At 58.9% G+C, this 57,671-nt stretch carries 50 protein-coding genes and 2 pseudogenes (2 of these 52 cut by a window edge); 26 read left to right on the top strand and 26 right to left on the bottom strand.

The features are described from left to right. The 7 genes from ACZ9DP_RS00770 to ACZ9DP_RS00740 all read right to left on the bottom strand — a co-directional run. Positions 1–1,429, bottom strand: the start of a protein-coding gene (locus ACZ9DP_RS00770; protein WP_476199709.1) for a helicase-related protein. It extends 3,671 nt beyond the left edge of the window; 1,429 of the gene's 5,100 nt are visible here — the first part of the coding sequence; its start codon is at positions 1,427–1,429; its stop codon lies beyond the left edge, outside the window. A 139-nt stretch (positions 1,430–1,568) separates the two neighbouring features. Continuing rightward, entirely contained in the window at positions 1,569–2,174 is a 606-nt protein-coding gene (locus ACZ9DP_RS00765) for a DUF1419 domain-containing protein (protein WP_168318613.1), read from the bottom strand. A gap of 64 nt (positions 2,175–2,238) precedes the next feature. Next, on the bottom strand, positions 2,239–3,270 hold the full coding sequence (locus tag ACZ9DP_RS00760) for a DUF3991 and toprim domain-containing protein (protein ID WP_205931418.1): 1,032 nt from the start codon (positions 3,268–3,270) through the stop codon (positions 2,239–2,241). Positions 3,271–3,469: 199 nt separating this feature from the next. After that, positions 3,470–3,646 (bottom strand): hypothetical protein, encoded by a 177-nt coding sequence (locus ACZ9DP_RS00755; RefSeq protein ID WP_015341926.1) that lies wholly within the window; start codon positions 3,644–3,646, stop codon positions 3,470–3,472. Positions 3,647–4,300: 654 nt separating this feature from the next. Next, complete coding sequence (gene dhaL, locus ACZ9DP_RS00750) at positions 4,301–4,942, bottom strand: dihydroxyacetone kinase subunit DhaL (RefSeq protein ID WP_097527171.1); 642 nt, start codon at positions 4,940–4,942, stop codon at positions 4,301–4,303. Between the two features lie 10 nt (positions 4,943–4,952). Further along, positions 4,953–5,945 carry a dihydroxyacetone kinase subunit DhaK gene (locus ACZ9DP_RS00745; RefSeq protein ID WP_097527170.1) on the bottom strand — a complete coding sequence of 331 codons (993 nt, stop codon included), beginning with the start codon at positions 5,943–5,945 and terminating at the stop codon, positions 4,953–4,955. 21 nt (positions 5,946–5,966) lie between these two features. Then, complete coding sequence (locus ACZ9DP_RS00740) at positions 5,967–6,818, bottom strand: sugar phosphate isomerase/epimerase family protein (RefSeq protein ID WP_097527169.1); 852 nt, start codon at positions 6,816–6,818, stop codon at positions 5,967–5,969. A gap of 229 nt (positions 6,819–7,047) precedes the next feature. Between ACZ9DP_RS00740 and ACZ9DP_RS00735 the strand changes: the two genes are divergently transcribed. Beyond that, positions 7,048–7,977, top strand: a complete 930-nt coding sequence (locus ACZ9DP_RS00735) for a LysR substrate-binding domain-containing protein (RefSeq protein WP_004130046.1) — start codon at positions 7,048–7,050, stop codon at positions 7,975–7,977. A 71-nt stretch (positions 7,978–8,048) separates the two neighbouring features. On the opposite strand, the gene ACZ9DP_RS00730 is transcribed toward ACZ9DP_RS00735, so the two are convergent. After that, complete coding sequence (locus ACZ9DP_RS00730; RefSeq protein ID WP_004130049.1) at positions 8,049–8,897, bottom strand: alpha/beta fold hydrolase; 849 nt, start codon at positions 8,895–8,897, stop codon at positions 8,049–8,051. Beyond that, the gene (locus ACZ9DP_RS00725; RefSeq protein WP_476199728.1) at positions 8,894–9,862 is read right to left on the bottom strand and encodes an NAD(P)-dependent oxidoreductase; all 969 of its coding nucleotides are present in this window, start codon (positions 9,860–9,862) and stop codon (positions 8,894–8,896) included. Before ACZ9DP_RS00725 ends, ACZ9DP_RS00730 begins: the two co-directional genes overlap by 4 nt. A gap of 394 nt (positions 9,863–10,256) precedes the next feature. Here ACZ9DP_RS00725 and ACZ9DP_RS00720 point away from each other — a divergent pair, with 394 nt between their 5' ends. The 3 genes from ACZ9DP_RS00720 (at position 10,257) to ACZ9DP_RS00710 (ending at position 14,757) form a co-directional block, all read left to right on the top strand. Beyond that, positions 10,257–11,273: a TRAP transporter substrate-binding protein gene (locus ACZ9DP_RS00720; protein WP_097527168.1), complete on the top strand. Its 1,017-nt coding sequence runs from the start codon at positions 10,257–10,259 to the stop codon at positions 11,271–11,273. A 9-nt stretch (positions 11,274–11,282) separates the two neighbouring features. Then, complete coding sequence (locus ACZ9DP_RS00715; RefSeq protein ID WP_476199706.1) at positions 11,283–13,148, top strand: TRAP transporter large permease; 1,866 nt, start codon at positions 11,283–11,285, stop codon at positions 13,146–13,148. Between the two features lie 610 nt (positions 13,149–13,758). Continuing rightward, positions 13,759–14,757 (top strand): MBL fold metallo-hydrolase, encoded by a 999-nt coding sequence (locus tag ACZ9DP_RS00710; protein WP_132077734.1) that lies wholly within the window; start codon positions 13,759–13,761, stop codon positions 14,755–14,757. Between the two features lie 177 nt (positions 14,758–14,934). Here ACZ9DP_RS00710 and ACZ9DP_RS00705 read toward each other — a convergent pair whose 3' ends face one another. Further along, positions 14,935–15,192, bottom strand: coding sequence for a hypothetical protein (locus tag ACZ9DP_RS00705; RefSeq protein ID WP_041678048.1), 258 nt, complete (start codon positions 15,190–15,192; stop codon positions 14,935–14,937). Positions 15,193–15,446: 254 nt separating this feature from the next. On the opposite strand from ACZ9DP_RS00705, the gene ACZ9DP_RS00700 reads away from it, so the two are divergent. Continuing rightward, complete coding sequence (locus ACZ9DP_RS00700; protein ID WP_168318609.1) at positions 15,447–15,800, top strand: type II toxin-antitoxin system VapC family toxin; 354 nt, start codon at positions 15,447–15,449, stop codon at positions 15,798–15,800. Here ACZ9DP_RS00700 and ACZ9DP_RS00695 read toward each other — a convergent pair. Beyond that, positions 15,797–18,241 (bottom strand): beta-glucosidase, encoded by a 2,445-nt coding sequence (locus ACZ9DP_RS00695; protein ID WP_476199704.1) that lies wholly within the window; start codon positions 18,239–18,241, stop codon positions 15,797–15,799. The genes ACZ9DP_RS00700 and ACZ9DP_RS00695 overlap by 4 nt on opposite strands. A gap of 461 nt (positions 18,242–18,702) precedes the next feature. On the opposite strand from ACZ9DP_RS00695, the gene ACZ9DP_RS00690 reads away from it, so the two are divergent. The 6 genes from ACZ9DP_RS00690 (at position 18,703) to ACZ9DP_RS00665 (ending at position 26,314) form a co-directional block, all read left to right on the top strand. Then, positions 18,703–21,219: a methyl-accepting chemotaxis protein gene (locus ACZ9DP_RS00690; protein ID WP_476199703.1), complete on the top strand. Its 2,517-nt coding sequence runs from the start codon at positions 18,703–18,705 to the stop codon at positions 21,217–21,219. Positions 21,220–21,303: 84 nt separating this feature from the next. After that, positions 21,304–22,197 carry an MBL fold metallo-hydrolase gene (locus tag ACZ9DP_RS00685; protein ID WP_097607831.1) on the top strand — a complete coding sequence of 298 codons (894 nt, stop codon included), beginning with the start codon at positions 21,304–21,306 and terminating at the stop codon, positions 22,195–22,197. Between the two features lie 12 nt (positions 22,198–22,209). Next, positions 22,210–23,334, top strand: coding sequence for a zinc-dependent alcohol dehydrogenase family protein (locus tag ACZ9DP_RS00680; protein WP_476199701.1), 1,125 nt, complete (start codon positions 22,210–22,212; stop codon positions 23,332–23,334). A gap of 21 nt (positions 23,335–23,355) precedes the next feature. Continuing rightward, positions 23,356–24,132 (top strand): N-acyl homoserine lactonase family protein, encoded by a 777-nt coding sequence (locus ACZ9DP_RS00675; RefSeq protein ID WP_097607829.1) that lies wholly within the window; start codon positions 23,356–23,358, stop codon positions 24,130–24,132. A 151-nt stretch (positions 24,133–24,283) separates the two neighbouring features. Next, positions 24,284–24,973: a GntR family transcriptional regulator gene (locus ACZ9DP_RS00670; RefSeq protein WP_168318606.1), complete on the top strand. Its 690-nt coding sequence runs from the start codon at positions 24,284–24,286 to the stop codon at positions 24,971–24,973. A gap of 108 nt (positions 24,974–25,081) precedes the next feature. Beyond that, on the top strand, positions 25,082–26,314 hold the full coding sequence (locus ACZ9DP_RS00665) for an alpha/beta fold hydrolase (protein ID WP_476199699.1): 1,233 nt from the start codon (positions 25,082–25,084) through the stop codon (positions 26,312–26,314). Positions 26,315–26,679: 365 nt separating this feature from the next. Here ACZ9DP_RS00665 and ACZ9DP_RS00660 read toward each other — a convergent pair whose 3' ends face one another. After that, on the bottom strand, positions 26,680–27,447 hold the full coding sequence (locus tag ACZ9DP_RS00660; protein WP_004130089.1) for an SDR family oxidoreductase: 768 nt from the start codon (positions 27,445–27,447) through the stop codon (positions 26,680–26,682). Between the two features lie 130 nt (positions 27,448–27,577). Between ACZ9DP_RS00660 and ACZ9DP_RS00655 the strand changes: the two genes are divergently transcribed. The 14 genes and pseudogenes from ACZ9DP_RS00655 to ACZ9DP_RS00590 all read left to right on the top strand — a co-directional run. Next, positions 27,578–28,087, top strand: coding sequence for a flavin reductase family protein (locus ACZ9DP_RS00655; RefSeq protein WP_013984728.1), 510 nt, complete (start codon positions 27,578–27,580; stop codon positions 28,085–28,087). 89 nt (positions 28,088–28,176) lie between these two features. Then, positions 28,177–28,578: a carboxymuconolactone decarboxylase family protein gene (locus ACZ9DP_RS00650; RefSeq protein WP_018328914.1), complete on the top strand. Its 402-nt coding sequence runs from the start codon at positions 28,177–28,179 to the stop codon at positions 28,576–28,578. A gap of 55 nt (positions 28,579–28,633) precedes the next feature. Continuing rightward, positions 28,634–29,758: an LLM class flavin-dependent oxidoreductase gene (locus tag ACZ9DP_RS00645; protein ID WP_097607827.1), complete on the top strand. Its 1,125-nt coding sequence runs from the start codon at positions 28,634–28,636 to the stop codon at positions 29,756–29,758. 128 nt (positions 29,759–29,886) lie between these two features. Next, on the top strand, positions 29,887–31,056 hold the full coding sequence (locus ACZ9DP_RS00640; protein WP_013984725.1) for an ABC transporter substrate-binding protein: 1,170 nt from the start codon (positions 29,887–29,889) through the stop codon (positions 31,054–31,056). 43 nt (positions 31,057–31,099) lie between these two features. After that, positions 31,100–32,350, top strand: coding sequence for an LL-diaminopimelate aminotransferase (locus ACZ9DP_RS00635; protein WP_245275958.1), 1,251 nt, complete (start codon positions 31,100–31,102; stop codon positions 32,348–32,350). A gap of 2 nt (positions 32,351–32,352) precedes the next feature. Continuing rightward, complete coding sequence (locus tag ACZ9DP_RS00630; RefSeq protein ID WP_168318604.1) at positions 32,353–32,751, top strand: GFA family protein; 399 nt, start codon at positions 32,353–32,355, stop codon at positions 32,749–32,751. A 506-nt stretch (positions 32,752–33,257) separates the two neighbouring features. Then, positions 33,258–34,817, top strand: a complete 1,560-nt coding sequence (locus ACZ9DP_RS00625; RefSeq protein ID WP_097607825.1) for a sugar ABC transporter ATP-binding protein — start codon at positions 33,258–33,260, stop codon at positions 34,815–34,817. After that, positions 34,817–35,785 (top strand): ABC transporter permease, encoded by a 969-nt coding sequence (locus ACZ9DP_RS00620; protein ID WP_476199696.1) that lies wholly within the window; start codon positions 34,817–34,819, stop codon positions 35,783–35,785. Before ACZ9DP_RS00625 ends, ACZ9DP_RS00620 begins: the two co-directional genes overlap by 1 nt. 12 nt (positions 35,786–35,797) lie before the next feature. Beyond that, a complete protein-coding gene (locus ACZ9DP_RS00615; RefSeq protein ID WP_004130109.1) occupies positions 35,798–36,811 on the top strand; it encodes an ABC transporter permease in 1,014 nt (337 codons plus the stop codon). Positions 36,812–36,827: 16 nt separating this feature from the next. Further along, positions 36,828–37,337 (top strand): NADPH-dependent FMN reductase, encoded by a 510-nt coding sequence (locus ACZ9DP_RS00610; RefSeq protein ID WP_168318602.1) that lies wholly within the window; start codon positions 36,828–36,830, stop codon positions 37,335–37,337. A gap of 15 nt (positions 37,338–37,352) precedes the next feature. Further along, on the top strand, positions 37,353–38,156 hold the full coding sequence (gene ribB, locus ACZ9DP_RS00605; RefSeq protein WP_476199693.1) for a 3,4-dihydroxy-2-butanone-4-phosphate synthase: 804 nt from the start codon (positions 37,353–37,355) through the stop codon (positions 38,154–38,156). Positions 38,157–38,162: 6 nt separating this feature from the next. Beyond that, positions 38,163–38,362 (top strand): annotated as a pseudogene (locus ACZ9DP_RS00600) (IS6 family transposase); the annotation flags it as partial. 147 nt (positions 38,363–38,509) lie between these two features. Continuing rightward, positions 38,510–39,490 carry an AraC family transcriptional regulator gene (locus ACZ9DP_RS00595; protein WP_245425017.1) on the top strand — a complete coding sequence of 327 codons (981 nt, stop codon included), beginning with the start codon at positions 38,510–38,512 and terminating at the stop codon, positions 39,488–39,490. Further along, positions 39,490–39,612: pseudogene (locus tag ACZ9DP_RS00590) on the top strand (IS6 family transposase); the annotation flags it as partial. The gene ACZ9DP_RS00595 and the pseudogene ACZ9DP_RS00590, both read left to right, overlap by 1 nt. 776 nt (positions 39,613–40,388) lie before the next feature. Here ACZ9DP_RS00590 and ACZ9DP_RS00585 read toward each other — a convergent pair. The 7 genes from ACZ9DP_RS00585 to ACZ9DP_RS00555 form a co-directional block, all read right to left on the bottom strand. Further along, complete coding sequence (locus ACZ9DP_RS00585) at positions 40,389–41,651, bottom strand: NAD(P)/FAD-dependent oxidoreductase (RefSeq protein ID WP_476199691.1); 1,263 nt, start codon at positions 41,649–41,651, stop codon at positions 40,389–40,391. Between the two features lie 75 nt (positions 41,652–41,726). After that, positions 41,727–42,038, bottom strand: coding sequence for a putative quinol monooxygenase (locus ACZ9DP_RS00580; RefSeq protein ID WP_015341900.1), 312 nt, complete (start codon positions 42,036–42,038; stop codon positions 41,727–41,729). Positions 42,039–42,049: 11 nt separating this feature from the next. Continuing rightward, positions 42,050–43,150, bottom strand: a complete 1,101-nt coding sequence (locus tag ACZ9DP_RS00575) for an NAD(P)-dependent alcohol dehydrogenase (RefSeq protein WP_015341899.1) — start codon at positions 43,148–43,150, stop codon at positions 42,050–42,052. A 62-nt stretch (positions 43,151–43,212) separates the two neighbouring features. Next, a complete protein-coding gene (locus ACZ9DP_RS00570) occupies positions 43,213–44,211 on the bottom strand; it encodes an ABC transporter permease (RefSeq protein ID WP_476199726.1) in 999 nt (332 codons plus the stop codon). A 5-nt stretch (positions 44,212–44,216) separates the two neighbouring features. After that, positions 44,217–45,158, bottom strand: coding sequence for an ABC transporter permease (locus tag ACZ9DP_RS00565; RefSeq protein ID WP_476199689.1), 942 nt, complete (start codon positions 45,156–45,158; stop codon positions 44,217–44,219). A 9-nt stretch (positions 45,159–45,167) separates the two neighbouring features. Continuing rightward, positions 45,168–46,694, bottom strand: a complete 1,527-nt coding sequence (locus ACZ9DP_RS00560) for a sugar ABC transporter ATP-binding protein (protein ID WP_476199688.1) — start codon at positions 46,692–46,694, stop codon at positions 45,168–45,170. A 56-nt stretch (positions 46,695–46,750) separates the two neighbouring features. Further along, the gene (locus tag ACZ9DP_RS00555; RefSeq protein WP_168318666.1) at positions 46,751–47,839 is read right to left on the bottom strand and encodes an ABC transporter substrate-binding protein; all 1,089 of its coding nucleotides are present in this window, start codon (positions 47,837–47,839) and stop codon (positions 46,751–46,753) included. A 667-nt stretch (positions 47,840–48,506) separates the two neighbouring features. Between ACZ9DP_RS00555 and ACZ9DP_RS00550 the strand changes: the two genes are divergently transcribed. Further along, entirely contained in the window at positions 48,507–49,613 is a 1,107-nt protein-coding gene (locus ACZ9DP_RS00550; RefSeq protein ID WP_168318665.1) for an NAD(P)-dependent alcohol dehydrogenase, read from the top strand. A gap of 765 nt (positions 49,614–50,378) precedes the next feature. Here ACZ9DP_RS00550 and ACZ9DP_RS00545 read toward each other — a convergent pair. The 7 genes from ACZ9DP_RS00545 to ACZ9DP_RS00515 all read right to left on the bottom strand — a co-directional run. Next, positions 50,379–51,866, bottom strand: coding sequence for an NAD-dependent succinate-semialdehyde dehydrogenase (locus ACZ9DP_RS00545; RefSeq protein ID WP_015341893.1), 1,488 nt, complete (start codon positions 51,864–51,866; stop codon positions 50,379–50,381). A gap of 23 nt (positions 51,867–51,889) precedes the next feature. Further along, positions 51,890–52,909, bottom strand: a complete 1,020-nt coding sequence (locus ACZ9DP_RS00540) for an ABC transporter permease (protein WP_004129685.1) — start codon at positions 52,907–52,909, stop codon at positions 51,890–51,892. A 12-nt stretch (positions 52,910–52,921) separates the two neighbouring features. After that, positions 52,922–53,896 carry an ABC transporter permease gene (locus ACZ9DP_RS00535; RefSeq protein WP_015341892.1) on the bottom strand — a complete coding sequence of 325 codons (975 nt, stop codon included), beginning with the start codon at positions 53,894–53,896 and terminating at the stop codon, positions 52,922–52,924. Continuing rightward, positions 53,893–55,446, bottom strand: coding sequence for a sugar ABC transporter ATP-binding protein (locus ACZ9DP_RS00530; RefSeq protein WP_476199687.1), 1,554 nt, complete (start codon positions 55,444–55,446; stop codon positions 53,893–53,895). The genes ACZ9DP_RS00535 and ACZ9DP_RS00530 overlap by 4 nt, the downstream gene beginning before the upstream one ends. A gap of 90 nt (positions 55,447–55,536) precedes the next feature. After that, positions 55,537–56,703: an ABC transporter substrate-binding protein gene (locus ACZ9DP_RS00525; protein WP_015341890.1), complete on the bottom strand. Its 1,167-nt coding sequence runs from the start codon at positions 56,701–56,703 to the stop codon at positions 55,537–55,539. Between the two features lie 25 nt (positions 56,704–56,728). After that, entirely contained in the window at positions 56,729–57,625 is an 897-nt protein-coding gene (locus tag ACZ9DP_RS00520; protein WP_004129697.1) for an alpha/beta fold hydrolase, read from the bottom strand. Beyond that, positions 57,622–57,671, bottom strand: the final stretch of a protein-coding gene (locus ACZ9DP_RS00515; RefSeq protein WP_004129699.1) for a hypothetical protein. Its footprint extends 334 nt past the window's final position; only the last 50 of its 384 coding nucleotides appear in the window; its start codon lies off the right edge, out of view; the stop codon is at positions 57,622–57,624. Before ACZ9DP_RS00515 ends, ACZ9DP_RS00520 begins: the two co-directional genes overlap by 4 nt.

Here is a 57,671-nt window from a genome sequence, read left to right as displayed (position 1 = left end):
CGACCTGCATGAGGCCGTGCCTGACATCGACAAAATAGCTGCCTTCGCGCACTTTGGCGTTGTCGGGGCGGAGATTGACGATCTCGGCAAGTTCGTCCTCCAGATCGATGTCGATGGCCGTCGGCTCGCCGTCATAAATGCCTTCCGGAAGAAGCGCGACGGCTGCCGTCAGCGCCGCGTCGAGCTCCTCACCGGCGCGTGGCCGGCACGTATAGGTCTCCCCGAACGGGCCGGAAGTCAGAGCATGATCGCCGAGCACGAACTCTGGATGCTGCGCGAACCAATGGTTCACGCGGATCACCCCCTCGTCCTCGACAGCCGGCCGGACGTCCTCCAGGTCGAGCCACGAAACGTCGCCTTCCGGCTCGCCTGCTTTGCGCTTGCGGAAGAAAAGAATGTCGACCACGACGTCGGTACCGGCGTCGCGCCGAAAACTGCCTTCGGGCAATCGGATCGCGGCGATCAGGTCTGCGGACTTGGCAATGTGTTCGCGGGCAGTACGATCGGCCTTGTCCATGGTGCCGGCGCTGGTGACGAAAGCGGCCAGGGCGCCCGGTTTCAGGAGATCGATCGATCGGGCGATGAAGTAATCGTGCAGCCGAAGGCCTAGCGAACGATATTGCCGGTCGGAACGAACCGTGCGATCGGAGAAGGGCGGATTGCCGATGGCAAGATCGTAGATCGCATTGAGGTCCGTGCGCGCGAAATCCCCGTTGATGATGCGCGCCTTCGGCTGCAGTAGTCGCGCGATGCGGACCGTGACGGGATCGAGCTCGATGCCGGTGACGTAGCTTAGTTCGCGATACTGTTTTGGCATCAGCGCCGGAAACAGGCCTGTTCCGATACCGGGCTCCAACACCCGGCCGCCGCGCCAGCCGAGACGTTGAATGCCCATCCAGATTGCTCGAATGACCAATTCGGGGGTGAAATGGGCATATTGGGTGCAACGGGCGAGCGAAGCGTATTCGCCCTCGCTGACCGCTGTTTCCAGCGAGTTGCCGAGATCGTCCCAGCCTGTGCGGAAGTCGGTTTCCCCCGGCCGCCGGAACATGCCATTCGCAAGCTCGCTGGCGCCGAAACCAGTGAAGCGGATCAGCCTTGCCTGCGCGGCGGGGGTCGCCGGCAGGTTCATCTTCTCGATTTCGTTGGCGGTGAGGATCGCCGCAACGTTGATGCGTGCCCGCTCCTTCCAGGTCGCGGCGAGCTCGCGGTCGCCATCGTCGAGATAGAAGTTGGCGCGCTGCCCTTGCTTTCGCGGGACCGGCCGGTTGGTCACCGGCAGAGCCCGCGCCGGCGCAGGAGAGGGCGGGGTCGGGTCGGGCTCGTCGTCGTTGGCGGCAAAACCGCCGAACGCTGTGACGCCAAGACCAAGTCCCGATGACAGAGCGCTGCTGCCGAACATATCGAGGGTGAAGGGATCGGTGCTCATCGAAAGCTCCTTGTGAGCGAGCGTCATCGATCCGCCGCAAGCGACAGTCGAAGAACGCGAATGGGTGGCCGCCTGCATGGGCTGCGCGGCGATCGTGGCCGAGCGCGATCGCTTCGCGCCCAGATGCAAACGGAAGCTCTCAAGCCGCAATCGGCGAGCGGAGGTGGCGCAGTTGTACTGGCAGCTTGGCGGCGATCTCGTCCTCGCTGAGGCCTTCCAGCAGCTTCAGAAACGTGCCGCCTTTACCGCCGTATAACATCACGGTGCGTTTGCCGCGCGAGGCCTCCGGCCAGCGCTCGCCCGCATAGCCGCGATAATCGTCCGCCGTAATGCTCCAGACATGCTCGAGGCGTTCCTCGCGCGTCATGGGCCGGACCGGGCGGCTCTCGCGCTCGATAATCGCAAGGCGCATGGTCTCGACGGACGACTGATCGGCAAGGTCGCAATAGCCGTGGAAATAGCGGATCGCCTCGTCGATCCGAAGCGCGAAGAACACTGACGTCACCGAGCCGGTCAGGAACTCGCGCATTGCGAACATCGAACCGCTGATCCAGAGCGGCGGCAGGATTTCGAACATGTAGTCGTGCTCGGCCTCGCCGATCTCGAACCATTCGCCGGCATAGAGCGGCATTGCGTCCTCTTCCCAGCGGTTGGGCCGTTGGAGATGACGGTCGAACATGCGGAACATCTGCGGTCGGCTTGCAACGCCCTGGAAGACTTTTCGGATTGCGGGAGAGGGGTTCATCTGCAGCTCCTTCGGAGGTTTTGGACCGAAGCGCGGCACTGTCCTATCGACCTTGCCTTCCTCTTCAGTCCTTCATGACCCCTTGGCTGCCGCCGGCATCGCGACCGTCAGGGTCAAGGGCCGGCTCCGCCGGGCGAAGCCTCCCTTGACGCGGACCGCGCGCATGCGGCACGCCTCCTCCTTCCGTCCTTTCCCTCTTTTCCCTTTCCCTGATCTTCAAGGACTCGTTCCAATCCTCCTCGGGCGGCCGAAGTCGCGTCCAGTCGCAGCCGACATCATCGGCAAGCGTCCGCAGCCGTTCGGCAAACATGTCGCCCTGCGGATTGGCGTCCGTCGCCGCAACCAACTGGACGCCAGGCTTCATAGCCAACTCCTGCAAGGCTGCCTCGGTGGTCGGCGACCATCCACCGCCAGTGCTGAGATAAAGCGTGCCCTCTCGCAAACCTTCGATCGCTGCGAGGCTCATGGCATCGATCGCGGCTTCCGTGACGGCCAGGCGCGAAGCGCTGTCCGAACCAAAGCGGAAAAGAACCTTGGTTCCCCCGGATGCAAAACCTCGGTATTGCGGTCCGCGCGCTTCCCAGCCGGTCAAAACCCCGACCTTATCCCGGTGCGCCGCCCACATGCTGCCTTGCGGACCTTCGCGCAGAAGGTCGCCCTTGACGGTCGCTCGCAGCACGTTCGCTGGAACGCAGCGCTCGCCATTGAGATATCGCCATGACGCGGAACCCGGCCAGGGACGGCGGCGGGGCTGCCAACGAGCGGTAAGAGAGAGGTCGCATCTCTCGCCATCCCTTGCGGGCTGCCACTCCGGCTCCGTGATCTGAAACCCGACCAGAGCCGCGACCCGTTCTGCACCTTCGGGAAAACCGACCCGATCGAGATGCTCGACGAGCCGGAACACATCGCCTTTCGCGTCGGACAGGGGATCGAACCACCCACGCCCTTCATAGGTGACGATAATGATCTCGCCGCCGCGGCGGAACTTGACTGCCCGTCGCGTGCTTTCCTTCGCGTCTATTGCAAAACCGGCATGCTCAAGCACTGCCGCACAACTGACCTGATCGCGCAGCGCTTCAATCTCTCTTCTCTTCATTTTTCATTCCGATCGCCCAGCGATCGGCCTCCATAATCCTTCCTTGCCCGTCGGTTCACCGACGCCTTTCGGCAGGCCCCGAAGAGCAAAGACCGCAAGGGCGCGGCTGGCAATTGTCGGATCATGCAAGCTGACATCGGACGCGGCGAAGCCCCCCTTGCGGCCTGCCGCTCGCAAGGGGCACCCACGCGGCGCCGGCTCAATGAGCCGGCCATGGCGTATACTCGTGCACGATCGCCAGATCGTCGTCGGCGTCGATCTCGTCAGAAGGAAGGACGCCGTATTCTCCGTCGACCTCGAAGAGGGTGACCGGGACCATCAGGTCACGGGAAAGCTGGAGGGCGTGGGACTGTGCGAGAGAGAGATCGTGCGACATTTGAGAGGCTCCTACGGGAGCGGGCCAATTCCCGCTCGATGGCTCCTCAAAAGGCACGGGGTCCGGGCGCGATCACCGCGAGGCGAAGCCGACGCGGCCGCAGCTTGCTAGCGGACCCTTTATGGGTTGATCGTGGAAGATCCGGAACCGGGCCAGGACGCCATCACAGACAAGCGGGATTGGCTTGCTTCCGTTTGGGCCACCGTTTGACGCACGATTTTCGAGCTCGTGCCAGGTCGTCGCTGCCCGCAGGCCGATTACTCGTGTCTTCGATTTAGCGGGTCAGGTGTTGGCTGAGCGAAGGACTCTGCGTCGCCGCGTGACCGAATGTCGCGTCAGCTTCAGTCGTGGCACCGCCTAAGTTGCGATGAGTCGTGCCTTTCGCGGTTTGCGGAATCCGACCCTGCAAGCGAGAGCGATGGTGCCCGGAGACCGAATGCATAGTTCGCCGCCGACCCAATCTGTCCGCTAAATTTGATTCCCGGATGGCCGCGAAAGCGGGTGTCCACCCTCGGGCGGCACACGGAGGACTGTTGCCGGATTTCTATCGCGGCGCGTTTCACATCAATAACCGAGCGGCACTCTGGATTGGCTTCCCCTTAAGCTCGGCATCACTTCGGTTCTCACTATGATCACGCTCAAGAAGCGATGACACTATTGAAGCCTATCACGGGTTCCCTCAGACAACTCCTTGAGGATCAGCGCGCAAGACGTCGCACCAGCATCCAGCACGCCGAGCGATCGTTCGCCCAGCCTGCTGGCTCGGCCGATCCGCGCGATCAAGTTCACCGTCGAATCGCGGCCACTTTCGGCTGCCGCAACGAGGAGTTCCAATGCCTCGTCGAAGGATTTTCCTTCTGATGTCGCATTGTCAAAAGCTTCAACAGCAGGCACCAACGTGTCAAGCAATGTCTTGTCGCCGACTTTGGCCGAACCAATTTGTTGAATACCCGTCAAGCCAGCATGCAGCATTCGGCTGAACGTCTTGTTGTCGATCTGGTCGACCTGATCGATCTGCTGGGCAAACTCGGTGAACATCACACCGTAAAGCGGACCCATAGATCCGCCGATCTCGGTCATCAGGACTGTTCCGAGGGTCTCAAGCGCTTTTGCGAGCGATAGCTCCTTGCCGCGTATCCGGTCGGCCACTAAACCGAAACCTTTCGCCATATTTATTCCGTGATCGCCGTCGCCAATCTTGCCGTCGATCTCGCTGAGGTAGGCGCGGTTATCGATGATCGCTCTTGCCATGGAGACTACGATTTCTCCGGCTGCCGCGTTATTCATTTTTTGCATTGTTCCCTCCTTAAAGTGTCGCCGCGCAGCGAACCTCGACCTCCAGTAGCGACTTTAGCTCTTCATCGAGCGCCATGACGGTCAAAGTCGCTCCAACCATCTCAAGAGACGTGAAGTAGTTACCAACATACGCTTTGTGGATCCTGAGGCCGCGGCCGGAGATTTCCTCCTCGACTGTGTCGAAGAGAATGTAAAGTTCGTTCAGCGGTGTCGCGCCAAGGCCAGATACCAGTACGGCCACTTCTGTCCCCGAGCCGAGATCATGATCATCCAGCACGATCTGGCACATATCCTTGGCGACCTCTGATGCGCTCTTGAGCGCTTCTACTCGCACGCCCGGCTCGCCGTGATGGCCGATACCGACTTCAATGGTGCCAGGCTCGATCTGGAAGTTCGGATGTCCGACCGCTGGAAGAGTGCACGGCCCCAATCCGACACCGACCGAGCGGCAATTGTCGATGGCCTTCTGCGCTGCGTCACGAACCTCGGATAGGCTGGCGCCCATCGACGCTTTCGCTCCGCCGACCTTCCACATGAAGATCTCTCCGGCAACGCCTCGGCGCTTCTCCCGCTCCTCGGCGGAGGCGGAGCACACGTCATCGTTCGCAACCACCGTGGCAACCTCGATGCCGTCCTTCGCGGCGAGTTTCATCGCCATTTTCACGTTCATGTTGTCTCCGGCATAATTTCCGTAGAGGACAACGACGCCGTTTCCACCATTCGCTTCGCGTATGGCATCATGAAAGCTCTTTGCCGTTGGCGACGAAAACAGCTCGCCGACCGCGACCGCGTCGAGCATGTTGCGGCCTATATAGCCAATGAAGGCAGGCTCGTGTCCGGAGCCACCTCCAGTTACGACACCCACTTTTCCTTGCGCGGGCCGGTCAATCGCCGTCACCACGCGTTGGTTTTCGGCGAGGCGCACGATGTCTCGGTGTGCCTTCACAAAGCCCTTGATGGTATCTTCCACGACCTCATCGCGGTTGTTTACAAAGCGTTGCACTGCGTCCTCCTCCAGACACGGTCATTGATTGTGGTTGAGCGCTCGCTGGACGACCTTGAGCGACCGAGCCAGCGAGTCCTCGATCGTTGACAGCGGCACGGGATCTTGGCGGCGAACGGGCTGCGCCTGCCGATTGCGATGCAGTCTCAAGGGAAGTTCAATACTGACCGGGAGGCTGTCGAGCTTTGCGATTGCAGCCAGGAGGCGCTCGCACCCGACCTTGCCGTCGCCGATATCGCAGAAAAACCAACCTTCGTCGGTTTCACGGACATCCTTGATATGGGCGTGCGCCGATTCCGGCAGCGCCAGGATTCCATCACCTGCGAGATCGTCCATGTCCGGTCGATGGGACGCCGTGTTTGCAGCGTCGTAATTTAGCTTTAGAAAGGGCGATCCGAATTCCTCAACAAGAGAAATACCGTCCCGCGCGGTGTTGATCAGGCTATCGCTGCCGTCTCCTGGGTTTTCCAGGCCAACGATGATATCAAAGGCTTCCGCTCTTCTCAGTATGGTTTCGACGTTGCGACGGAATGTTGCCTCTCTTTGTCGGGCGGCCGCGTTGGTCGCAATAACCTTGGCTCCAATCGCCGCGGCGAATGCCATGCGGCCCGTGAACACTTCGACCGAATCTTCCAAACCGAGGTCGATGTGCGACGACATTGCATGACACAAGAGCCCCGAAGACCTAAGCGCGCTGCGCCAACTGGTCATCTCGGAAGGTGTGAAGGCGGTCTCATCGAAGGGTTCTGTATATCCAACGATAAAGGCCGGCTCGAAATGCGTGAACCCGAGGGTTGCCGCGCTCTCCAGTGCGGCCTCTCTGCTATGCCCGTCGTACGGCGCGCCGGACACGGAGATCACCCGTTCAGCCATGCATTCCTCCCTTAGCAAAGAACGGCGCAAAGGCCGTTCCGAAGGGCAAAGTGTTAAAAACGCTTCATCCGGACAAGCGAATTCCATCGGTCAATGCATGAATGCATCTCAACAGCTGCATCATTTGCGTTAAATTTCCTCATGGAATATAGAGGAAGGGCGTCCTCCAGCGTACTGAATGTCTCAAGTAGGAAACGTGGCGAGGCACGCATAAACGGGAGGAGGGGTGATGAGCGCGTTGGAGTTTCCTTCGCTGCGATCGCTACAGGTGTTGGAAGCTGTCGCACGTCTTGGATCTTTTGGAAAAGCCGCCGAGGAACTGAGCATCAGCCCCTCGGCCGTGAGCCATCAAATGGCCGCGCTGGATTCGGAGCTCGGAATTGCTTTATTTCATCGCTCCGGGCGTTCAATCATGCTGACTGACGCGGGAAGGGCTTACGCTGAAGAGATCAGCGCCTCCTTTCGAAGGATCGAGAGCGCCACGCGCAATTTCACGAAGAAGGGCAAAAGTGACATTCTGAATATCCATTCGGTTGTCAGTCTCGCTTCGCAGTGGCTCATGCCTCGCCTCGCCCGGTTTAGCGCCCGCTATCCGGAGATCGATCTTCGACTGCACGCTTCTGGTGACCCGGCCGAGCTCAGGACCGGCAACGTCGATATAGACATCCGCTACGGAACGCAGCCCGTGGAGGTTGGCATCGCCGTCGAGCCCTTCCCGCCCGAGCCAATAGTGGTCCTGTGCGCCCCATCGTTGGTCGAGGGCGCAAACGGAATACGCTCACCGCAGGATCTCGCCAGATTTCCGCTCATCCACTCCGAAGTGAACCTCTATCGCTGGCAGGATTGGGCCGACGACCACGGTGTGAGGCTCAACATGGATCGGGGGCTGCGTTTCGATAGATCTTTCATGTCCATCAATGCGGCCGCGGATGGACTTGGCGTTTGCCTGGAAAGCCTCATACTCGTCCGGCAAGATCTGAAAAGCGGGAGGCTCGTTGCGCCGTTTGGCCTGGAAGGCCCCAGCATCAATTGCCATAGTCTCGTGTACTTACGATCCAGGGCAAGAACGCCAAAGATCGCTCTGTTCAAACGTTGGATCGAAGAGACCCTGGCTGGCGACGCGGTTTCTGCGAGTGAGATCGACGTCGGCGGGAGGTGAGTTATGCGCAATCAGGGTCGGTGATGCGCGACTGGTGGATCAGACGCGCATCCCCGACGTCAGGCAGTGGTTTAGCCGAAGAATTTCCCGAGTTCGTTCGCTATGAATTCGGGAGCTTCTTCCGCAACCCAGTGACCCGAGCCCGGGATCAATCCGCCTCGAACGTCACTTGCCACCCGCTGCAGTGATTCCATCGTCTCCATGCCGCGGCCAAAACCACTGTCTCCGCCCAGGGCGAGGACCGGCATTTCGAGCTTGCCATCCCTCTCGAGGAATAACTCGTTGTCTTTGACGTCGGTTGGAAAGCCCCGATAATAGGCGAGAAGTGTGCGCAGGCCACCCGGTTTCAGGTAGGTACGGAAATACTCATTCTTGTCTTCCTGAGATAGCACGTTTGCCCGGCTGCCGTAATTGTCAAACAACCATTCCAGATAGATATGCTCGCGACCGCCGAACATCGCTTCCGGCAAATCCGGCGTCCTGAAGAAAGGGTGGTGCCAACGGCGGCCGCCTTGCGACATGTCCGCTCCATCGCCAGGAATGGTAACGTCCAGGATCGCGAGCTTGCTAACAGCCCCCCGGTGCTGCGCGGCCAGGGCAAACGCCACCGGGCCGCCCCAGTCGTGTCCCACAAGATTGAAGCGATCGATCTTCAGATGTTCAGAAAGAAGCTCCCACACGTCCTCGGCAATCGTTTTCTTGTCGTACCCATCGGCGGGCCGGGAAGTGTCGCCGAGGCCCCGCAGGTCCGGCGCGATGATCGCGTACTTGTCCGCGAGGAAGGGGATCACGTGCCGCCATTCGTGCGAACTCTGCGGCACCCCGTGAAGGAGAACCAGCGGCTCACCGGATCCTGCGGTCAGGTAGTGCATGGTGATGCCGGACAGTCGCGCGTAATTGCTTTTGATCTCGGCACTCACTTCTTTGCCTCCTTCTGGCCCGCGGTCATTCCCCGATACGCACGAATGACCTGACTGTCATCTGCCGAGCCTGACCCCTGCCCAGACGCGGCAAGGAAGAACTGATGCGCAACGGAGGCGAGCGGCAGGGCGGCCCTGGCAGAGGAGCCAGCCTCAAGCACGATACCGAGATCTTTCACAAAGATGTCTACCGCGCTCGTTACCTCAGGGTCTTCCAGAAGCATCCGCTGGCCACGATCGTTGAGCATCCAGCTGGCGGCCGCCGAGCCGGACACGATCTCGAGTACCGTTGAGGTGTCGAGGCCAGCCCTTTCGGCGAGCGACAGCGCCTCAGCCGCTGCCGCCAAGTGTACGCCGCACAGCAACTGGTTGACTGCTTTGGCAACCGATGCCTGGCCAGGCCGCTCTCCGAGATAATAGATCTTGGAGCCGAGCACGTCGAAAAGATTGCGGCTCATCTCATAGGTTTGCCTGTCGCCAGCCACCATGATGGAGAGCGACGCGTCGCGCGCTCCGGCGACGCCGCCGGAAACAGGCGCATCCAGAAACCGGTGACCGCGAGCAATAACGGCCTCGGCGAGCTGTTCAACCTCGCCGGGAGGGCATGTTGACATCAAGATGACCACGCTGGCCTTGGCTGAATTTGCCAGGGCGCCCCGTTCGAAGAGGGCTTGGTGCGCCTGGTCGATGTTGACTACCATCATCATCAAGACGTCGGTCTCGCTGGCCGCTTCTGTAGCGTCTGGATAGGCAGTCCCGCCACTGTCAGCGAAGCTTCTTAGAGCATTCTCCGAGATGTCAAACCCCTTGACCCTGAAGCCGCTTTTTAGGAGATGCGACGCCATCGGCAATCCCATCGAGCCGAGACCGATAAAACCGATTGTCGGTTTTCCCGGTCCACGTGCGGGGCTCGGCTTTGTTTCTAAAGCTTGGTGCAATTCCGGTCTCCTCCGCGATACTGGCACGTCATAGGCCGGCACATCCCACCGGAGTGCCATGCTCGCATGCAAAGCGGTTAGCATGGCGGCTTCCTCCACATCAAAAGAGTTTGCGCAAAAAACATGTGACCTGGATTCATGTTGCCTGGCGCGTGCTCCCAGAAAAACTTTGTCTCCATCGCGGGTCACGCCGAACTCGCCTGAGTTCAACTCACCATTGGCCGGAGGCAATTCATTTGCGGACGTTTGGCGCAAGCGCCTAATTTACGTCCAGCCGCACAGTGGGAGGCTTCCGGCTTCAGCGACATCAGTCCAAGGTCTAAGCAACCTGCAAGAAACTGAGGACGCTTACGAGGAGAGCGCCTGCGCTGGAGGCTCCTAAAAACATCGACATAGATCAACACGGTTAGAGGAGGAACCAATGATCACAATGAATCGCCGTACCCTTATTATGAGTTCCGTGGCGATGACCGCCGCGCTTGCGGCACCGCGCATCATGCGTGCGAGTTCGCCTGAATTCTCGTTTAAATTCGCCAACATCATGCCGGTTGATCATCCGCTCAACACGCGGATGACCGAGGCTTCCGACAAGATCAGCCAGCAGACAGACGGCCGCGTGAGCATTCAAGTGTTCCCCGCGAGCCAGCTCGGCACCGATGCTGATATGCTCAGCCAGCTTCGATCAGGCGGCCTGGACCTTCTTGCGCAGACAGGCCTCATCGCAGCGACACTCGTCCCGCCGGCGGCCATCACCGGTGTAGGATTTGCCTACCCCGACTACGCGCAGGTGTGGAAGTCGGTGGATGGTGAGCTCGGCCGGAGCATCCGGACGGCTTTTGAGAAGGTCAACCTGATCGCCTTCGAGAAGATGTGGGACAACGGCTTTCGGCAGACGACCTCGATCGGGAAACCGATCAAGTCGCCCGAGGACCTCAAGGGCTTCAAGATCCGCGTCCCTCCTGCGCCGCTCTGGACATCGCTTTTCAAGTCTCTCGGCGCCGCGCCGACGTCGATTCCATGGGGCGAAACTTATTCCGCACTCCAGACCCACGTCGCCGACGGTCTCGAAAACCCGCTCGCTGGCATTTACTTTGCCAAGATGTACGAGGTTCAAAAGTATCTCTCCCGGACCAACCATATGTGGGACGGCTTCTGGATTCTCGCCAATCGGGACAACTTCGAGATGCTGCCTGAGGACTTGCGTGACATTGTCGTCACCGAGATCAATCGCTCGGCTCTCGTGCAACGCGCTGATGTCGAAAAGCTGAATTCCGAACTCCAGGCAGAGCTGACGAGCAAGGGTCTTGAATTTATCGACGTCGATGTTTCCAAGTTCCGCGCGACGCTGCAAGCTTCGTCGTTCTACTCCGATTGGAAGGGGCGTTTTGGCGAGGAAGCATGGGCGTTGCTGGAGTCTACCTCGGGCAAATTGATCTGAGGCGTTGACATGGCTACTTCTGAAAATGTCAGCCCCCCGGTGATCGGCGCGTGGCCAGTCCTGGCGAAAGCTGAAGCGGGCGTGGTGCGCCTGATTGAATTGATCGCCGCAGCACTTGTTGTCGTCGAGGTACTCGTGCTGTCGGCGGGCGTCTTCGCCCGCTATGCATGGGGCGAGCCGCTCATCTGGTCGGACGAGCTCGCCTCCATGTTGTTCCTCTGGCTTTCGATCGTGGGCGCGGTCCTCGCTTTTCACCGCGGACAGCACATGAGGATGGGCGTTATCGCGGACGCGATGCCGCCCGTCGTAAGGGCAAGACTGGAGGTGGCTGCACTTGTCTTTTGCCTTTCGGTCTGCGTGCTTCTTCTGCCCAAAGCCACGGTCTACGCTCTTCATGAAGTTCCGGTCGTCACTCCCGCGATGGAGGTTTCGGTCGCATGGCGTTCATTTGGTCTTCCGATCGGACTTAGCCTGATGCTTATCCTTGGCGTGACCAATGCCCTTCAGCGCATCAGGCTGAGCGATTTCCTGATCGGAGTCCTTGTAGCCGCATGCTTGATAGGGTTGGCGATTGCGGCGAAACCGTTGATCATGGCGATGGGCAACTGGAACCTCGTGCTTTTCTTCGTAGTCTTCATCGCACTAGGTGTGCTGAGCGGCGTACCAATCGCGTTCGTGTTCGCTCTCGCTGCCATCAGTTATGTGGCTCTGGGTACGAGCCGTCCGATAAGCGTGATCGCGGGTCGGCTTGATGAGGGAATGTCGCATCTTCTCCTGCTGGCGGTCCCGCTGTTCGTGCTGCTGGGTATGCTGATGGAGGTTACGGGCATGGCAAAAGCGATGCTGAACTTCCTGGCGTCCTTGCTCGGACATGTCAGAGGCGGCCTGTGTTACGTCCTCGTCGCGGCAATGTATCTGGTGTCTGGGATATCGGGTTCGAAGACCGCCGACATGGCTGCTGTCGCCCCGGCACTGTTCCCGGAGATGAAAGCGAGAGGATCAAAGCCCGGTGATCTCGTGGCCCTGCTTGCGGCTACGGGTGCGCAGACGGAGACGATCCCGCCGAGCCTCGTATTGATCACCATCGGATCGGTTACGAGCGTATCGATTTCGGCCCTGTTCATAGGCGGTCTTTTGCCGGCGTTCGTCTGCGGTTTGATGCTTTGCGTTGTCGTCTGGTGGCGCTATCGCAACGAGGACATGTCGGGTTTTCGCAAGCCGCCGGCCAGGGAGATCTTCCGCACATTCCTGATTGCGCTTCCGGCTTTGGCCCTGCCTTTTATCATCCGTACAGCGGTTGTCGAAGGCGTTGCTACCGCCACGGAAGTCTCGACAATCGGCATTGCCTACTCGCTGCTGGCAGGCCTCCTCATTTACCGCCGGTTCGACTGGAAGCGGGTGGGTCCGATGCTGGTGGAAACGGCGGTCTTGTCCGGAGCCATCCTTTTCATCATCGCGGCGGCAACGGCTGTGGCCTGGTGCCTGACGCAATCGGGTTTTTCGCGTGGGCTGGTTCAGACGATGGCAGGTCTACCCGGAGGAGCGCCGATCTTTATGATCGTGTCGATCGTCGCGTTCATTGTGCTCGGTAGCGTGCTGGAAGGCATTCCCGCGGTGGTTCTGTTCGCACCTCTGGTATTTCCGATCGCCAAGGGATTAGGGATCCACGACGTGCACTACTCGATCGTGGTCATTCTCGCCATGGGAGTGGGCCTGTTCCTGCCGCCGTTCGGCGTCGGTTATTATGCCGCCTGTGCAATCGGCCGTGTTAACCCCGTGGAAGGGATAAAGCCGCTGTGGGGGTACATGATCGCCCTGCTTCTCGGGCTTGCGATCGTCGCAGCGGTGCCCTGGATCTCGATCGGCTTCCTATGACGTGCGACCGTAGGCGGCCGGTAGAGAAGTCGGCCATTCTACAGTCGTAACCATGTCGGATAAGGCGGAATGCCGGGCTGGCAACGTGCTTCAGAAGCATGCTGCTGGCTCCGCAATATGCCCGGGAAGGAATGTAGCGCCCACCGGAAGATCGTTACGTCCTCGCGGTTTTCCGTGGCTTCTTCCTCAAGGAGCGGTGCTTCGAGGGAAGAGGTAACATCTATCCTCCTACCGCTTAATGAACACCGTTGGCGACCTGACGCAGGGCCACTCACATGACAAAGAGGCAGCCAAGGCGATCCACGATAATCTTGCCGATATTCGGATGCGAGCCGCGTCCCGCAGTCAGGGAGCCAAGAGTTCTTTCGAACTCACCGTAAGCCAACGAGATCTGATGGCCGGAGCAACGCGGCACCCCGAAACCGGTTGTTTCGATTGATGAACCGCAGGTCCGAGCGAGATCATTTGTTGAGCGATGCTCATTGAAATGGACTTGCAATTCAATTGTCGTAGACCTGCCACTTGATACCTTTCCGATGCAGACAAAGCCGAAATCCGTCGCAAGACAAGCGCGGTCTGCAGACGCATTTTACAAATGGGGAGGAGTGAAATGGGAAATGAACGTTTCGAGATCGACCGCCGCAACTTACTATTGGCAGGGGGAGCTGCTTTGAGTGGAGCCGTTTTGGGTGCGAACAGTATAGCGGCTCACGCTAGGGCGAGCCCCGTTTCCGGGGCACAAGCTCCGGACTTTTATCGATTTGCCATTGGGGACGCCCAGGTAACCATCGTATCAGACGGCCCACTTCCGCTCGGCGACCCGACACAAAGCTTTCTCGGCGTCCCGGCCGACGAGATAAGATCCATGCTAAACCACAGCTTCCTGCCCACGGATGAGGTCGTTCTCGCTCAGAACGCACCTGTCGTAAACATCGGTGGCAAGCTGATTTTGTTCGACACGGGGATGGGATCGCTTAAGCAATTTGGCCCGACGACTGGCCGTCTCAAGTCTTGCTTGGCCGCCGCGAATATTGCGCTGGAAGATATTGACGCTGTCGTCTGTTCGCATGCTCATTGGGACCACGTCGGCGGAATCTGGGGCGACGACGGGAAACCAACGTTTCCAAACGCCCAGGTGTACATCAGCCAAACCGACTACGATTTCTGGACCGACGAGAAAAAACTTGGAGGCGATCTCAACGGTCTTGTTAAAGCCGCGATCCACAACCTCAAACCCGTGCGGGACCGCATGGTTTTTTTCCAGGACGAACAAGAGTTTCTTCCTGGTATTCATGCCATTAGCGCTCCTGGACACACACTCGGCCATAGCTGCTTTATGATCGAGTCAGCAGGAAAGACAATGTGCTATGGCGGCGACCTCACTCATCATCCTGTGCTTCTGTTCGAAAAGCCTTTGATGGAATTTGCGTTCGATACCGATCCCAAACTGTCGGCTCAATCGCGTGTGCGCATTCTGAAAATGCTGGCCTCCAATAGAATACCCTTCATGTCCTACCACTTCCCATGGCCGGGCTACGGGCACGTTGGCATAGCGGGAGAGGGCTTCGAGTATTTTCCTGAGCCACTACATCTTAGCCTGTTGGACTGAGTGGTAGAGAAGGGCGCGAGGGCAATGCCTTCGCGTCAATCCTATCCGGAGGGCAGTCGAACGAAATCATCACATGGCGGAAGTTACGCAACAAGCAATGTGCGCCTTCATCGCGTTGCAAGACATCAAGTCACGCGGGAACGCCAACTGAAATCAAGAGCGATCGGCGGACCGCACCTAAAGGCCATTCCTGATCGGAAACATATCCTCGCCGTAGTGGTGAAGCCTTGTGTGATGCCGTCGGCATAACCAGCGCACCTTTAAAGGGTCGTCGTATTGATCATGATGGGCGTCGACCGTTTCAATCCCGCAGACCTCACATGTTTGCTTTTCCAGCTCGCCTGCCTTTACGGCTCGCTGTACAGCAAGATGAGCATCATATTTCGCTGGATTAGCACGGCGCCAATTTGCTTGGCGGGTGTCGGTTTTCAGCATCGCCGCATCCTGTGCCTGTAATTTTGCGCTCTCGACCGATAGATACCTGGAAAGGGCTGCGGGCTCAAGTTTCCGCACAGAGCGACGGCGTCTGTCCGTGGCTCCGCGTCCGAAAACAAGATTTCTCATTGCCAGAAATGATCAGGGTTGGGCGATCGAGATCCACCTTTGCTGCCCGCAATCTTTGCACCGGTGGATACGATATCGCTCGGGTCGATCGGTGTTCCCGATCTTAGCGCGCTGGATGACTAAGCTTGAAATTTCTGCTCGATACATATGTCCTGAAGGAGATCGGTCGAGCCGAACTGCACGAGAATGTGGCAGCCCTCGATACGATTGACGATTCCGATCTCGCGGCTAGCGTGAGCTCAGTTCGAGAGACTGCGAAAGGCATCAAAAAAAGCATAGGACCGACGCTGTCGCGAACGTGTCCGCCAACGCTTCCGACGCCATCTTCGCCGCCTATGAAGGTCGGTATCCTTCCTGTCGATGACAATATCGCCCGTCTTGAGCCATTCTTTCACTCATTCACCGAACTTCACCGCCACTGCGCTCTCTTTTGGGACTCAACCACCGCCAACGTAGTCTTTGCTTCTCTGCACGATTAGAGCGCTAAGACAGCGCCCTTTTGCGTGACAGTTCCACTCAAACGGATGTCGGTGGCCGAGAACCCAACCATAACTGCAAATTCCCCCGTCTCTATCCGCCAGCACCGCTCGGTCGTGTCGAAGAAGGCAAATGTTCGGGCGTCAAGAATGAAACTGAGCCTTCGTTTCTCACCGGGTTCCAGGGCGATTTTCGAGAAGGCTTTCAATTCTTTAACCGGTCTGGGTACAGATGCTTCAACATCGCCGACATAGATTTGCACCACTGCCGAACCTGGCCGCTCGCTGACGTTGGTCAATCCCAGTGTCACTGTCACCGCGCCGGCAGGATCCGGCAGCCCTACCGTCAGGTCTGACATCGCAAAGCTTGAATAACCGAGACCATGACCGAAGGGGAACAGTGGCTTAACGTCCTGGCGATCGTAGTGCCGATATCCAACGAACACACCTTCGTCATATCGCACATGGCCATTCTTGCCTGGATAGACCGCGTCATCCTCGGTATGTGTGGGATTGTCAGCCCAGCGCACGGGGAAGGTCTGTGCCAGTCGGCCCGAGGGCTCGGCCTTGCCGAGGAGCACATCGGCGATCGCGTTGCCAGCTTCCTGGCCGGGATACCAGCATTGCAGTACTGCACGAGCACCGGAAAGCCAAGGCATTTCCACCGGTCCACCGGTTTGTAGGACGACAATCGTGTTCGGATTGGCCGCAATTACCGCCTCAACAAGCTGGTCCTGCAGACCGGGAAGTGCAATGCCGCGGAGATCGGAGCCCTCGGTATCCCAGTCGCCCGTTCTGCCCACGAAGACTACCGCATGATCAGCCTTTGCGGCGACGGCTGCTGCCTCGGCAATCTCCGCTTCGGCCGAAAACCTGCCTATTCCTACCCGAATTGCGGCGATATAGAGGTTGACGTGATCGTGCCGGGCGTACTCGGCGACGACCTCGTATTTACGGCCGGCTTCGAGCGTGATTTCACCCACGACCTCCTCGCAGCCTTCTTCAAAGAATGTGGTACCACGTGTCCAGGAAGCCCAGGCGTCCACCACAAGCCTGCCGTCCACATAGACCCGACCAAGCCCGGCCGAGGTCAGGCCGACGCGATAGACGCCGGCTTCTAAGGCTGTGAAGACGGTGCGCATTCGGGCGGAAAAGCGATGCGGATCGACTAGGCCCCCGGCCACGGGGGGCAACCATACACCGAGGCTCGACGGTTCCTCGATAACCTTCACGGGCTCGCCAGCAAGCTCCCTTTCTTGGAAAAATTCGAAGGTTGTCGGGTTTTCGATCAGCGGCTGAAACCGATAATTGCTGCAACCCTGAGCGTAGCACACGTTCTCCTCACCCAGGGCGTCCGCCAGCCCCTGCCACGGACTGACGACATAGTGGGGGTTCAACTGCGCCGAGCCGCCTCCCATAACCTGCGCGATCTTGGCATTGGGTCCAATGATGGCGACCGTACCTTGCTGAGCCAATGGCAGGATGCCGTCATTCTGTAGCAGAACTGCGCTTTCCGCTCCCGCGCGCCTGATGAGTGCCCTATGTTCCGGCCGATTAATGGCGTACTCCTTAAACTCGCGATGATCGTTGATTGCGCCGGTGCGTTCCATCAGGGTCAGGATATTGTGCACACAGGCGCGGACGGTCTCGACACTTACCTCGCCCGCGTCGATCGCCGCCAGAAGCTTGGAGCCGCGGTCGCGGGTCGGGCCCGGCATCTCCAGATCCAGCCCAGCATTCACGGTGGGTGCGGTCGAACGCGAGCCGAACCAGTCCGACATCACCACGCCGTTAAAACCCCAGTCACCGCGCAGTACCTCGTTCAACAGCCAATGGCTTTCCGCCGTGTAAGTACCGTTTAGTTTGTTATATGAAGACATCACGGCCCAGACCTTTGCCCGCTTCACCGCAGCCTCAAAGGGTATTAGGTAGACTTCGCGCAGAGTGCGTTCGTCGATATCTGAAGAGATGGTTGTACGTTCGATCTCGGACTCGTTGCCGGCGAAATGTTTTATCGTGGCACCCACTTTCTTGGACTGCAGACCTTCGATATAGCCGACGGCAAGTTCCGCCGTCAGTATCGGATCCTCAGAGAAACACTCAAAGTTGCGGCCGTTTGTGACGCTGCGCTGGATGTTAACGGTCGGCGCCAACGAGACATGGGCCCCTTTGGAAAGAACCTCGTCACCTAGCGCACTGCCGATTTCCCTGGCTAGGTCCGGGTTCCAACTCGCTCCGATGGCAATGCCTACCGGGAAAGCCGCTGCAGTCACACCCCCGACAAAAGACCCGGCCCCGCGGGCGCCGTTGGGGCCGTCCGTCAAGCGCAATCTCCCTATCCCTAGGCGGTCGATGGGCGGTAAAGACCAGAACGTATCGCCGGAAAGTAGCGAGACCTGCTCGGCCAAGGTCATATTATCGAGCAATGCTCTCGTCTCAGTCATCTTCTCTGCTTCCTCAATCTTAACTTACCGTTCCCAGATCGGGCATCTCGATATGCATATTGGGAAAGCTGGTGAGGTCGGCGTCATCCGTGGAGCCGTCCATCCATGAGAAGGAAGGCCCGTTTGTTCACCAAGGCGCCGTCACCACGACGACGACATGTTCGCAGCCTTCACATGGCCGAGATGCCGTCACCGCTTTCCACTGAAAACAAAGACATCGCGGTTTGATCGATGTCAGCGGTGAAAGTTGTGCCGGCTGCGGCAGCGCCGGTTCTGGAGTTATTCCTCCGCAAGTTCGCGAGACAATTTGATAAACCTGAACATGCTTTATCAGACAATCTGTTGACAGACAATCTTCAGTCGCGCAGCCTCGTGTCGTCATTGATGATTCGATGCTTCCATCGGAAGCGGATCCCGATTGATGAAGCTTCTTCACCGCCTATGGACAAGGATGGACCACAATGGACAGGCTGTTGTCCCGTTTCCGGCTACAGACAAAAGTAATCATTTTCGTACTGCCTTTCATAATCAGTATTTGCGCGGTGGGGTTTTTGGGGCACTACGCCGCGGGTCTCCTACAAAGCCGCCTGGAAACCTCAAGCCAGGTGATGCAGGTGCTCTCGGGTTTCCGTGACGTCTCCGCCTCGATGAGAGAGTTTCTCGACGAGGCGTCGGAAGAAAGGCGCGATCGCGTGAAGGCTGACCTGCTCGCGCAGCAATCGCATCTGCAGGCTTTGGTGACGAATGCCGGAGCTACGGCGGAAAGCGAAGGCCTCCAGTCGGCAAACGCGATTATGCTGGACGTGGTGAACAATTTTGGTTCCCTCTGGAGCATCCATGAAAGCGAAGAGAAACTGATAAGCTCGATCGCCAATCATTCTGAATCGCTGGTTTGGTCGCAGAATGAAATGCTCAGGCTAGCAGACGAGTTAAGGAAGTCCGGCGAGCAGTCCGAGGGCATCGCCAAATCGATGTTGCGCGATGCCGACAGGGTGACAGGCTATGCAACCTTCTTCCTTGATCTTGCCGCGGGCTACCAATCCGCCGGAACGACCGAGCTGAAACTCAAATATTTGGGCGGCAAAGTGGGCGAGTTGCGTCGGAGCGCCCGAAATCTGCGGGCTTCCTTGCCATCGGACGCCACAAAACTGTCGAGCTCGGTCGATGGCGCGGTGAAAAGCGTAACACAACTTCTGTCGCAGGGCGCTTCATCGGACAACACCGTAGGCCTCGACACCGCAATGTCCGCGTTCAAGGAAATCTCCGTCGCGATTAACGCGGTAGCGAACCAGCAAACAAAGAAAGCAATCGTCGAGTTCGCAGGTCTCGACCAACATTTGGCGAAGATCAGCAGCGCCTTGGACGGCAGCCGAAGACTTTCGGACTCCAGCTATCTCATCAGGATAAACCTTGCGCGCTTCATAGCCGACCCTACCGAACAAAACCGTGCGCAGCTCGTCCAGAACTTTGACAGAACGAAGAAGGAGATATTGGACATCTGGAGTGCCGCTTCCGACCTCGACCTTTTCAAGGCAGTCCAGAATACGGTGCCGCCGGCGGTAGAGGGTATGACGCAGGACAGTGCGAAGCTCGTCGAGATCTCGGAAGTGAGGCGTGCGCAATATAGGCAAACGACAGACCAGTTGAACACCATATGGGGCCACCTCACGACGTTTGCCGACGCCCAGCGCGCAAGAGCCATTGAAGAGACGGCTTACGCGAATGGCATTGGCCTCATCACGACATTTGCTGGCGTCCTCGTCGCACTTCTCGCTGGCTTCGGGATGATTGCGACTTTCAAAAAACCTGTCGTCCAGTTGACCGACGACATGCGGCGTTTGGCGGAAGGGGACCTTGACATTGAGATCGGCGGTTCTGAGCGCGCTGATGAGCTCGGAGAAATGGCCCGGGCGCTCTGTGTCTTCAGGAAGAATGCCGCGAGGAAGATCGAGATCGAGAACGACGCGGATCGTCAACGATCGGCTTCCGAAGCTGAACGTCGGCACAACGAGGCGGAGAAAGCCGAGATCGACAAACAGATCGGCGACGCCGTCGACAGTCTTGCCGCTGGGCTGGAGAGGTTATCCAACGGTGATGTTTCGAGCACGATCGATCAACCGTTCTCCGGGCGGCTGGAACAATTGCGACGGGACTTCAACAATTCGTTGCTGCGTTTGCAGGCGACGATGTCGGAACTTCGCGGCAACATCGTGCTCATTCGGCAAAATGCAGACAACCTCAGCAGTGGCGCCGATGATCTCTCCCGCCGCAGCGAGCGTCAAGCCGCGTCGTTGGAGGAGACCGCGGCCGCTGTTCATCAACTCACCGCGACGGTGCGTTCCTCGACAGAGCAGGCACAAGCCGCAGCCCAGCTGGTAAAAGAAACCAAGCAGGCCGCGGATGCGTCTGCTTCAGTGGTCACGAACGCGGTTGACGCTATGGGACGAATAGAAGCGGCTTCCGGGCGCATTTCGCAAATCATCGGCGTCATCGACGAGATTGCCTTCCAGACCAATCTCCTGGCACTCAATGCCGGTGTCGAGGCCGCGAGAGCTGGAGAAGCGGGGCAGGGCTTCGCTGTCGTGGCCCAGGAAGTCAGGGAACTTGCCCAGCGGTCGGCTCTAGCCGCCCAGGAAATCAAGGAACTCATAGCAAGATCAAGCGAGGAAGTCGCCTCGGGATCGCGATTGGTGAACGAGGCGGGCAAGGTGCTGATTGCGATATCGTCGAATGTTGCCGGAATTTCCGAAAGGGTTGAGCTTATCGCTGCGGCGAGCAGGGACCAGGCGGCTTCGCTTATCGAAGTGAACCAGGCCGTTGGCGAGATCGATGACAGCACCCAGCGAAACGCTGCCATCGCCGAGCAAGCCCACGCCGCCACCCAGGAACTCACAAAAGAGACCCAGCGGCTGATGCAGCAGATCGAACAGTTCAACATCGGCAGGCCAAGGGGTCACGTGCTTTCGATCGTTTCCTGACTTCGTAGACAATCACCACTATTGTGTTGACAGATTTTCATACAATCTGTCAAATAGTGCAGCCAATCTGGGAGGATAAGCGGCGTGCTCAATGACCAAGCGCATCAGACTAAGTTGCCCTATTTCTATCCGTTCAAGTTCGGAAGCGGCGAAATAACGGTACTTTCGGACGGACCGTTGGAATTGGGCGACCCACGGGAGAATTTCCTCGGGGTCGACGCAGCCACGGTGACGGAAATGCTCGACAGGAACTTCCTGTCCAGTTCGTCGGTGACCCTCGAGCAGAACATCCCGCTGGTCAAAATCAACGGAAAGACCATCCTGTTCGACACCGGGATGGGGACGTCGAAGATTTTCGGGCCGACGACCGGTCGCCTGCTGAAGAGCATGCAGGAGGCAGGGATCGACACTTTGGAAGTCGATGCCGTGGTGTTGTCCCACGCACACATCGACCACACCGGCGGACTTTGCGATCAGGACGGCAAGCTTAATTTTCCCAACGCGGAGATCTTCATAAGCGAAAGCGACTTCGATGACTGGACCGACGGAGGCAAGCTTGATGACGCTTTCAAGGCCCAGGTGGAAAATGCCCGGAGGAACCTTCTTCCACACCGTGATCGGATAACTCATTTCGTGGACGGTCAGGAGTTTCTGCCGGGCGTGCAGGCAGTGCACGCTCCAGGCCACACCTTGGGCCACTTCTGCTTCCTCATGCAGTCGGGCAACGATCGGCTCTGCTTCCTCGGCGATCTGACCCATCATCATATCCTGCTGATGGAACGCCCGTGGATGGAGTTCAAGTACGACACCGATCCCAAGCTCTCGGCGCGGTCGCGCACACGGGTGCTGGATATGCTCGCGACAGACCGCATACCAGTGATGTCCTATCACTTTGCGTGGCCCGGGCTCGGCAACGTCGCCCGGGAGGGGGAAGGCTTCCGCTACGTACCCGCCGCCATGCAGATGCTCTCGAGATAGGAATACGCGACAATGCAGATGAAATCAGTCATTCTCCGAGAGTCAGGGCTTCCCAAGCCGTATGCAAGTTCGCGGCCTCTCAGTGTCGAGACCGTCGACCTGGCGCCTCCGGGCAATCTTGAGGTCCTGGTCAAAATCAAGGCCGCTGGTGTGTGCCACTCCGACCTGTCGGCGATAAATGGCGACCGCCCCCGTCCATTGCCTGTCGCGTTGGGGCATGAAGCGTCCGGCATTGTCGAAGAAATCGGACCCGGTGTGGATACAGTGAAGGTTGGCGATCACGTCGTGATGTCGTTCCTGCCCATCTGCGGACACTGCGATTACTGCGCGGGAGGACGCGCAAGCCTCTGTGAGCCGGGCTATCGCGCAAACGCCGCCGGGACATTGTTGAACGGTAGCAAGCATATCCGTCTTCGGGGCTACGATATCAACCATCACAGCGTCGTATCGGCGTTTTCGGAATACGCGGTCGTGTCGGCGCACTCGGTCGTCAAGATCACCAAAGACGTGGACGTCACCATGGCGGCCTTGTTCGGATGCGCCGTGATGACAGGCGTCGGTGCCGTCGTAAATACATGTGGCGTGAAGCCGGGGCAGTCGGTCGCCGTCATCGGCCTGGGAGGCGTGGGGTTGTCGGCCGTCCTCGGAGCGGTGGCTAGCGGGGCAAGCGAGATCGTCGCCATCGATTTGATGCCGGAGAAGCTTGAGTTGGCTAAGGCGCTGGGCGCGACGCGTACCTTCCTGGCAACCACGCCTGATGTCATCGGCGAGGTCAAGGAAGCGACCCGCGGGGGAGTGGACTACGCCATCGAGATGGCAGGGTCGAGCAAAGCGTTCGAAACCGCGTATGGCATTACGCGGCGCGGCGGCACGACGGCCACAGCGGGTCTGGCGAACGTGAACACCAAATTCGAGATCTCGCCGCTTCCTCTTGTCGGGGAAGAACGCGTCATCAAAGGCAGCTACATGGGGTCCTGCGTACCTTCGCGCGATGTTCCCCGCTATATCGACCTGTTCCTCAAGGGTAGGTTGCCCGTGGAGAGACTGTTGTCCAGCACTGGCCCGCTTGAGGAAATCAACGAGGCCTTCGACCGGTTAGACCGTGGCGAGGTGATCCGGCATCTGCTGGTTCCTTGAGCCTGCGGAAGGAGCGAGAATTTGACCGACTGGAAAGTCCTGGCGATACATTACGGCACTGCGGTTCGGCCCGTTGGCGAACTCGGCCTGGAAGCAGGAGATCCCCACGACGCCCCGGGCAGGATCGAGTATTTCGTTTGGTTGATCCGCCATGGTGAACGTCTGATCCTGGTTGACACCGGGTTTAGCCCGCAGGAGGCTGAAAGGCGCGGGAGGACCATGTTGATCCATCCGGTCGAGGCGCTTCGCCAGCTCGGGATTTCCGCATCGTCCATTACCGACGTCGTCATCACGCATCTTCACTATGATCACGCGGGAAACCTTGCGGACTTCCCCGAAGCCCGGTTCCACTTGCAGGATCGGGAGATGGCCTACGGTACAGGACGATGCATGTGCCATGATCGTCTTCGGCGTCCCTTTGCAGTGGACGCCGTAGTCGATGCGGTCCGCCTGACGTTTTCCGGCAGGGTGTGCTTCCACGACGGGAACGGCGAGATTATGGAGGGGCTCACTATCCATCTCGTCGGCGGTCATTCTAGGGGCCTTCAGGTCGTGAGGCTGGACGATGGCAATGACGTCGTCGTTATCGCATCGGACGCACTCCATTTTCAACGCTATCTGGAGCATGACGACGTCTTTCCGCTTTTCGCCGATTACGCCGATGTACTGGAGGGATACCGAACTCTCCGTGAGCTTTCAGGACCGTCCGGAGTACTCGTTCCAGGCCACGATCCCGCAGTCCTGACGAGTTTCCCATCGCTGTCACCGGATCTCGCATTTGCAAAGGTTCTACGGTAATGGGGACGCATGGAATGTCCGGTAAGAGGCCAGGCTAGGGTGTTCTTCGCTTTCGTCAGACAATCGGGTTGTCTCATCGGGATAACCCACCATATAGTACCATGACTTGCGCGGCCGGTTCCGGCCTTGGTAAAACGGACTTTTGGATCCCATGGGTGATATGGATTTACAGATTGCACGGCAGAGTGCCACTTTGCGCACTCAGGTAGAAGATAAACTGCGGCAGGCGATATCCAGCGGCCGTTTCAAGCCGGGTCAGCGCCTCGTTGAGCGAGAACTCTGCGAGTCGATCGGTGTCGGACGAACATCAATCCGCGAGGCGCTTCGACAACTCGAGGCCGAGGGCCTCATTACCAGCTATCCGCACCGCGGCCCCGTCGTCAGCACTATCACTTACGAAGAAGCCGCTCAGCTTTACAGCGTCAGGGCTTTGCTCGAGAGCTATGCTGGAAAGGAATTCGCTGAAAACGGAACCGCCCAGGATATCCATACACTCAATGAGGCGGTTACTGAGTTTGCGGAAGCCGCGGCAAACGGCGGCGGTAGCAGGCTCATCAAGGCGAAAACCGCGTTTTACGACTGCCTGATGCAAGGGAGCGGAAACGTCTTCGTCAAGCAAATGCTGACATCGCTCCACAATCGGGTGACGCTCCTGCGCATGACGTCGATGACGCAGCCGGGGCGCTTGAACCACAGTGTGGAAGAGATAAAGGAGATCGCTGCGGCCATTACCGACCGAAACGGACCGAAAGCCGCCGCAGCCTGCAAGTACCACATCGATATGGCGGCCAAAGTCGCGTTGGACTACCTGCGTAAAACCTCTGAAAACGACGGCGATTGAAGAAGCGGCATTAGCCGGTATTGACAGATTGTCTGATAATCTGCTTATTCGAAGTCATGGCGCTGCCGACGCGTGCGGCCTGGCGCTCGTTCGAACAGGGAGGTTGCTTTGGGCATTTTTAATGAATTGCGGTCCCGCATGTCGGAGGCTCTTGGGGATCAGGAATTGCCCCGGCTCACTCCGGACCTGACGATAAAGATCGCCTTCTACGTCGGCGATCAGGTGATCGCCCTCGATTTCGCTGAAGGCGGCGCGGAGATCTCGGGGGAAAGCAGTGACCCCCAGGTGACAGTGAGGGCCACCACGGACGCCTGGGATCAGGTTCTGATGACGCCGCCGCCGGCTACCTTTCACTCCTTCACGGCGTTGCAGCTTGCAAACCCTCTCTTCGAGATCGCCGGCTCACCGCTCGACCTCGCGAAAGCACGCCCGGCTCTCGAACGGGTGTTCGAGCTCGTCGTCACGTCCCCCGAGATGAAAGCGGAGCGTGCGCAACGCGACCTGCGTCAAATTCGGGGGCAGTATGCCGTCGTCAATATCGATGACGTCCCCCATGAAATATATTACGAAGAAGCAGGTGAGGGGGTGCCGGTCCTGTTTCTTCACACCGCCGGAGCAGATAGCCGCCAATTCATGCCTCAGCTGGCGGACACCGAGCTTGCGAAAAGCTACAGGCTGATCGCGGTTGACCTACCATTCCACGGTCGGTCCATGCCGCCGCTGACGTGGGACGGAGCACTCTACAAGCTCACGGCATCGCTCTACCTGAAATGGTGCACGGCCATTCTCGAACAGGTGGTTCGCGAAAAGGCGATTGTCGCGGGTGGGTCCATGGGCGCGGCAATGTCGCTGGTTCTCGCGGCGGAACGGCCGGAGCATATCCTCGGGATCGTGGCGATCGAGCCACCTTTCCGCTCCAAGGGACGACGGAACTCCTACCAGCACAACGTAAACGTACACGGCTCACTTCATAACTCGGCATATGTCAGAGGGATCATGAGCCCACTGAGCCCCGCGGGGGAGCGCAGGAGGTCAAGCTGGATCTATTCGCAGGGAGCACCCGGAGTTTACCCAGGCGATCTTTCCTTCTACAGCGACGAGTTCGACGGAGCAGTGACAGCTCCCCGCATTGACCCGTCACGCACCCCGGTGGCGCTGCTCTCGGGCGACTATGACTACTCAGCCACGCCGGCCGACGGTGCCAAGCTCGCCGAACTTATTCCGGGATGCCTCCACCTCGTTATGGGCGGACTAGGTCACTTTCCAATGTGTGAACACCCGAACTTCTTCCGGAGCTATCTTGTCAAAGGGCTCGATTTCGTACGGCAAGCCGCTCGCTAAGCGGTTGGATTGACTCTGGTCGCCCGGTGCAGCCGCCGGGCGATCGCATGCGAAAGCGGGCGGGCGCATACCGAGGCTTTGCAATTGGCGTCTCAGGGCCGGCATCGCAGGCGGCATCCCTCACGCGCTCCCGAGAAGTTCCGGTGTGGAATTGGGAAAATTCCCGCTATCTGGGGGAAGGATCAGGCGCGGCGATGCGCCTATAAAGCGCCGTAGCGACGTCTCATCGCAGGGTCTTGATCACGCAGCTTTGCGCGTGATCTCTATCTTTCCCCACCGCGGGTCTCTGTGTTTCCGACACGTAGTACCACAGTAAAAATGCCTCCCGTGGTCAAGTAGGAGGCACCCGCCAGCACCTATGTGCTTCAGCGCACCAAGTGGTTCCCGATCGACGATCCTCCGTCGACTGTGAGAATGCTTCCGGTCGCAAACCGCGAGCGGTCCGAAGCGAGAAAGAGCATCGCCTCGGCGATCTCTTCCGGGTTGCCCATCCGGTGCAAGGCTGCACGGGCGTTGAAGTCTTCCCGCAGGGCTTGTGGGTCCGCCGCTTCCGCAAAAATCTTGGTGAAATAGGGCGAGTCGATCGTCCCGGGGGCGACAGCGTTGACGCGGATCCCGTCTTTTGCGTGGTCCAGTGCCATGGCTCTCGTGAGTGCCGAGATCGCGCCTTTCGACGCTACGTAGGCCGTGCGGTTGGCGATGGCTGACACGGCGGTGTATGAGGTCGTGTTAATAATCGATCCGTTGCCCTGTTCCGCCATAATCGGAACCACGTATTTCGAGCAGAGGAAGATCCCCTTCACATTCACCGCCATGATCCGGTCCCAGTCGGATTCGGCGATGGTGGTGACGTTTCCCGTCATTCCGAACCCCGCGTTGTTGACGAGAACGTCAATACGCCCCCATTTTTCCTTAACTGACCTGACCAACGCCTCGACTTCGGCGGAGGAAGACACATCGGCTTTTAGCGCGATCGCATCCGTCCCAATTTCTCGGGCGACGTCTCGTGCTGCATCGATGTTGACGTCGACGACGCCAACCTTAGCGCCCTGGCGCGCAAACAGTTCAGCTGTTGCGCGCCCGATCCCGCTGCCAGCCCCGGTCACCACACAGACTTTCGATTCCAGATCCATAATCGTCTCCTCTTTCAGTGCCCCGAGAAAACATTTTCGCAGACAATCTGTCAATGACCAATAAAACGTGTTGACAGATTGTCTGCCAATCTGCTTATCTTGGGTCACGAATGACTTGGGGGAGGTAACCATGGCTGGTGCTGAAATAGCAGCGCAAGCGGCGTTCAAGACCGCTTTACGCCGGTTCACATCGACAATTTGCCTGATCACAACGGAATGGGAAGGTGCCCGTTACGGCATGGCTGCAACCGCCGTCCAGTCGGTGACGGCTGACCCGCCGACCCTCCTGGTTTGCATCAACCAATCGGCTTCGATCAGCGGCCCGCTCAAGCTGGCGGGGAAATTCGCAGTCAACATGCTGCATCTTAGCCATGCGCCTTTGGTTCCGCTGTTCAGTGGAAAACTGAAGGGAGAGGAGAGGTTCGCTCACGGTGAGTGGATCGGGGCTGGCGGAGTTCCCGTCCTCGGCGACGCCCAGGCCGCATTCGTTTGCAGCCTCAACTCCGCAGTCTCCGTTGGCACCCATGACGTCGTTCTCGGGGAAGTCATCGAGGCCCGGTTTATCGAGAATATTGCCCCGCTCCTCTACGAGGACGGGAAATTGGTTAGATCGGCAGCGCTGATCGATGCTGCCGCCTGAAACGTTTGGCCGAGCATTCGGCCTATGACATCCACCAAATGCCTTTCGGCCGATAATGAGGAGTTTGATCCGTGACTATTGCCACCGATATGAAATCGCAAGTGAATGGGCGTCCCGTCAGTGAACGGTTCGAAAAGGGTCTGCAGACCCGTCGGGAGGTTCTCGGCGGTGCATATGTGGACGCTTCGGTAAACAAGGCGACCGAGTTCAACTGGCCGATGCAGGAGCTTGTCACCGAGTATTGCTGGAACGAGATCTGGAACAGGCCCGGCCTCGACCGCCGTTCGCGCAGCCTTCTCAATCTTGGCATGATTTCCGCCCTTAACCGCCCCCACGAGTTGAAGCTGCACGTTCGCGGCGCGATCAATAACGGCCTCAGCAAGGACGAGCTTCGCGAAGTTTTCCTTCAGGTCGCGATCTATTGCGGCGTGCCCGCGGCGATCGACAGCTTCCGCGTCGCGCAGGAAGTCTTCGAGGACATGGGTATCTAATCGGTGCCCGGCTTTCGGGCCGGGAACAGACTAACTCTGTGGAGGAGACTTCAATATGACGACCAGCGATGATTTCCGCGCCGCCGGAAACCCGATGTTTAACGGCAACAAGCTGAAGCTTGGCGTATTCGGAACGAATTGTTCCAGCGCTTGCGCCATCACCACCGCGGAATCAACGTTCGAACCGAGCTTCGAACACAATGTCGAAATTGCCAAAAAGCTCGAAGCGGCCGGCTGGGAATGCATGGTGCCGATCGCCCGATGGCGCGGTTTCGGCGGGCCGACGAACTTCAACGGCGTGAACATGGACACGTTCACGTGGGCCGCGGCCCTGGCTGCCGTGACCACGAAGCTGCAGTTTTTCTCGACGACGCATATCCCGACCCTGAACCCGATCGTCGCGACGAAGATGGCGACAACGATCGACAATATTTCGAAGGGCCGATACGGCCTGAACCTGGTGACGGGTTGGTTTACCCCGGAAATGGAGATGTTCGGCGTTCCGATGATGGAACACGACACCCGCTACGAATATGCCACGGAATGGATGGAAATCGTCGAATCTCTGTGGACGAAGAACGGCGTCACCTTTGACGGCCAGTTCCTCAAGGTGAAAGACGCGTTCAGCGAGCCGAAGCCCTACAACAAGGAGACGGGTCGCCCGGTCCTCATCTGCGCCGGTTCGTCGGGCAAGGGCCTGCACTTCACAGCCAAGTTCTGCGACTTCAACTTCGGCTTCATGCAGGACATGGAATCGGGCGCAGCCTGGGTGAAGAAGGTGAAGGAGCTGGCTCGCGAGGAATACAAGCGCGAACTCGGAACCTTCACCGCGTGCCCGGTCGTCGTTCGCGAGACCGAAAAGGAAGCCCGGGATTACTACGACTACTACGTGAACCAGAAGGGCGATTGGGAAGCCTGCGAAAACATCTGCGAGGTTCTTCAGGTTCAGTCACAGAACCACTCGGCAGAGATGTACCAGAAGTTCAAGGAGCGCTTTATCGCTGGCTGGGGCGGCTACCCGATCGTCGGAACGCCGGAACAGGTCGCCGACAAGCTCGTCGGATTGAGCAACACGGGCGTCGACGGCGCGCTTCTCACAATGGTCGACTACAACGAAGAGTTGCCGTTCTTCAACGACCGCGTCATGCCCCTGCTGAGACAGGCTGGCCTCAGGAACTGACCGTTCGGCGGGCGGCGCAAGCCGCCCGCCACCAATCCGAAATCGAAACACGTTTCACCAATTCCGTGGCTCGACGCCAACGGCGTCAACTGCTGTAGCGGATGCACAGAGGGGAGGAGACCCTACACATGCTAAAGAAGGTTTACACCGCATTGAGCGTGATCACCGGGCTAGGCCTGATGACCACCGCCGCATTCGCGGACGGCTTAGACTCGCTACCACCGGACCAGAAGCAGCTTTACGAGCTCGTGGACCCGGCAATTCCCCTCGGTGGTACGCCGCTCAAGGATTTTGTGGCGAAGCGGCCGCCGCCATGGAAAATCGGCTACGCATCCACTTATGCAGGCAACACGTGGCGTGCCCAGATCCTCACTGAATTGAACGAGGTTCTGCTTCCGAAATACAAGGAGGCTGGACTGGTATCTGAGCTTGTCGTCACGCAGTCCGACCTGAAGGACGCGACGCAAATCCAGCAGATGCGCCAGATGGTCGACGACGGCGTCGATGCTATCATCATCTGCTGCTCGAACGTGACGGCCATCAACCAGACCATCGAATACGCGCACTCCAAGGGCGTTCCGGTGTTCTCGTTCTCGGGTTACGTGACATCGCCCTACGCGATCAATGCGACCGAAAACAACACCCAGGGCGGTTATACGGCCGCGAAATGGCTGGCGGAGGAAATCGGCGGCAAGGGCAACGTGCTGACGGTTTCGGGCATCCCGGGCTTCGCATCATCCGACAGCTTCAATGTCGGTGCCAAGAAGGCGTTCGACGAGTACAAGGACATCACCGTCGTGGGCGATGTCGCCGGCAAGTGGACCGATCAGGTCGCCCAGGTCGAAGTCCAGAAATTCCTCGCGACCAACCCTACCGAAATCGCTGGTATCCTCGTCCAGTCGGCCTCGGAAAACGGTGTCGTCAACGCGGTCCAGCAGTCCGGGCGCGACATGATGCCAATCGTCCTCGGCGGCGAGGCGTCGGCGGCGTGCTACTGGCGCAACAATCCCGACTTCATCAGCCAGAGCTTCCATTTCTGGCCGCCGCGGGCTGACGCCCGCCTGGTGTGGGACGTGATGATGAGGACGCTCCAAGGCCAGGGGCCGAAGATCCAGTCGATCCTGCGACCGGCTCTTCCCTACACGATCGACGATGTGAAGGAAGCAATTCCGGAAGATTGCGATCCGAACTCCACGGCGTGGATCGAGCCCAAGGGCGATGCATGGTGGCCCGCGGACGTAGCAGCACAGTACTTCGAGCGCCCGGAAGATCCGCTGGCCTGGCGGCCGAAGAAGTAATCGACGACCTCCCAAGTTGTCCCGCGACCTCCGCGCCGGCTTCATCCGTCGGCGCGGAGGACCCACGATAAGGAACCAGAAGTTGGAATTCCACAAGATACAGCGTTTGCCCCCCTACGTCTTCGACCAGGTGAACCGTCTCAAGTCCAGCGCGCGCGCGGCCGGAGTCGACATCATCGATCTTGGAATGGGCAATCCCGATCTTCCCACGCCAAGCTGGGTTGTGGACAAGCTATGCGAAGCGGTGCAGCATCCGCGCACGCACCGCTATTCGGCTTCCAAGGGCATTATCGGGCTTCGCCGCGCCAAGGCTGCGTATTACGCCCGCCGGTTTAATGTGAAGCTTGATCCGGATACCCAGGTTGTTGCGACGCTCGGGTCCAAGGAGGGTTTTGCGAACATGGCACAGGCCATAACCGCCCCCGGGGATGTCATTCTCTGTCCGAACCCTTCCTATCCGATTCATACGTTCGGATTTCTCATGGCAGGGGGCGTGATAAGGTCGGTACCGGTCGAGCCGGATGAGACCTTCTTCCAAGCTCTCGAAATGGCGGTGCGGCATTCGGTACCGAAGCCTCTGGCGCTCATCATAAGCTACCCGTCAAACCCCACCGCTCGCGTCGCGACGCTCGATTTCTATAAGGACGTCATCGCCTTCGCGAAGAAGCACGATCTCATCGTTCTGTCGGATATCGCCTACGCTGAAATCTACTTCGACGGTCCCCCGCCGCCGTCTGTTCTCGAAGTCCCCGGCGCGATCGACGTGGCCGTCGAATTCTCCTCGATGTCGAAGACATTCTCGATGCCCGGTTGGCGCGTTGGGTTTGCGGTGGGTAACGAACGGCTCATCCGAGCGTTGACGCGCGTGAAATCGTACCTGGACTACGGAGCATTTACGCCGATACAGGTCGCCGCCGCCCATGCCCTAAACTCGGACGGGGAGGACGCCGCGCGGGCAAGAGACATCTACAGGACGCGCAGAGATACACTGGTGAAGACCTTTGCCGATGCCGGCTTCGACGTTCCAGCTCCTGCGGCGACGATGTTCGCATGGGCGAAGATACCCCCGCATTTCCGACACCTTGGCTCGCTGGAGTTTTCGAAGCTCGTGCTCGAGAAGGCACAGGTCGCGATTTCGCCTGGCATCGGTTTCGGCGAGATGGGTGACGAATACGTACGGCTGGCTTTCGTGGAGAACGAAGACAGAATCCGGCAGGCTGCACGGAACCTGAAGCGGTGGCTTTCTGCGAGCGCGCGACAGCCACAACTCGATAAAGCGATGAAAGGATTTTGAAGATGCCGATCCTCGGATCTTGCCAATGTAAAGCGGTCCAGTACGAAGTGTCGGAACTGGATGGCCCGATGTGGAACTGCTTCTGCCAGACGTGCAGAAAGTCCCATGCGGCCGATCATAACACTGCCGCCAAGGTGAAGAGTGAGAACTTCAAGCTGACTTCCGGCGAGGACGTCCTTCACAGCTTTGAGTCGACCCCTGGGAAACTGAGGTGGTTCTGCTCACGGTGTGGTTCGCACGTTTATGCCGAACGGCCTGCCAACCCGGAGATGAAGGTGCTGCGGGCAGGCACTTTTGACACTGATCCTGGTTCGGTTCCTGGGTCAAACGTCTGGGTGTCCCATGCCAGGCCGTGGCTTGCTCACGACCCCGCGAAGGAAAACTTCGAAGAGTTCCCGTGATCTCCACGGTTGCGCGCGCCAGGGGCCCATCGACCATGAGTTCGATCTGCCCGCTCCCCCCAGCGGGGAAGGGCTGGATGATCGAATGGCACTTGCCGCGTTCGACGCGCGGAGGTTGGGATGTCCGTATGCCCCCAATCGAAACGGTTGCCTTCATCAGATTAGCGGACACCCTCAATAGTGCTTTGGTCCTGTCTTGATCGCGATGGCTGCCAGATCGCTTCCGATCGGGCGGAACTCCGATCGAGAACCTCTGACCGACGTCAGGTGCGTGACAACATGCTTTTAACTTTGAGGGCGTCGAGCGACCAACCGGTTTCATCGAAATCAACCCGACATCCCGATATCGGCGTGGCGACACTATTGACAGATTAGCAGACAATCTGTCATTCTATAGTTCACCGAGCGAGTTCTCGGAGCGTTTAAAAGACGGCAGTTACAATTCAGCAAGGCCCGGACATCGGATGTCCTGGCACGATTTGCTGCTGCCTAGAGGGAGGATCGGCATGACGAATGACGTCGCCGTAAGCATGACGGCCGTTGCCAAATCGTTTGGTGAAACGAAGGCTTTGAAGAAATGCGATTTTGTGGCCAGGGCAGGAGAGGTGCACGCGATCGTTGGCGAGAATGGCAGCGGCAAGAGCACCATGGCGAAGATCATGTCCGGCGTTATCGCTGCCGATGCAGGATCTGTGCTGATCCTTGGCAAGTCCATCACCTCGCCAGTCGATGCCAAAGAGGTTGGTCTCGCTACGATCTTCCAGGAAGTCCTTGTCGCGGATGAGGCAAGTGTCCTCGACAACCTTTTCGTGGGAAGCGAGGACCTGTTCTCGCTTCGGAAATCCTCCAAGGAACGTGAAAGCGTTGCGCAAAGCCTTCTGGACCGCCTGGTGGGAAAGCATGTCGATCTCCGGCAGAACGTCGGTGATCTTCCGCTCAGCATCAAGCAATGGATCGTTATCGCCCGGGCCGTTCTGAGGAAACCCAAGGTCTTGATCCTGGACGAGTCCTCGGCTGCACTCGATCTCGACGCGACCGTCCGCCTCCACGAAGAGATCGATCGGCTCCGGTCCGAGGGTTGCGCGGTAATCATCGTCACGCACCGCATCGCCGAGCTGGTCCGTATCGCCGATCGGGCGACGATACTGAGAGACGGTTTCACTGTCGGTGTCCTTGAAAAATCCGAGATCACCGAGGCCAACCTCCTGCGCATGATGACCCCTCAAGACCGCCAAATTTCCGCCGCTGCTTCAACGTCTGCACCGGGCCTGTCGGGTGATCGAAAGGAGGCTCTTTCCGTCCATGGCGCGCGCCCCCAGGAGGCATCGCAACCGTTCGACTTCGTCCTTCCGCAGGGATCTATCGTGGGCGTTGCGGGACTGGACGGCCAGGGCCAGGACGCCTTCGTGCGACTGGTCGCAAGGATTATCTCGCCGTTCGGAGGGGAGGTCCGGATCCTGAATAGGGAAAGCACCGGTCTCGTCAAAGTCAGCACGCTCGACGACGCGGCGAATAAGGGCATTGTGTACGTCTCCGGAGACCGGAAGCGGGAAGGAATTTTCCCGCAGCAGAGCATATTCGAGAACCTCGCCATCGGTATCTATCAGAAGAACCTCGGGCCGTTCGGTGTCATCAGGCGGAAAAAGCTGAAGCAGACGTTTGCTCGGGAAGTCGAACGGCTCCGCGTCAAGATCGGCCACCCGGACAACCGGATTACGTCCCTTTCCGGTGGTAACCAGCAGAAGGTCCTGATCGGTCGTGCCTTCGCCAATGATCCCAGAGTGATCGTTCTTAACGACCCTGCTCGGGGCGTGGACCTCAACACCAAACGCGACCTGTATCGCGAGCTTCGGCTGTTTGCTGAAGGTGGCGGCTCGGTAATCTACCTTTCGAGCGAGATCGAGGAGTTTCTTGGTTTCGCCGACCGTGTCGATGTCTTTCACAAAGGGAGCATCCATCGCTCCCTCGACGGCCCGGACATCAACGAAGAAACCATTCTCGCTGCAATGTTCGGCCGCTCGGTTGCCGACACCATGGAATTCTCCAAAGAGAGAAAGGCACACTGATGTCGCAACGTTTTGGATTTCCTGCGCTCGACAGGTCGCTGGCCGTACCGCTCGTTCTTTTCGGAGTGTTGCTCGTCGCCGCAGCCTTGCTGTCGCCGCGGCTGTTCACCGCAACCGGAATGGGCGGAGCAATCATCGTCGCAGCACCTTTGATCCTCACAACGCTCGCCCTGACACCGATCGTGATGGCAGGACGCGGTTCGGTTGATCTTTCCGTTGGCCCGTTGATGGGTTTCGTGAACGTCACCCTGATCGGCTGGCTCTCGGCAAGTGGTTACACGTCGCCACTCGCGGTAGTTTGCTGGGTGGTAGCAGTCGGCGCACTGTACCAGTTGCTGCAGGCGCTCATCATCATCTACGTCCGGGTCGCCCCCATCATCGTCACGCTTTCCAGCTTCCTCGTCCTTTCAGGCGTGAACCTCATGGTCATGTCAAGGCCCGGCGGCGTCGCGCCGGACTGGATGATGACGTGGGGAGCAGGAACCACGATCTTATCTCCGGTGCTGATTATCGTCCTGGGGGCGTTCGCTCTTTGGGCCGTTATGCGCCGGACCACCTTTTACTCCCACCTCCGCATGACAGGCGCCGACGAACGGATGGCCTACACGAGCGGAGTGAAAGTCGACACCGTACGTATCTGCGCCCATCTCCTCGGCGGCGTCTTCGTTGGCCTTGCCGCGCTCAGCTATACGGCATTGATCTCTTCGGGCGATCCTACCCAGGGAAGCAGCTACACGCTCCAGGCAGTTACCGCCCTGGTGCTCGGTGGCGCAAACCTGGCTGGCGGGAGAGGGGGGGCTTTGGGGTCGACGCTTGGTGCGCTGAACATGTTCCTCATCTCGTACCTGCTTTCCGCCTTCAGTTTCGGAAGCGTGACAGGGTTCGTGACGCAAATGGCTTTCGGCCTGATCCTCGTGGCATCGCTCCTCGTCAACGTATTCATGACGGCCCGGCGCCCGGCTTTCTAGGGAGGACTTGTAATGACTTTACTCGCAACGGAACAGACGATGAGCCAAACAGGACGATCGGTAAAGCTGCAGCGCAGCATCGTGATTGGCTTTGGTCTGCTTGCCGCACTTCTCGTGCTGGGTACGATCCTTGTTCCGGGGTTCATCTCGCCCCGTAACGCGCGTTCGATATTGCTGCTTGCCGCTTTCCTGGGGCTTGCATCGTTGGGACAGACGCTATGTGCCATGGTCGGCGCGCTTGATCTCTCCATTCCCTATGTCATCGGGGGAGCGAACATTCTCTTCCCAAGCCTGTTGGTCACCGGCATGCCTGCCTGGCTGGCCGTAATAGTGGTCGTTATCCTGGGAGCAGCAATCGGGGTGGCGAACGGCTTTTTGAGCTTCAGGCTGCAGGGCCAGGCTCTCATCATGTCCCTGGGGGTCGGCTTCGCATTTGTCGGTGCGGTACAGCTGTACACCTCCATCGGTTCCGACTATGGCGGCACGGTTTTCGCCCCCGTACCGAACTGGCTCCGGAATTTCGCCGCGTTCAACGGGAAGACCTTCGGGCTTTCCCTGCCGCCGGTGGTGCTGGTTTGGCTGCTCATAACGCTTGCGACCATCTGGGCTCTGTACAACACCTGGTTTGGCCGTTCCATCTACGCGGTTGGAGGCAGCAGGACTGCAGCGGCACGGCTTGGCATTTCCGAAACCAAGGTCTGGACTAGTATTCACGGTATCAGTGGAGCGATGTCGGCACTGACGGGCGTACTGCTGCTCGGGTTTTCCGGCGGCGGATTCGTTGGCGTCGGAGATCCATATCTCTTCACCACCGTTGCGGCCGTTGTGATCGGCGGCACCTCGTTGCTTGGAGGCGCAGGCGGATACGGGGCAACCGTTCTCGGGGTACTCGTATTGACAGTAATGACGTCCCTGCTGGTCGGGCTGGGCCTGAGTTTTGCCGCGCAACAGGCGATCGTGGGTCTGCTGATCGTGCCGATGGTGGCCGTCTACGCTCGTACCCCGCATATCCGCAACCAGATCTGATCGAAAGGCCGGCAAATTGAAGATTGTCGCGATAACCGGCAATGTCTCGCGCCCCTCGAAGACGCGGGCGCTCGGGGAATACGCACTCTCGAGCGTCCCGCCCGGGCACGCCCGGTACCTGTTTGACCTGGTCGATGTTCTCCCGGTTTTAGGAACCACCCTGTGGCGTTCGGAGGCTCCTGCTGGACTTGCGAACGTCCTTGACACAATCCAGTCTTCGGACGTCCTCGTCGTGGGGACACCGGTCTTCAAGTCCTCGATGACCGGTCTTCTCAAGCATCTTTTCGACCTCTTCGAAATGACAGCTCTGCAGGGGAAACCCGTATTGATATTCGCAACGGGTAAGGCCGAGGCCCATGGCGAGCACGTCGAGGCTCACCTGCGATCATTGATGGGCTTCTTCAAAGCCGAGGTTCGCGGTGACTTCATCTATGCGATGGACGGCGACTTTCCAGATTCGGCACCGTCTGCGGAACTCCGGGCGCGGGTCGACCGCGAACTCGCACGCACTCTGGGCCATGTTTAGTTCAAGGAGAAGACCATGAAGTTTGCTTCCATCGAGAGCGCGGTTAAAGCAATCGCCGCCGGAGAGATGATCATCGTCGTGGACGACGAAAACCGGGAAAACGAAGGCGACATCCTGGTTGCCGCGGACAAGGTGACGAACGATCATGTTGCCTTCATGATGCGTTATGCGCGCGGCCTGATCTGCGTTCCGATGACCGGGGACCGGCTAGACGAACTGGATATCCCCCTCATGGTGGAGCGTAACTCGGATTCCATGAAGACAGCGTTCACTGTCTCGGTGGACCTGATGCAAGGCGTATCGACCGGGATTTCCGCAGAAGACCGCGCCAAGACCATCAGGGCGCTCGCCGACGCATCGACGATGCCGGAGGACCTGTCCCGGCCAGGCCACATACTGCCTCTGAGGGCAAACCCATCTGGTGTTCTCGGACGCCCCGGCCATACGGAAGCCGCGGTGGATTTGGCTCGGCTGGCCGGGCTCGAGCCAGCGGGTGTCATCTGCGAAATCGCCAACGACGACGGCACTATGGCGCGTCTTCCGGAGCTCAGTGAATTCGCCGAGCGACATGGCCTCCTCATGGTGACCATCGAAGCCCTGATCGAATATTGCCGCGAGATCGACGAAAGCGGCCTTCGTGTCGATCACGCAGCCGCGGCGATGGCGATGTCCAATGTTTCGTATCTGACGAGCAGACGTTCCACCTGCCCGCAGAGGGAGAGCGGAACTCCTGCGTTGGTGGCCTCCGATACACCAGAAGAAAAGCGCGTTTTGAAGGTGCCGACGGGGGGAACGGACCTTGGGTTCGCTGTCCGATGATTGGGCATGACAAACCGTGATCCACTTGATCGCCGCCACCGCTTTCCTACTGAAATTATTGCCCAGGCGGTGTGGCTTTCTTTCCGTTTCGCTTTTGCGCCTGCGGATGGTCAAGGACATCTGGCCGGTCCTGCATTGTCTCGCACCAGACGATCCGCCTGTGGGCAGAGAAATTTGGTCGTACCTTCGCCATCAACAAGCTTCGATCCTACGATGCTGCAAACCGAGTGTTCATGCCGGGTGTAGCGCTTCGGCTCCATCCATGACGGGATTGCCCACCTGTTCCACAACCGCCCCTCGATGGCGATAGGCGGACCTCATGCTCGGATACCGTTTCGTGAAGGAAGTGATGAATGGAGAGTTTGAGAGTGTCCCCCTCTAAGATTGACCATTTCTCGCTCAAAGGCACCTGCAGCGAGGAACTCGCGGAAGCGCTTTCCAGGCTTTCCCCGCAATCACCAGTGCATATAGAGGGCGCTAAGACGATCGCCTACGATATACATGCGATCGCCAATGGCCCGATTGCAGTTATTGCCGCGCACTACGAGGGCGACCTCACGGTCCAGCACCGGGGACCGGCGGAGGCAAACATAGTCATGCTTCCACTATATGGCCAATCGGTCGTTACCGTGGACGGCAGACAAATCCCGTCAGAGGGAAGGCGTGGCGTTTTCGTGAACAGCATGTCGGCGAGTACAATCCAGTTCATTGGGCCCACGAAACATTTGGGTCTTAGGATCGCCCACGATGAACTGACGCGCCGCTTAGGACGTCGGCTCAATACGCCAATAAGAGGCAGCCTTAATTTTTCGCCAGAAATCGACCTGTCGGTCGGGTTCGGCTCTCTTTTGGTGCAACTTGTACCAGTGCTGTATGCTGGATTACGAGACGGAATCCTCCAACAATCACCGATAGCACTTAGTCACCTCACCGAAACGACGATGGAGCTTTTGATCGAAGCTGCGCAGCATCGCTACTCACCTGAGTTATGCCGCGCTGCTGAACCACCCTTACCCAAGGCCGTTAAACGGGCGGTCGACTATATGCGTGCCAATATTGCTCGGCCGCTATCTCTTGAGGAAATCGCAACGGCTTGTGGCGTAAGCCGACGCACTCTTCAGAACGGTTTTCGCAACTTCCGAAATACGACCCCTCTGGCATTTCTGCAGCACCTACGGTTGGAATCAGTGCATCAGGAACTGATGACAGGCGAGCCTAGCCTCTCGGTCACGCAGGTCGCTCTGAAATGGGGCTTCGTAAATAAAGGCAGGTTTTCTGCGGACTATCGCAAGCGCTATGGAGTACTTCCCTCGGAAACATTGCGTATATCATAGGCGCTCGGGGGATCATTGTCTCGCACCAGTCGATCCGCCTGTGGGCAGGGAAATTGGTCGTACCTTTTGCCAACGACATTCGCCGCCGCAGTTCCGGTCGGATCGGCGACAAGTGGCATCTAGGTGCTCAGACATAGCCACCGCCATACCAAGGCGGCCATGCGGGCCGCACATCAGCCCGCTGCTGATGCTTGTTTCCATTCCAATCGTGCCTGATCTACGGCACGCCAGAGCCAATGCTTCTTGCCACGGATCGAAACAACGGCCTCGAGGCCGAAGCATAAACGTCACGGAATTTGATGTTTCGATGTGAGGGACGAGGCCCCGTCAATTTCACGCCATTGGGCGCAAAATAAAATCCACTTTTATCCAATAATTCGAAAGACTTATCTAAAATCAGGTAAGATATATTATGGAACAATCGCCCTCGGGCAATTCCAAATACCGTCAATGCGCATGCTAAAATCGCTTTAAGTTCGGTCACAGCGAGCTATTTCGATTTTTCGAAAAGCGTCGTCGAGGGTCTGCACTCCGAGCAGCAACAAGGCATCGTTCAAGCAGCGCTCGATATCGTCTACTCTCCTGCCCTCTATTTGGGAAATCACAGCAATCGTCTTCCCTCGTGCCAGCCATCGCAAGGATGCCATCTGGAGAGGACAAAGGTTCCATGTTGTCATTGTCGAACTACCATCTCGTACTCGATCGAGGCGTTAGGAATTTAGTTGATACTCATAGACGGGAAGGCCAAAATTCCTTGCTTGAACTCAACTGACCACCGGCCAATCGGCTCTGGGTTGCGCTTCAGAGCGGTCGTGATCGGCAGACGGGGCATTGACTTTGACCGCCGGCTGTACAAGCTGGGTTCTAAGCTGAAGAATATCGTTTGCAGCCCCTGCGGCTAGACCTCGTCCTTAAGCGTCTCCTTCTGGGTAATGAGGCGAGCAGAGTGGTGGCCGAAGGTAAATGCCCAAAGCCAGCTTAGCGCGACCGCCATACGGCTCCTTGTTCCGATCAAAAAGTAGATGTGGGCAAGGCCCCAGATCCACCAGGCGATGGTGCCCTTGAGCCGCAGCCTGCCGAAATCGATCACCGCGGAGCTTGGTCCTATGGTCGCAAGATTGCCAAGATGCCTGTACTTGAAGGCAGGCGGCGCTGAGCGCTGGTTGAGGCGGGCCTTGATCATTTGGGCGACGTATTTTCCCTGCTGCTTTGCGGCAGGCGCGATACCAGGAACCAGCATTCCGTCGCCGGTCTTAACGCTAGCGGTATCGCCGACAACGAAGATGTCCGGGTGTTCGAAGACCGTGAGGTCGGGCTGCACGATAGCACGCCCCGCTCGATCGGTCTCCGCCCCCACCCACACGGCGGCCTTGGATGCTTGCACGCCCGCCGCCCATATGACCGTGCGGCTCGGGACAAACTCGTCCCCAATCAATATGCCTTCCTCGGTGCAGTCGGTCACGGGCCTTCCCGTGCGAACCTCGACGCCCATCGACGCAAGGGATCGCTCGGCGTATTGCGATAACGCCTCATGAAAAACAGGCAGAATACGCGGCCCTGCCTCTATAAGAAGAATGCGCGCCGAAGTCGTATCGATGTTTCTGAATTCCTCGACAAGCGTCCTTCGAGCCAGTTCGGCGATGATCCCGGCCATTTCGACGCCTGTCGGCCCGGCGCCGATTATCGAGAAGGTCAGCAGCCCCGCCCGCGCTTGGGGATCGGTTTCCAGCTCCGCTTTTTCGAACGCCAGGAGAAGGCGACGGCGGATCGTGGTGGCGTCTTCCAACGCCTTCAGTCCGGGCGCGAAGGGCTCCCATTCATCCCGGCCGAAATACGCGTGACGGGCCCCCGTTGCGAGAACAAGAGTATCGTAGGGAATGGCATGGCCGCCCTTGAGCGAGACGAGCCGCTTCTCGACATCGACGCCCACGACCTCGCCAAGAAGCGTCGTGACATCTTTCCTTCCACGGAATACTGCGCGAATGGGCCAGGCAATCTCGGAGGTCGCCAAGACGGTCGTGGCGACCTGATAGAGCAGCGGCTGGAACAGGTGATGATTGCGTCTGTCGATGATCGTGATCGAGAGGTTTGGACATTTGAGATCCTTGGCCAATTGGAGGCCGGCGAAACCGCCTCCCACGATGACAACTCGATGCTCCATTTCGTCCTCCCGCGAGCCTTTGGAAAAAACCCGCCTCGGATCAAGCGCGTCTTTCGGTGTTGCACGATCGCAAGCTCAGTCGCTGATGCGACTGCTCACAATGATGGAAGGGGGGCTTACCAGCAACGGAAGCAACGGTTCGAGAACACGCTTGACGTTCGGAGATTCTCCGTGACGCGCGGCTGCCTCCTCGTTTGCCCAACCATCGAGAATGAAGAACGTATTCGGCTCGTCGGAGCGCTGGTAGAGATTGTAGTAGAGGCAGCCCTCTTCCTCGCGGGCAGGGCCGACAAACTCCTGGAGCAGTGTGTTGACACGGTCCCGGTTACGCGTCGATGTTTTAAACTCAACAATGAGATGCTGTTCGTCGGACTTGCTCGATGGCATGTGGGAAGCTCCTAATTGAAGACGATGACGGGCTTGATCACGCGGCCAGCTTCGGCATCGGCGATGGCCTCGTTGATTTTCTCGAACGGATACTTTGTGATCAGCTTCTGGAACGGGAATAGGCCGGCCTGGTTCAGCTCGACCAGTTGGGGAATGAAGAGCTGGGGGATCTGGTCTCCGAGGATGGCACCCTGAATTTTCCGGTTGAAGACCATGAGGTCCAGCGGGATTGGAATATCCTTGCCGAGCGCGTCGAGCCCGAGGAGGACGACATGGCCCCCTGCCCGCGTGCATTTGATGGTATTCAGGATGACGGGAATGATACCCACGGCATCGATCGCAAAATCGGCACCGCCGCCCGTCAAGGCGTGGATCTGCTCCACGACGTCTGGGTCCCTGCCGTTGATAGCATGGGTCGCGCCCAACGTCTTGGCCATCGCCAAACGCTGCTCGTTCAGGTCGATGATGATGATCTTGCTGCACCGCCGGACCTTGGCGGCCATCACCGCAGCCATGCCCACTGCTCCGGCGCCGAACACGGCAATGGTTTGTCCGATCTCCGGCTTCATGGCGTTGATGACGGTACCTGCCCCCGTTGCCATGCCGCAACCGAGCGGGGCCGCATTCGTCAGGTCGAAATCCTTGGGAAGCTGCGCGGCGTTGTTCTCAGTCGCCAGGATGTGGGTCGCGAAGGATGACTGGCCGACAAAGTTGCTGCCGATGCCGACTTCATCACAAAGCAAGGCCTTTTTGCCGTTCGGACGAAGCCCCGTCAGATTGTACTGGGTGTAGTTCTGGCAGTTCATCGGGTGAGAGCGCCGGCAATCGCCGCAGAAGCCACATGAACTCTGGCTGAGCGCAACGTGGTCGCCCACCCTTAAACCCTGGACGTCCGCCCCGATGGCTTCGACGATGCCAACACCTTCATGTCCCGGTATGACCGGGGCGGGAGGCCCAAAAATCCCATCACGGAGCAACAGGTCCGTATGGCAGATGCCCGTGGCGACCGTTCGCACAAGAATTTCATTGCCTTCGGGATCCGCCAGCTCAAGTTCACGAAACTCCAGCGGAGCTTTCGGTTTTACGGCCACAGCCGCCGTTATCTTCACCATGCTTTTCTCCTGCATTCTCCCGCGTTGACACCGGGAATGACCTGTCTGGCATCCTGTGCGGGCTAGACGCGACCGACGCGTGCGCCGTAAATGATCGCCGCAAGAGCGATGATCCCGCCCTGGACGATAAGCTTGCCGGGCTCCTGGATGCCGAACACGGTCAACATCGCAAATAGGAAACTGAAGGCGACGACCGCCACGAAAGGCCCCGCGACGCCGCCGCGGTCGACGCCGAACGTCACCCCACCGAGAATCGTCGCGGCGAGAGCGTTCATGAAGGTGTCGAAGCCGGGCTTGATCGTTCCAACGGCCAGCGCAGACACCTGAACCAGGGCGGCGATGCCCGTCAGCGTGCCCGCCAACGTATGCGAGACAAAAATCGTTCGAGCCAGAGGTATGCCTGTTATCTCCGCCGCCCTCGGATTGTCGCCGACAGCGCGGAAGTAGCGCCCGAGGATCAGGAAGCGGAACGCTAGTGCGACGACCACGGAAATCCCGATCCAGACGATAACGGAGTAAGACAGGCCGCAGATGTTCCCGCTCGTCAGGACGCGAAGCCAGCTTGGTGTCGAACCCGGTGCACGGCCGGAACTCATGAACTGGACGATCCCGATGAGGATCGCCGATACGCTCAGCGTCGCGATGACCGCGGAGGCGCGGACATAGGCCACGAGGGCGCCGTTGATCAGACCGACGGCAAGGCCGATGACGATCGGCATCAGGACCGTGACGAAGGGCGGGTAACTGTTGAGGAGCCCGGAGCTGGCGAGATAGATCGAAAAAGCAAACACGCCACTGACCGAGAGATCAATCGAACGCACCCGCATGACAAGAGATTGCGCCAGCACCGCGATCCCGAGCGGCGCTGACTGTTTCAGGATCACGAACCAATAGTTCGGATTGATCAGCGTCGCACTTACCGCGGGGGCCAAAGCGATCAGGATTGCGAGCACGTAATATGCCGGGGGCAAGCCGAGCACCCAGGAAAGTGTGCGCTTGGCCGTGAGAGTGCGGGATGGCGTCTCAATTTTCGCATCTGCTGTGGTCATCGAGAGGTCCATCTCTTTCAAAGTCCGATCGTTTTGCGACGCTGCGAGACGACGAGTGCCAGCAGCAGAAGGCCCTTCACGACCGACTGGAGGAATGCCGAGACGTTGGCGAGGTTCATCACGTTGTTGACGATGCCGAGGATAGCCGCGCCGGCGACAGTGCCGAGGATGCTGCCTATACCGCCAGCTAGGTGAACACCCCCGAGCGCTGCTGCGGTAACGGATTCAATTCCGAAGGTGGCACCCCCCTTGGGATCGCCCGAGGCAAGGCGGCCCGCGAGGAACATCCCGGCAGCACAAGCAAATAGCGCCGACAGGATGTAGGCTTTGATGACTGTGCGCTCGACCGGGACGCCATTCATGCGGGCATTGAAATCGTTACCCCCCGAAGCGAACAGGTAAAGGCCAAACGGCCTGCGATAAAGCATCCAGGCAGCAACGACGGCGGCGGCGATCAGCCAGAGCAGCGAGTTCGGCACGGGCCCGACCGAACCCGCGACTGACGCCGACAGCCAATCAGGCACCTTCCCGCCGGGGATCGGGAGGATAATAAGCGCCAGTCCCTGGCCGATCCCCATGGTTGCCAGGGTCATGATGATCGGGTGGACGTTAAGCCTGGCTACGCCGTATCCGTTGGCCAGTCCGAATGCGATCGCAACCGCAATGCAAAGCACGACACGGACAACCTCTGGCATGTCGAGTGTCATGATCGTGGTCGTCACGCTGATGATCGAACCAACGGAAACGTCCAGGCCGCCCGTCAGGATCACAAAGGTCTGGCCGAGCGCAGAAATGACAAGAACAGTAGATTGGGCCAGCAGGTTCGACAGATTCTCCGGCGCCAGAAATTCTGGAAGCAGGATGACCGAGGCGACCACCAGCACGAATAGCGTCCCGATCGACAGCCGGATCGCACCCGCCCGGTAAGGAGTCTTCAGGAAGTTTGCGACGGTATTCATGTATCCTCCTCAATGAACAGCGGCGCGCGGATCGTGCGCGAAGTTCGAACCGAGTGCGGTTTCCAGGATGGTTTCCTCTGTGGCATCGAGCGCGGGCATCTGCCCGACGATCTTTTTGTCGTGAACGACCAGGATGTTGTCACACAGCCCGATCAGTTCGGCGTGCTCGCGCGACGAGACGATCACTGCACCGCCACGATCGGCAAAATCGCGAAGCAGCTTGTAGATTTCGGCTTTCGCGCCGACATCGACGCCCCGTGTCGGCTCCTCGATGACAAGGATATCGACCCCCGAAAGCAGCCAGCGGCCAAGAAGCACCTTTTGCTGGTTTCCGCCCGAAAGTTTGCCGACGGGCGAGGCGGGGTCGGCAGCCGCAACACGGAGAGACTTTATGACATCGTGAACCCTGGAGATGGAACGCCATGCAACGCTCGCCATATTCCGGTTCAACTGCTTGCCAAGTGCGATGTTGTCGCAGATCGGAAGCCGAAGAAACAGGCCTTCCTGCTTGCGGTCTTCAGGAATGAAACCAATGCCCGCTGAGATGGCACTCGAAAAGCCTGAGGATACGTTCACATCGATCATGCTGTCGTCGCGGCGACGCTGGACGCTCGCAGCTGCGGCGGGTTCGACCCCGACGACCGCACGCATGATTTCACGCTGCCCCTGGCCCTCCAGCCCGGCGAGCCCGATGATCTCGCCCGTGCGTACGGAAAAACCGACCGGCGGGCCATGGTCATTGAGACGAAGCCCTGCCACGTCGAGCATCGGCGATCCAATGGCCTGTGCCCTCGGCGGAAAGAAACTCTGAAGCTCGCGTCCAACCATGGTTGCCACAAGCGTTTGGAGATTGAAGTCTTCTGCCCTGGCTGTCTTTACCCAAGCCCCGTCCTTCATGACGGTGATGGTGTCGCACAGTTCGAACACCTCGTTCATCCGATGCGAGATGTAGACGACAGCCTTGCCTTGCGCCTTCAGATCGCGGATGACCTTGAAGAGATGAGCGACGTCCGTCGAGTTTAGTGCCGCGGTCGGTTCATCGAAAATGAAGACATCGGCATTGGATGTCAGGCCTTTGGCGATTTCCACTGCCTGCTGCTGGGCAACCGTCAGCGTTTCCACAATCGCCGTCGCGTCCAGTTGAGGGAAAACGTCGGCAAGCAGCTTGCGGGATCGCTCGACGACCTCGGCGGTGTCTATCGACCCATCGGCACGCCGCGGTTCGTGTCCAAGAAACATGTTTTCGGCGACCGTGAGATTGGGGATCAGGGTGAACTCCTGAAACACTGTCGACACCCCGGCGAGACGCGCTTCCTTGGGGGACCGGAAGGTCACCTCTTCTCCTCGCAGACGGATGCGTCCAGCGGTCTGTTGATAGACGCCGGCCAGAATTCGCATCAGCGTGGATTTTCCCGCCCCGTTCTCGCCCATCAACGCGTGGACGGAGCCGCGTTCAAGCGAAAATTGAACATTCGATAGGACTTTGGTCGCACCAAAGGACTTGTTGATGCTGACCATCTCGACAAGCATACTCATGAACACTTCCATCTGCGAGGGTGAAGAGGGCGCGCTTTGTCCGCGCCCTCCATGCGTCAGGCCTTGAAGTACTCGAGGAGCTTCTCATTCGGCATTTCTGTCGGGGCCCAGTAAGCGTCCGTGAGATCGGAGCGGTAAAACTGTGCAAGATTGTCGTCGACGATCGGCTTGGGCCGGTTGGTCCAGTTGCGCTGGATCGGCTTGCCTTCGAGAAGCGCGAAGGACGCACGCAGGGCTGCCGTCGAAAGAGCCGGAGGGCAAATGGGCCCAATCGAAGAGAGCTTTTCATCATTCCAACGACGCATCCATCCGTTCAGGGCTTCTCCCGTGATCGGTGGAATGGTGGAAGCCCCGGCTTCCTGCAGCGCGTCCAGGACCCCGAGCGACATATTTGCGCCGTCAGTCCAGACCCCGGCGACATCGGGATCAGAGAGATAGAGGCTTTCGGCGATCTTCTTTGAGTCCTCGTAGGACCAGCTGCCGTGCTGGGTTGAGGTGATTTGGAGACCGGATTTGCTGAAGACTTCCATCGCCCCGGCGTAACGATCAGCATCGATCGGATGCCCGGCGACGCCGCGCAGCACCCACACTTTTCCCTTGTTGCCTAGTTTGTCGACCAGGAACTGAGCCATCACCCGACCGAAGTAGAAGTCGTCGCCCTGGACCTGCACCGTGAAATCCTCGGTGTCGACGCGACCGAGATAGACGACCGTCGGAATGCCGGCGGCCTTTGCCTTCCTGATGCCTTCCACGGCCGAGCCTGTTGTAAGCGGCGCAATGATGATTGCATCGACTTTTTGTGCGATCAGATCTTCGATGTCGGCGACCTGTTTTGAGGCGTTGAGGTCGGCGCTTCGGAATTGATAGTCTGCGACACGGGCCTTGTTCCTGCTAATCTCGTATTCGGCTTCGAACGCGGTCTGATAGGTGTGCGTTGAACCGGCCAGGCCATAGTGGCTGTGACCGATCTTCCAGGGACCTGCCTTGGCGAACTTACCAGCTTCGACGACGGGGTTTTCCCCTTCGGACGGCCAAGTGTCGGGCAGCAGGGCGATCGTATCGTCTGCCCGCAGGATGCCCGGTATTCCGAACGCGCCCGCTGCAATCAAGGCACTGCCCGTCTGCAGGAATGTACGTCTTTTCATCAGAATTCTCCTCCTCTTGCCACCCAACGCGGCCATTTTGTCTGCGACCTGGAGCGCCGTTATCTTCCAGCCATCGCCGAATTCTCCCCAAACGGCAGATCGCATCATTATGAATAAGCAGACAATCTGTCAATAAACTATCTTGAATTTCGGGTTTTCGACGTGTCGTCTGTGTTATCACGCTGATTTAGTTATTCTTTTATTGTGGCTCGGTTCGATATAGCAATAAGACAAAGCAACCGTCCGTCACCTCACCCCACGAGCGCGCAACAGGAAACAGAGGAGACCGCGCCTCGCCGGCGAGGTTCATGAAAAGGAAGTTTGGCGCCATTATCGCTACCATTGCCTGGAAAATGGGGCTGCGAGGCGCAGGAAATACGGGCACTACCGTCAGCCGGAGCGTTCGATGAACGTCACGTCAGACTCAGTCAATCTGTCAAACAAGTTCCAGTTTTAAGACAGCCAACAATTCGGGCCAAGATCTAGATCGGCCGCATACCCTGAGGAAGCAATTGATATTACATCGCTTTGTTTCTTTACATGTCCGTGTAGCGCGCTGGCATTGGCCTCAGCGAGCATTTTCGTTCACTGAAGATAATTGACTGATTGTCTGCTAACGCCTACAAGTGGCGCGCACCGGCCGAGCGCGCACTTAAGGAGTCATTTTATGAAAGAAGCATACGCTGCAATTTCGCGCGAAAAGGCAAAGCCTCTTGTTCTGGAGTGCATCGGGATCGATCAACCTCGCCCCGACGAAATCCTCGTCCGGATCGTGGCGAGCGGTGTCTGCCACACCGACATGGTTGTTCGCGACCAAGGATATGACGTACCGCAGCCCGTGGTTCTCGGCCATGAAGGCTCCGGCGTCGTGGAAGTGGTCGGGGCCGATGTAAAAGGGCTTTCGCCCGGTGACCACGTGGCTCTAAGCTACGCATATTGCGGGAAATGCGAAAAGTGCCGGGGAGGCACGCCTTATTATTGTGAAGACTTTTTCGGCAGAAATTTCCGTGGCACCCGGCCGGATGGCAGTTGCCCGCTACATGATTCACACGGTACCCAGATCAGCGGGTGCTTCTTCGAGCAGTCTTCTTTCGCCACCTACGCCATCGCCAGCGAGCGCAATGCAGTCAAGGTTTCCAAAGATGTTCCGCTCGAACTCATGGGACCGCTGGGCTGCGGGCTGCAAACGGGCGCCGGAGCGGTTCTCAACTGCCTCAAGCCCCAACCGGGATCTTCCATTGCAGTGTTCGGCGCGGGTGCGGTCGGCATGGCAGCCGTAATGGCGGCGAAGATCGCCGGATGCTCGACCATCATCGTGATCGACCTTAACGATGAACGTCTCGAACTGGCGATTGAACTGGGTGCAACCCACATCATAAACGCCCGCAATGGGGATAGCGTCAAGGCAATCAGGGAAATCATTCCCGAAGGCGCAGACTTCAGTCTCGAATGCACGAGCTCGCCGAAGGTGTTTCGCCAAGCGGTCGATTGCCTCGGCACCCCAGGAACCTGTGGACTGGTCGGATCGTCCGCGCTCGGAACGGAAGGGATCGTCGATATCGGCAACTTTCTGTTCGGCCGTACGCTCGTCGGTGTGGTCGAAGGCCAGAGCATTCCCTCCAAATTCATACCCGAGCTCATCGAATACTGGCAGCAGGGACGGTTCCCGTTCGACAAGCTCGTCCAGTTCTACGATCTCAACCAGATCAACGAGGCAATGACCGATTCCGAGAGCGGCAAGGTCATCAAGCCAATCCTGCGCATGAAGCACTAAGCTCTCGTCACGAACATTGTCCAGAAGTCAGCCTCCCAAGGCAACGTCCGGCGGGGCCGTGGTCGTCACGGTCTCGCCCGGACACTCTGGAACGCAGGTGTGAGGCGCAGCACCGTTTCATCATTGCAACGCGACCAAGTCGCGGTAACGATAGTGGGCTCTTCCAGGTCAAATATTAGTCTGCTACGGCGCAATTTCTCGGCGATCTGTGACCGCCGCATCAGGGCCTTGCGGCAGTTGACGGCCGCAAGCCATTGCAGAATCTGCAAATGTGAAGTGAGGTTCAACTGATGCTGCCCTTGAGTAATCAGAGCACTGGGGCGGGCAGGCACGAGCGTCCCGACACGTGCGCCTTGCGTCAACGTGCCACCAGAAAAATGCCAGACAACCGGTGATGATCTTGCCAGCGAGTGGCCGGTGGCGCGCTGTCCTCGTCCCGTCGAAAAATACCTACGAAACTATCGAGATGGGTCATCAGACGTTGCGTCAACGCGAGCCTTAAGCAGACAGACCCAGCACAAAGGTGAGTCTAGCGCCTGCCTCTCTCCGCACGTTCCGACGTTCCATTGCCGTTCTGCCCTCGACGTTCGCCTGGGCAGCGTGATCGGCCGGGTCCTGCTCGCGGTCGACCGCCTCTTTTTGAAGGCTGCCGGCGCGGTCTTGACCAAGAGTTTCCCCGCCTACTGCAGAATGTGTCATCGGGCCTCCGTGACCAGCTCAAACATTGCGGGTGGCGAGCCTTAAGACGCGCCACCAACCGTTGGACTACGACTGTATGCCGCCCATGCAGACGTATTTCATGGAAAGGAAGTCATCCATGCCGTATTTTGAGCCCTCGCGGCCGAACCCCGACTGCTTGACGCCGCCGAACGGTGCGACCTCCGTCGAGATCAGGCCGGTGTTGACGCCGACCATCCCGTACTCCAGGGCCTCCGTAACCTTCCAGACATTTCGAAGGTCGTTGGCGTAGAAGTAGGCAGCGAGACCGAACTCGGTGTCGTTGGCCAGTTCAATGACCTCGTCTGTCGTTTCGAACCTGAAGACCGGGGCGAGCGGCGCAAAGGTCTCCTCTCGTGCGACCTTCATTTCCTTTGTGGCTTCCGAGAGAAGCGTCGGCTGGACGAAGGTGCCACCACGCTCGTCCCTTGCGCCGCCGACAACGACCTTCGCACCCTTACCGACAGCGTCATCGATGTGGCTGTAGAGCTTCGCTACTGCATCCTCGTTGATCAGCGGACCGATGGTGGCTCCATCCTCGAACCCGTCAAGGACCTTGAGCGCGGAAACCCGCGCCGCCAGTTTTTCTATGAAGCGGTCGTAAACCCCGCTCTGGACGTAGAGACGGTTGGCGCAAACGCAGGTCTGGCCGGCATTGCGGAACTTGGACAGCATCGCTCCTTCCACGGCCTCGTCGAGGTCGGCATCGTCGAAGACGATGAAGGGAGCGTTGCCGCCGAGTTCGAGGCTGAGCTTCATGATCTTTTGTGCGCCCTGCGCCATCAGGATGCGCCCGACCTCGGTAGACCCTGTGAAGGTCAGCTTCTTGACGACGGGGTTCGAGCAGACTTCTTCACCGAACATCCGGGCGTTGTCTGTCGGCAGGACGCTGAACAGGCCGCCGGGTATTCCCGCACGCTCAGCGAGGATGGCAAGAGCAAGGGCCGACAATGGGGTTTCGGCGGCCGGCTTGAAGATGATGGCGCAGCCGGATGCCAGCGCCGGGGCGATCTTGCGGCAGACCATGGCGGAAGGAAAGTTCCAGGGCGCGATGGCCGCCACCACGCCGACGGGCTGTTTGATGACTATTAGGCGCTTGTCGGCCTGATGCCCCGGAATGGTGTCCCCGTAAACACGCTTGGCTTCTTCCCCGAACCATTCAATGTAGGAAGCGCCGTAGGCGATCTCGCCGCGTGCCTCGGCCAGAGGCTTGCCCATCTCGGACGTCAGGATGATCGCGAGGTCCTCGGTGTTGGCCGTGACGAGGTCGAAGAACTTCCGCATGACGCCGGCACGTTCCTTGCCCGATCGTGCGGCCCACTTTTTCTGGGCGAGTTTGGCGACGTCGATGGCTTCGCGGACGTCCTGGAGTCCTGCGCTCGGGAGGCTCGCAATCACGTCCCCAGTCGAGGGATTGTGGACCTGGATCGTCTTGCCGCTCGCGCCCTCTTTTCGCCAGTCGCCTCCTACCAGCATTTCCTCGCGTACCAGGGAGGGGTCTTTCAGGCGATCCAGTAGAGCGGTGGAGATAGCCATTGATATTCCTTTCGATGCAACGTTCAAATCTGATTACGGATGTGTGGTGAGCGGGCGTAGATCGCGACCATGGGGACGATCAGCAGCCCTACGACGGCCTGTTGTGCCGGGAAACTGAGCCCCAGGCCGACGAGAAGAGAGGTCAGGACAGTAAGCACGAGGACGCCGAGGACCGTCGCTCCATACCCGCCGGCACCACCTAGAAGAGATGTTCCGCCGATAACGACCGCCGCCACGGTGGTGAACAGATAGGGATCACCGACCCCGACGAAACCGCCGCCGGAGAAACCGAGGAGCAGCATTCCGGTGAGTGCCGACATCGCCCCGCTGACGCTGTGGATCACTGTCCAGATCTTGAATTCCGAGATTCCGAGGCGGGCGGCGGCCGTGCGGCTCCCGCCAACAGCATAGAGGCTCCGGCCAAACCAGGTGTTGTGCATTATCCAGCCCAGGGCGACGGCGATGAAAGCCCATATGACGATAACCGGTGGAAACGGCAGACCGAAGAACTTGCCGTTGAACGCCGAAAGGTTGCGAAGCCATCCGGGGACGGGCGCAAAGACGGTACCGCCGAACTGCGATCCGAGCGAGGTGTAGATCTGGACCGCCCCGACGGCCGCGAAACCCAGGCCGAGCGACATAATCAGCGCCTGACCCTGCAGCCGGAAGCTGAGGGCGCCGTTGCAAGCCCCGACCAAAGTGCCAAGGACGAGCACGACGATCATGGCGACGGGCGCCGGAAGACCCGCCACCATGAGGCTTGGAAGCAGGATATTGGCGCCACCGATGATGTATGGGATGGAAAGATCCAGCGCTCCAACGAGCGCGCAGAGCGTCTGCCCGACAGACGCCAGCCCCAGGAAGGCGGCGAGCAGGAGGATCGATCGCGCGTTCTGCGGCGACACGAAGCCCGGCACGAGCAGCGCTCCAAGAATGAGCAGACATGCAAGGAGACAAAAGCCGATCGAAATACTCTTGTGCTTGCGCAAAGGGCTGGCGCCACGGGCCGCGCCGATTTCTGTGTTCAAGACAGTGGAGATCATTTCCTTACTCCCTCACGCGACAGTGCGGCGGCTGATGACGAAGACGTTCACGAGAAGTGATCCAACGAGGATCAGGCCAAAGGCCATTTGCGTAACGAAGCCCGAAACCGTACCGAAGTTGAAAGTGGACAGAAGATACGAGATGAGGAACATGTTGATCGCGCCGAGCGTCGAGCCGAGCGCACCGCCGCGCCCCCCGGAGAGACTGGCGCCGCCAAGGACCAGCGCCGTGACCGCTTGCAGCGTGTAGGTGCTGCCCTGGGTCGGGTCGCCGGATGAGATCAGCGCGGTGTAGCTCAATGCGGCGAGCCCAGCAAAAACGCCGCCGACCATATGGGCGATGATGCGCACGACGTCGACCTGCACACCGCTGGTATAGGCCATCCGCTCGTCAGCGCCTGTCATCCGCAGGTTGCGGTAAAACATCGTGCCCCTCAGGACGCCCCAGATTGCGAAAGCGCCGAGCAGAAGCAACAGGACAGGCGAAAATACGCTCGTTCCCGCGCCCCAGCTTAGCATCCAGTCTGGAGCGACACCGCCGGGACGCGACATGACCATCAGGTTGACGCCCGACAGAACGAGGAAACCGGAGAGCGTGACGATGATGGGCGCGACGCGCACGTAGATGATCACGAGCGCTTGCACCAACTGGAACGCCGCTCCCAATCCCACCGCCCAGGCAATGATGGCCACAGGGTGCGTGATGCCGTTGCCGACCAGCCACGTAATGAGCGTGACGTTGACGAAGCCCATCAGCGGTCCGACGGAAAGGTCCACGGCTCCGCGGCCCGCCATGACGATCGGTGTTATCGCGAGCGCGGTGAGGATCAGCGGCGTTGCAACCAGAATGGCTCCGGCCAGACCATTGTTCGTGAACAGACCTTGGCCACGGAAGGCGACGGCGCAAAGTAGGACAAGGAAAAGCCCGGCCGGAACGTACAGCGAGCGGTCCTGCGTGACTTGACGGAAAGCGGTTGCAGACATCATGCGGTCCTTTCCAGATCGAAATCAACGGAAGCGTCCCGGGCTTTCCCGAACATAGCGGCGAGGATTGGTGCCTCGGCGATTTCCTCGCCGGTCAGGGATCGAAACAACGTTCCCCCGAAGAACACGTCGACGCGATCGGCAAACCCGATGAACTCCTCGATCTCAGTCGACAGGTAGATGACACTGCCGCCTTTTTCAGCAAACAGGCGGAGTTCGCGGTAGAGGTCGCGCTTGGTGCCGAGATCGACGCCGCGGGCGGGGTCATTCAGGAGGATGACTTGGGGATCGTTTGCGAAGGCGCGCCCGATGAGCACCTTCTGTTGGTTGCCACCCGACAGTGAGGTGATCCTGTTCGACGGGCTGCCGATCTTGATGCGCAGACGATCCACTTCGCGCTTGAACATCGGTTTCAGCGTGGGCTTGCGGATCACACCCAGGGGGCCGAGCTTCTTCCTGTAGACACCGATGGCGAGGTTTTCGAAGATGCTTTGTTGCGGGAAAATACCCTCGCGCTTGCGGTCCCCGGAGACGTAGGAAACACCGAGGTTTGCGGCATCGTCGAGCGATCGCAGCGGGACCATCTTGTCCGTATCCACCGAGCGGACCTTCACCTCGCCACCGAACGGCTGGATGATGCCGGCCAAGGCGCGGATAAAAGCCTCCTGCCCCTGCCCATCAAGCCCGGCCACGCCGACGATGCTCCCCTTGGGAAGGTCGAAATCGAACAGGCGCGCCGACCGGTGCGCGGCGAGACCAGTCGCAGTTAGTATTAGAGGGGCCGAGAGCGCCTTCTTTCGGGAGGCGTATTCTGTCGCATCGCTGGCGCGCCGATCTGCCGGCGTCATCATGGACAGCAGGTTTTCCTCGGTAATCTCGTCCTTTCCGAGCGTACCGACAGTTATCCCATCACGCAGGATCGTCGCACGGTCGGCGATACGCACGAGTTCCGCGATCCGGTGGGTGACGATGAGGATCGTCGCGCCCTCGGCACGAAGGCGGTCGATTTCCGCATGGAGCCGGAGGGTCGAGTCGAGGTCGAGCGCGGCCGAAGATTCGTCGAGAATCAGCACCTGCGGCTTGCGAAGGATAGCCCGGGCGATGACGATCCACTGTTTGATGCTGAGTGGGAGGCTGCCTGCCAGCTGATCGAGGTCTACGGATTTTCCGACGAGCCGCGCCACGATTTCAGCCGCTTCTGTCCGCCGATCGCCGGTCGACTGCGAACGAAAGACACCGTCACGACCGACATAGAGGTTCTCGAACACGCTGGCCTCGTCGGCAACCAGTACTTCCTGGAAGATGGTGGTCAGGCCGACCCGCTTGGCGTCGACGGGCGAGGCAACCTTTTCACCCAGGATCGTGACTTTGCCTGCGTCCGGGTGCAAAACGCCCGACATGATCTTGGCCATCGTGCTCTTGCCGCTGCCGTTCTCGCCGACGATGGCGTGCACCTCTCCGGCGCGGGCCTCGAAGTCGCACTTCTTGAGTGCCCTCGTCTCCCCGAACGCCTTGGCGACATCTATCATTCTGACTGTTATCTCGCTGCCCATCGCAGACCTCCCACCCGCAACGTCCGCCAAGGCGGCTTTTACGATCATCCAAGGTCCCGCCCGGCGGTTAAGCCACCGGGCGGATCCGGCTTACTGGGCTACCGGCTTCCAGGGATCGGCAGGACGCTCGAAGTACTGGTCGGCAATCGCACTTGGGAACCATCCGTCCGCCTTCGGTTCGACGAAATCAGTCGAGTTCAAATCGCAATCCTCGGGGATCGCAGCGCGAACGTCATCGATTGTGAACGGCAGGACTGGGCGCAGGAAGGACTGCACCTTTGGCCCCTGCCCTTCGAGCGTGCGAAGCATGATCTCCCACATCTGCTGCATCTCGCGGCGCGGCGGCCAGATATGGAAGCCGGCATCGATCCATTCCGGATTCTTGCGCCAGTAACATGCCGCCGAAGCCTCGCCGCCCAGCGTAATCGGCACCATGTCGCGGCCCGACTGGAGCATGGCGTTCAACACGCCGTTCTCCTGCGCGCCCTGTGTCAGTATACCGTCAATCTGGATGGGGTTCGTCGCCAAAAATTTCTGCACCTCGACCTGTGCTACCTGGTCGGTCCACTTGCCAGCCACTTCGCCGACAATCTTGATGTCGGGATACTTTGCCAGCGCGTCTTTGGCGGCCTTGTCGAAGCTGTCGGATGAGGCGAAGCCAGGGATGCCCGACACGAGAAGCACGTTGCCTTTCTTGCCGATCTTGTCTGCGAGCCAGATCGCCATCTCGCCGCCGCCCTGCGCGTGATTGGCAGCACCGTTGATCGCGTAAGGCGACGTCACGTATCCCGAAAACGAGAAGACAGGAACGCCTGCCTTATAGGCGTACTCGATCGTCTGATTGAGAGCGGTGACGTTCGAGCAGCAGATGATGATGGCATCAACACCATCATCAACCATCTGGCGCATCTGCTGAATCTGGACGGCGTCCTTGAGGTCGGACTGAGTGACCACGACTTCAGATACGAGCCCCGCTTTTTTGGAGCGCGGCAGGAGGTCATTCATGACGGCATCGAGGGCCGCTGCGCGCCACGTATTGCCGGCATAGCTACTGGCGTAGCCGATCTTCCAGGGCGGTCCCTTCTTCGGTTTGAAATCCTTGTAGGCACTCGCTCCGAGCGGAACCTGCGGGTCGACGACCTCGTAGATTTTCTTCTCGTTGGCGGGGAGCTGGTCGACGCCGTCAGCCCAGGCCGTGGTCGTCAGGGCGCTGACCGCGATCAGCGCCCCCATGGTTCCGGTTAAACTCCGTCTCATTGGATGCTCCTCCCAAGAGATTGTTTCAGGCGACTTTCGCCCTGGTTGCGGATGCCTGCCGGATTTCCTCGAGGATCGGCAGCAGGTATTTTCTGAACTCGGTGTAGTCTTCGGTGACCGGGAAATGACCGAGCTTCTCCATCGTCCAGAACTTGCTGCCCTTGACGAGATCGGCGGCGATCTTGGTGTCGGCCGGGGAGGTATTCGGATCGTATTCGCCCGTCAGGAAGTACAGCATGCACTTCGACGTATCGATCTTGCTCGCCTCTTCGGGTGAGACATTGTGGTCGTAGTAGTAGTAATAGAGGTCACCTGCGAAGACGCCCGGACCGCCGCAGCTATATTCCCACTGGATTTCGCGGACATTGGCTTCTGGTGAGTAGGGCGAGATATTGAGCATCATGGCCGCGCCGATGGAGGTGCGGTTCACGTTTGGGTTGTCGAATTCTTTCCTAATGCCTGCCATGCCGACATCGACATATTCGGCAGCCGAGCGCAGTGCCCCTTCGACGGAGATAGTAGCGCGGAAGTTGTCGGGGTAATTCGACGCCAGATCGATAGCAAGATGTCCGCCCATCGAGCTACCCATATAAACGGGGCGGTCCAGACCAAGGGCTTTAGAGAGTTCCAGTTGGAAATCCATCATGAACTTCTTGGTCATGTTGTACTCTTTCTCCCACCAGCGAACGCCGTGTGGAGGAAGAGACTTCCCGTGATAGGGCAAGTCGAACGCGATAACGCGGAAGTTCTTGGTCACGTCTTCGTCGCAGAGCGTGTGGCGGTACTGGCGGCCGTCGGAGCCCGCCGTGTGACCGACAAGCAAGGGGATGCCCTCTCCGGCTTCCTCGTAATAGACGCGATATTCGATGCCTTCGATCGTCAGGTAGACGTAACGGCCCGTGATTGGATCATGCCTGGTCATGCTGCTACTCCTTCCGGGCGGGCCTCGCGCATCAGGTTCGTCATGC

It is taken from the genome of Rhizobium sp. USDA 4016, assembly GCF_056279705.1.
Note: the sequence above shows the minus strand (reverse complement) of the source record. Positions and strands in the feature narration are given on the sequence as shown.

Coding starts and splice junctions, on each gene's coding strand:
- ACZ9DP_RS00535 (WP_015341892.1), bottom strand. CDS start 53,896: ATGATGTCTGCAACCGCTTTCCGTCAAGTCACGCAGGACCGCTCGCTG.
- ACZ9DP_RS00705 (WP_041678048.1), bottom strand. CDS start 15,192: ATGCTGAAAACCGACACCCGCCAAGCAAATTGGCGCCGTGCTAATCCA.
- ACZ9DP_RS00585 (WP_476199691.1), bottom strand. CDS start 41,651: ATGGAGCATCGAGTTGTCATCGTGGGAGGCGGTTTCGCCGGCCTCCAA.
- ACZ9DP_RS00530 (WP_476199687.1), bottom strand. CDS start 55,446: ATGGGCAGCGAGATAACAGTCAGAATGATAGATGTCGCCAAGGCGTTC.
- ACZ9DP_RS00625 (WP_097607825.1), top strand. CDS start 33,258: ATGACGAATGACGTCGCCGTAAGCATGACGGCCGTTGCCAAATCGTTT.
- ACZ9DP_RS00755 (WP_015341926.1), bottom strand. CDS start 3,646: ATGTCGCACGATCTCTCTCTCGCACAGTCCCACGCCCTCCAGCTTTCC.
- ACZ9DP_RS00550 (WP_168318665.1), top strand. CDS start 48,507: ATGAAAGAAGCATACGCTGCAATTTCGCGCGAAAAGGCAAAGCCTCTT.
- ACZ9DP_RS00760 (WP_205931418.1), bottom strand. CDS start 3,270: ATGAAGAGAAGAGAGATTGAAGCGCTGCGCGATCAGGTCAGTTGTGCG.
- ACZ9DP_RS00525 (WP_015341890.1), bottom strand. CDS start 56,703: ATGAGACGGAGTTTAACCGGAACCATGGGGGCGCTGATCGCGGTCAGC.
- ACZ9DP_RS00620 (WP_476199696.1), top strand. CDS start 34,817: ATGTCGCAACGTTTTGGATTTCCTGCGCTCGACAGGTCGCTGGCCGTA.
- ACZ9DP_RS00715 (WP_476199706.1), top strand. CDS start 11,283: ATGGCTACTTCTGAAAATGTCAGCCCCCCGGTGATCGGCGCGTGGCCA.
- ribB (WP_476199693.1), top strand. CDS start 37,353: ATGAAGTTTGCTTCCATCGAGAGCGCGGTTAAAGCAATCGCCGCCGGA.
- ACZ9DP_RS00595 (WP_245425017.1), top strand. CDS start 38,510: ATGGAGAGTTTGAGAGTGTCCCCCTCTAAGATTGACCATTTCTCGCTC.
- ACZ9DP_RS00650 (WP_018328914.1), top strand. CDS start 28,177: ATGAAATCGCAAGTGAATGGGCGTCCCGTCAGTGAACGGTTCGAAAAG.
- ACZ9DP_RS00740 (WP_097527169.1), bottom strand. CDS start 6,818: ATGGCTGAACGGGTGATCTCCGTGTCCGGCGCGCCGTACGACGGGCAT.
- ACZ9DP_RS00555 (WP_168318666.1), bottom strand. CDS start 47,839: ATGAAAAGACGTACATTCCTGCAGACGGGCAGTGCCTTGATTGCAGCG.
- ACZ9DP_RS00570 (WP_476199726.1), bottom strand. CDS start 44,211: ATGGACCTCTCGATGACCACAGCAGATGCGAAAATTGAGACGCCATCC.
- ACZ9DP_RS00765 (WP_168318613.1), bottom strand. CDS start 2,174: ATGAACCCCTCTCCCGCAATCCGAAAAGTCTTCCAGGGCGTTGCAAGC.
- ACZ9DP_RS00645 (WP_097607827.1), top strand. CDS start 28,634: ATGACGACCAGCGATGATTTCCGCGCCGCCGGAAACCCGATGTTTAAC.
- ACZ9DP_RS00720 (WP_097527168.1), top strand. CDS start 10,257: ATGATCACAATGAATCGCCGTACCCTTATTATGAGTTCCGTGGCGATG.
- ACZ9DP_RS00660 (WP_004130089.1), bottom strand. CDS start 27,447: ATGGATCTGGAATCGAAAGTCTGTGTGGTGACCGGGGCTGGCAGCGGG.
- ACZ9DP_RS00540 (WP_004129685.1), bottom strand. CDS start 52,909: ATGATCTCCACTGTCTTGAACACAGAAATCGGCGCGGCCCGTGGCGCC.
- ACZ9DP_RS00735 (WP_004130046.1), top strand. CDS start 7,048: ATGAGCGCGTTGGAGTTTCCTTCGCTGCGATCGCTACAGGTGTTGGAA.
- ACZ9DP_RS00710 (WP_132077734.1), top strand. CDS start 13,759: ATGGGAAATGAACGTTTCGAGATCGACCGCCGCAACTTACTATTGGCA.
- ACZ9DP_RS00630 (WP_168318604.1), top strand. CDS start 32,353: ATGCCGATCCTCGGATCTTGCCAATGTAAAGCGGTCCAGTACGAAGTG.
- ACZ9DP_RS00565 (WP_476199689.1), bottom strand. CDS start 45,158: ATGAATACCGTCGCAAACTTCCTGAAGACTCCTTACCGGGCGGGTGCG.
- ACZ9DP_RS00615 (WP_004130109.1), top strand. CDS start 35,798: ATGACTTTACTCGCAACGGAACAGACGATGAGCCAAACAGGACGATCG.
- ACZ9DP_RS00690 (WP_476199703.1), top strand. CDS start 18,703: ATGGACAGGCTGTTGTCCCGTTTCCGGCTACAGACAAAAGTAATCATT.
- ACZ9DP_RS00680 (WP_476199701.1), top strand. CDS start 22,210: ATGCAGATGAAATCAGTCATTCTCCGAGAGTCAGGGCTTCCCAAGCCG.
- ACZ9DP_RS00575 (WP_015341899.1), bottom strand. CDS start 43,150: ATGGTGAAGATAACGGCGGCTGTGGCCGTAAAACCGAAAGCTCCGCTG.
- ACZ9DP_RS00695 (WP_476199704.1), bottom strand. CDS start 18,241: ATGACTGAGACGAGAGCATTGCTCGATAATATGACCTTGGCCGAGCAG.
- ACZ9DP_RS00520 (WP_004129697.1), bottom strand. CDS start 57,625: ATGACCAGGCATGATCCAATCACGGGCCGTTACGTCTACCTGACGATC.
- ACZ9DP_RS00655 (WP_013984728.1), top strand. CDS start 27,578: ATGGCTGGTGCTGAAATAGCAGCGCAAGCGGCGTTCAAGACCGCTTTA.
- ACZ9DP_RS00545 (WP_015341893.1), bottom strand. CDS start 51,866: ATGGCTATCTCCACCGCTCTACTGGATCGCCTGAAAGACCCCTCCCTG.
- ACZ9DP_RS00670 (WP_168318606.1), top strand. CDS start 24,284: ATGGGTGATATGGATTTACAGATTGCACGGCAGAGTGCCACTTTGCGC.
- dhaL (WP_097527171.1), bottom strand. CDS start 4,942: ATGCAAAAAATGAATAACGCGGCAGCCGGAGAAATCGTAGTCTCCATG.
- ACZ9DP_RS00560 (WP_476199688.1), bottom strand. CDS start 46,694: ATGAGTATGCTTGTCGAGATGGTCAGCATCAACAAGTCCTTTGGTGCG.
- ACZ9DP_RS00580 (WP_015341900.1), bottom strand. CDS start 42,038: ATGCCATCGAGCAAGTCCGACGAACAGCATCTCATTGTTGAGTTTAAA.
- ACZ9DP_RS00640 (WP_013984725.1), top strand. CDS start 29,887: ATGCTAAAGAAGGTTTACACCGCATTGAGCGTGATCACCGGGCTAGGC.